The following is a 46,143-nucleotide window of genomic DNA, read 5'->3' as shown; positions in this document are numbered from 1 at the left end:
ACCACAACAGACGTCCGCAACGCCTACATCACCCACCTCACCGCCCGAGCCAAAGCCTCCACCCACTGGCTCCCAACCGAATTCCCCCCACCCACCAAACGGACAGACCGCCGACGAGGGCGACCGGAGGGGTGCAAGGTTTCGCGCCCACCAGACGGGACACCTCGACATCGATCGTTCGCCCGTCGGTGCGTCGGTGGGCGAGCGACACCGGGAGCCGCACCCACCGCGATGGCGAGCACCGTGAGTCGGGTCCGGCGCATGGTTGCCCTCCTCGCCGCGAGAGAGCAGTGGATGTGGCACGCTCTGCCGAGCGTCAGGCGCCCGCGAGGGAGGCCGACCGGACGGCCGTTACCTGCTCGTGCCGCCGAGGAGGCACTCACCCCGAAATCGGCCCTGGGGAGAATCTGGGGAGAATCGACGGGCGCACAGATCACCCCTGTCGCCCGAGTAGCCCGTCAATGGCGGTTCGCCCCTTGCTTCCGGCCTCCCGCATGAAGTGGGCATAGTAACCGAGCGTGATGGCCGGCGATGAGTGCCCGAGCCATCGCGCGACAGTAACCACGGACTCCCCCGCCCCAGCAACAGGGAGGCGTAGGTGTGCCGTAGCACGTGAAACCCATCCTTCGGCGCCGCCTGCCACTGCCACGGCTTCGCACCCTTGGAGCGCGGCGGGATGATGCCAGCCTTGGCCAGCGCCGGCACGCCGGCGGGCCCGTACCCGCTGCTGAGCGCGGGCCGGCCTCACGCAGCCAGGACGTCGCCGGTCAGCTCGCGGTGGCCCCAGCGCGGCCCCGTCTCGGGGTCGTGCGCCCACAGGTACTGGGCCTCGGGCGTACGCGTCATGCCGAAGTCGTAGACCTCCGGAGCGCCCGCCCGCTGCCACTCGCCCCAACCCGACGTCAGATCTTCGGCCAGGCTCCGCGGGCCGCCCTGCTGGGCAACCGCTTGGCCTTGGGTGGCTTCGTCCACTTTCAGTAGCAGCGTTTGTCCGGCACTTTGGGCAGCAGTTGGAGCTCGACGGGCTCGGGAATGTTCACGAGAAATAGCGTCAGCGCGTGGGACGGAACCCGCAGGAGTCAGCTGGCCGCAGCGGGCTCTTCTGCCCGGGCCCGGGTGCTGGCGAGGCGATAGGAGTCGGTGCCGGTTTCGATGATCGTGCCGTTGAAGGTCAGACGGTCGACGATGGCCGCGCAGAGGCGAGGATCCGTGAACGTCTTGGTCCATCCGCCGAAGGACTCGTTGGAGGCGATCGCGACGCTGTTCTTCACTTCCCGCTCGGTCAGGACCTGGAAGAGGAGTTCGGCGCCGTGGCGGTCGAGTTCCATGTAGCCGAGTTCGTCGATGCAGAGGAGATCGACGCGGCCGTAGCGGGCGATGGTCTTGTTGAGCTGCTTCTCGTCGGCGGCCTGCTCGGTCAGGCCTCGCTGGCGGGGCAGGGTCACTGGGCTTCTCCCTCATGGTGATCGCTGCCGCCGGTGCGGCGGCGTCGGAGCAGTTGGTCGTAGGGGGCACCGACGGCAACGGCCTGGTGTCCGGCGGGAGGTGGGCGAGTCGCCACTCGTGCAGCGACGTGACGGTCGCCGGCGTCTCGCCGGGCAGCCCCGGAACGAATGCGCTGACGGTTGGTTCGTCCTCCGCCTGGGCGGCCTTGCGGGCCTCCAGCGCAACGGCGTCGGCGGTCAGGGCGCCGGCCAATGGTGTCCCGTTTGACGCGCGGTTGCTGGCGGAGGGCCGGGCCGACAGTAGCGGTCCCAGCCAGAGCAGTTCGCCGGCCCGGGACCAAAGTCCCGGCTATCACGCAAATCCCTTGGGCCTCATCGATAGCCGGCCCAGCCATCCGGCCCACAGGCTCGGGGTCCAGAGCCCCGATTCTCGGGGCAATCACCTGTTCAACCTTTCGGCACCCTGCCGCATATGCCAGTCTCAAGATCACCTACCCCTGGCATATGCCAACGCCTAGCGCCAGGGGCTTGCGAATCTGCCTACGAAGGGCCTTCATGAACCACCGCCAGCGCATAGCCAGCACCCTCGTCGCCACCCTCAGCGCGGCCGCACTCACCCTCGGGGCCGCCCCCGCCGCCTTCGCCAGCGACACCCCCTCCCCGGCCGAGCGGACCGCAGCCGTGATCGAGAAAGCCACCGGCACCACCGACATCGCCCCGGCCCCGGCCCCGGGCACCACGATCCCCCACCGTTCCACCGGAGACGCGAAGGCCACCACCGCGACGGGTGACGCCATCTCCATCGCCCTTCCCGGCACCAAGAGCGTCACCGGTGCCAAGGCCGGCAAGAACACCACCGTCTACCCTGGCGCAGCCCAGGCCACCGACCTCGCCGTCCAGCCCACTACCGACGGTGGCATCCGCGCCCTGGCCGTCCTCAAGGACGCCACCGCCCCGCGCGAACAGCGCTACGACATCGGCCTGCCCGCCGGCGCCCGCCTGGTCAAACTGGACAACGGCGCGGTCGCCGCCATCGACAAGAACGGCACTTTCCTCGGCGGTTTCGCCACCCCCTGGGCCAAGGACGCCCACGGCAACCCCGTACCCACCAGCTACCGCGTCGACGGCAACACCCTCGTCCAAGCGGTACAGATCGCGGGCTCCACGGCATTCCCCGTCGTCGCCGACCCCAAGTGGCTGGACGATGCGGCCAAGGGAACCGCCGCCGGCATGGTCGGTGGATGTGCGGCTGGGGCCCTCGCCGGAGGAGTCGGGTGCCTGCCCGGAGCTGTCGCATCAGGTGTGGCCGGTGGCGTCACCGGGGCGATCAGCGGGCTTCTCAGCTGACAGCCGGCGCCGTCATCCTTCGATCCCGGACGACATGACCTGTGAGGAGCACCGAAATGACAGACGACTCGGTAAGCCGATACCCCGGCCTTGAGCGGACCGTCTCACTCGCCGTGTTGGGCGGACTGGGGGTGGTCCTCGGCCTCAGCCTGCATGACCAGCCCTTCGTGGCCAGCGTCCTGTGGGGGCTGGCCGGAGGGATCGTCGCAGCAGCGGTAATCATGGGCACCACCCGGGTCGCCCGATACGTGACCAAACGGCGATCCACCCGCTGACACAATCAAGACCGGGCCACACCCCACACCAGACAAAGCAGATGCCGGGAGTGGACCGGCAGCGGTGCACTGGTGCGGGATGCAGCGGCGTCCCGATTCCGGTGCCCGACCCCCGAGAGCCCGGGCGCCGGCATCCACGCCAGGGGTCAGTAGTCCTGGTCGCCGAGGGCGTCGGCGATGTCGCGGTGGTGGGTCATCCGCCGGTAGGTGGCCGCGAAGGTGCTGAGCGCCGGTGGAAGGTGTCCGCGATGGCGCTGGCGTGCCGTCTCAACGGCATGGGGCAGCTCACCGGTTGGCGATTCGACGATGTCGTCAAGCACCTCGGCCAGGACGGCTACAGCGCCGGGACGTTCGATGAGGGACTGCCGCGGGAGACCAGCCAGATGTTCGCCAAGGTCTTCGCCGCCATGCGGACTGCGCACAGGTCGATCAGGGGCGCCGCCAGCGACATGGGGCTGACGCTTCCCGAGTTGAGCAGCTACAGCTTCGGCCTCGCACCAGTGGCTCATGCCGGGGGTGGGCAGTGCACAGTCCCTGCGACGCCCGCCCTGCGCCTCATCTCGACTTCCCGCTGCCGCCGTGGCAGCACCGGATCGGGGCGCACGCTAAGCCGTTCCAGCACGTGCGGCGGCGCGTCCGCGATCCACTCGCCGACCGCCAGCAACGAGGTCGCCCCGGCCGGCGCCGCGCACGCCGTTACGACGAGGACGACGGCCAGCGCGTGCCACACACCGCGGGGTCCGGCACCCGGGCCAGCCGCTCCAGCAGGTCGGGCACCTCCCCAGGATCCACGTCGCGCTGCGCGCGGAGTTGGTCAAGGGCAGGCGGGATCGGAGATGCCGCGTCGGCAGGCACGGCCGTCCAGGCAGGTTTCGGGGCGTAGAGAACTCCTTGACCTTGGAAGCCCGTGCTGTCCTGCCTCCACCCCCACCACCCAACGAACCGTCATGAACCAGACACCGGCCGACTACGCCGAAGCCTTGCGGGCCTGGGGGGCGCTTGTCGACCAGGGCTGGTCATCGCGCCCGCGTCCCGGCCGGCACGCCACTCGATGATGTGTGAGTGGTAGAGCCGCTCACGGCTCAGGATCGCGCCCTTCTCCCCGTTCGGCGCGGCGCCGTACTCGGCCACGATCCGCAGCTTGTACTCCGGCGGGCACGTTCGCCGCCTGGGCTTCGGCGTGGGCTCTCCGGACGGAGATATCTGCGCGTCGGTGCTGGTCATGCGGGTGCGCGTCTCCCGTCCGGCCCCACAAGGCGAACCCGTCACACCGGGCACCTCCGGGCACACTGGCAGGGAGGGAACTCTTGTAACAGTGCATCCAGTTTTGGGTGATTTACGTCGGGTAGAGTAAAAACATGACCTGTGTCGACAGGCATCTTGCACTGGTCAACCTCGCTCGTCTGATGGAGCTGGGTGAGGGAGCCCCGCATGTCAGGGTTGGTTTGATCGACGGTATGCCAGCACTTGATCATCCCGACCTGGCGCGAGATCGAGTCCGCGTTCTGTCTGCCTCGCAGGTTCCCCTCGATGTCAACCAGGAGTCGTGCGCGCACGCGACGTTCGTTGCTGGTGTCCTGGCAGCCAGGCGGGGATCCGTCGCGCCGGCGATCTGCCCGGGTTGCGTCCTCCTCGTGCGGCCTGCGTTCGCACCGTCCAAGCGCGGCAACGGACAGACACCGACGGCGGATCCGCAGGAACTGGCGGATGCCATTATCGAGACCGTCGAGGCTCGTGTGCGGGTCATCAATTTAAGCCTGGCGCTGGCTCAACCATCGAACACTCGCAATCCTGGCCTTGAAGAGGCCCTCGACCACGCGGCGCATCGGGGTGTGATCATCGTTGTCTCCGCAGGAAATCAGGGCGCGCTGGGAACTTCGCCACTGACTCGCCATCCGTGGGTGATACCCGTGGTCGCCTGCGACCTTGGGGGTAGACCGATGGCGCTGTCGAACCTCGGCAACTCCATCGGAAGGCGCGGACTGGCAGCACCGGGTGCGCGCGTCACCAGCCTTGGGGCAGAAGGCCCCCCTCTCACGTTTCAGGGAACGAGCGCGGCCGCCCCTTTCGTCACGGGCGCGGTCGCGCTGTTGTGGTCACAATTCCCCGCTGCGCCCGCAGTGGAGGTGCGGTCTGTGCTGACGAACACTGCGGCGCATCGGCGGAAGACAGTCGTCCCACCCCTGCTCGACGCGTGGGCGGCCTATCAGGGCCTGCGGATGCTCCGAGAAGGAGATGGGAGCCATGACTGAGGATCGGCAGCAGAGTTCCGATCATGAGCAGGCCGCAAGCCAGCGCCCTCGGGTACGTCTTCCTGGCTTCGTCAACGAGGACGACATTGGACTCGGCAGTGCCTTAAAACGCGCGTCCTATTCCCTTGGCATTAAGCCCTGCGCCGGGTGCGAACGACGCGCTAGGACACTGAACCGGTGGGTCGGATTTTCCGGCCGTCACCGTCACTAGCCCAACGTGCATTCTCACCGAGCCCGCCGGAATTCGTGCCGTACACAACAGGAACGAGGTACGCCATGGAGAGCAATGACGCAGGAACCGTGCAACCCCGGGACGAGGGGACGCCTGAGGGCGTAGCCGAAGCATTGCCTAGTCCCGGAAGGCAACAGGATACGAACTCACCACGATTCCCGGGGAGTACAGCCCGGCAGTGTGACTGCGCGGGTCGCGGAGCTACGGAATCCCCAGGTGCCAATTCGATCGCAAACCCCTACGTCTACGCCCTAGGCCGGATAGAACCCAGATTCCCCAGTCTGGGCGCGGAGAAGGAGTTCGCCCAGGCGATCGGGCGGGCAGAAACCGCGAACCTGACCGACCGGCAGGCTGTCCATGCCGTTCTGTCAAGCCCGGAAAACCGCTACCTGGTCAAGCAGCTCTGTTATGTTCTCACCGTGCAGGATACGGAGACCTACATCCTGCAACCGCGCGACCCCTTCGATTTCAATCTGCTGGTCGAGGCCATTCGACCGCTACCCCGCCCCACTGACCTGGATGTCGTCATAGGCCTACGCGGCCCACTGGCGCCGCCCGATCTGTGTAATGGCCTGGTCGTCCCTGTGGCCATTTTCGACCAGATATATTCGTTCGACGCCGACTCACTCGTCAGGGCGATCCCGAGACCTGAGGGAACGTCTGAGGAGATATTCACGGCGGCGGCGGAAGAACTCCTGACAAGGATCAAGCAGGTGGCCGACAATGCTGGCACCCTGGATGAGCACCGCGTCTTGAACTACCTCGCCGTGCGCTATCCCGCGATCTACACGAAGAGCGTCGAAGCTTTCTCCCAGGGGGCTTCGTTGTCCGCGGTCGAGGTCCGCCCGTCACGCCTCAGCGGCGTCCGCAAGATCCTCGATGTCGTCTTCTCCTACTCCGACCGGCAGACGGACTTCACGGAGAAGTTCTTCGTCCGTGTGGATGCCGCAGAGATGTTCCCGTTCATCGTGACGAAACTGTCGCCATACTACGACCGATGAGGTCGGGGAGGGCGGCGGAAGATGCTGATCCCCCACTTCAGCGCCGGGTTCTCTCTTTATAAGACGGCTCGCCAGTACCGCATGGTATGCGAGTCCCGCTCAGCGCCGCCATCTGTGGCACTGGCAACCGCAATACCTGGAACACCGGGCTGCATGAATAAATGCATAGACGACTGCGTGCAGAAGGGTGTAAGCGAGGGGGTCGACGATCCTGAAACCCTAAGAGAGGAGTGCAGCGGCGCGTGCCAGGGTATTTGCAGTGACATCAGCGTCAGCTGCCCCAGTGGAGAAAGATTCTGTCCTCTGCAAGGGACAGGCGGGGGATGCTGTCCCGCGGACCACGAGTGCTGCTGGGTCGCCGTCGGTTTCAATGAGGAGCTGCGTTGTTGCCCTCCCGGCCAGGCATGCTGCATCGGAGGTTGTTACACGCCGGGTTTGGAGCAATGCACCACCGCAGGCCCATGCCCTGTCGGCAACCCCGTCTGCAACCAGCAGTGCTGTGCAATGGGAGACGGTTGTACCGCGGATGGGTGCTGCCCGCCAGATCGCGTCTGTGGCAACCACTGTTGCCAGCCAGGACAGAATTGCACGACAGAAGGCTGCTGCCCGCCCGAACGCGTTACAGAAGGCAACCACTGTTGCCCCGAGGGTTCCAGCATCTGCGACAACCACTGCTGTAAGCAGGGAGAGAGCTGCATCGACGGGCAATGCTGCCCGCCAGGTGTCTGCTGCCAGAGCACTACCTGCCCATCCGGAAAATCCTGTTGCGGCGGGAAAGTGTGTTGCGCTGCCGGATCGGAATGCCGAACCGTGAGCGGTACCAGTGAAGTTGGATGTTTCAAAGGGCACTGAAATGAGTATGCCAAGATTCACCGCCGCTGAGGCGGTCTATAAGTCAGGCCGCTCCTATGCACAGCGGCCCGTTGAAGCGCCGGTCAACGACTATGGCCAGACGGTCATTCCACAGCAGTTTGCGCAATGCATATCTCGTACCATGTGCACTGGGCTGGTCATGTGGTGCCGCGATTACTGCTGCAGGTTCGACCATACCCTCTTCAGGAGCCTCTGGTACGTGTGCGGCGCCTGCGTAGGAGTGTGGCAGGACGACGAACCAGACCCGTGCGTCCCGCAGCTCTAGGCGTTTGGTCTCCCAGCGGCGCACGGTGCCCGCCAGGGCGGCTACGAGAGAGGTTGATCCACGGATCCGTGCCGTGTCGCTTCGACCAGATGACGGATGTGCCGTCCCGCGCACCGTTCTCGCGTGCTCCTTGGTGTGCGTCGCCCAGCTGCCCCAGATCCGCGCCGCGCACCAGGACAGAGAAGTCCCGGCTGGGGTCGTAGAACTCGACTGCGCAAGAGCCTTCGGGCTCCGTGCGGCGCCGGCGGGAATGGGCGGTGAACATCGACTCCACGTCCTGCCGGGCGCACCAGCACGCAGCCAGTGCCCGCCGCCGGCCGCCGGCCGCCGCGGGACTTTCCGCAAAAGGGGACGGTTCGCGTGTGGAAGCCGATGGGCGTGAGGCGCTGGGACGCTCACGGGGCGGACTGACCAGCAAAGTCCATCTCCTGGCCGACGACCGGGCCCGCCCGCTGACCTGGCAGACCTCCCCAGGCCAGCGGTGCGACAGCCCCATGTTCATCCCCGTGCTGGAGGGCCTGCGGATCCAGCGGCGCGGACCGGGCCGGCCCCGCAGCCGCCCCGATCGCGTCCGCGGTGGCAAGGCATACTCCAGCTAAAACATGGAGTTGGGTACGGTCCGGTCGGAGCCATGCGGATTCGGCGGTGGAGGACATCCATGGGGAAGGCGCGTGCGGGGCTTTCGGCGTTTCAGGCAAGGGCGGGTGAGGCTGCTCGGACCTTGTTGCACCACCAGGGGTACGACGGCGGGTGGGGACTGACCCTGACGTCGGTGTCGTCGATCGTGAACGCCAGCGAGGTGCTTCCGATCCTGCGGCTGCCGGCATCGCCGGGCAGCCGGTGCGTCAGGCGCTCAACTTCTTGACCGAGGCTATTCCGGAACACCGCAAGCCCTAACACAAGGGTGGGCGACTGGAACAAGAAGAAGGAGTGACCCACCGCCCGGGGGCGCGCCAACGCGAGGGCGAGCCCCCGGCGCCGCACAGGCCCACCTCGCTGGAAGGCATCTCGATGGGAACCCGCACGATCCGCCGCACGAGCAACAACGCCCTGGGCGGCGCGGAGCGCATCCGCGGCGGCGTTCTCGATCTGCCGCTGCCGTCCGACCGGCCGCTGCAGCAGTTGGCGCGCCCCGACCTCGGCGCCTTCGCGGCGGAAGTGCTGCTCGATCCCGCCCCCTACGTAGGGCAGCGGATCGAGCTGGCCGGCGACGCGCCCACTCCCGCGCAGATGGCGGCCACGCTCGGCGCGGCGCTGGGCCGGGAGGTCCGCCATGAACAGATGCCGCTGACGTCGATCGGCAACCCGGACATGCATGCGATGTGGACGTTCATGAACGGAACCGGCTATCGCGTCGACATTCCCGCACTGCACGCCGCCCATCCGAAGATCCCCTGGACCAGCTTCGCCTACTGGGCGCACGGCGCGTTCGCGGCGGCCGGCTGACGAAAGCCGCGGTCCGCGGGCGCCATGGCGGCGGCCGCGGTTCCGGACCCGGGGGCGGCCGGAGGCGGTCTCCGACGACGGCCTGCCCGGGGCCCACCCGGCGAGCGCCCACCGCGCCGGGCTCCGCGGCGGGCCGCGTCGCTTCGCCCAACTCCCCGACCGTACGGTGAACCGGCGCCGTGACCGGCTTGCCCGCGAGGGCACCCGGGTCGATCAGATCGAAGAAATCGAAGAAGAAGAAGAAGGAGGAGGAGAAGAAGAAGGAGGTCGCCTGCGACGGCGACGGCCGGCGCAGGCAACTCGACGACCTTCACTTCCACCGTGTGGCCTTGAACCGCGACGGCCCCGAGCGCGGTCCTTCCTCAGGCGCGGGCCAGCGGCGTGTCGAGCAGATGCTCGGCCAGGAACCACGCCTGCCGTTCGCCGGTCCGGATCACCTGGGAGACCAGCAGGTCGATGGTGCCGTCGTCACCGTACTCGGCGGTCCGGGCGGCGGCGTCGTGGGCGTCGATGAGGATGGTCTCGTGGGCCTCCAGCAGCCGGGACAGCATGGCCGGCACCTCTTCCACCCCGTCCGGGGGCCGCGGGACCGACGTGATCTCGGCGGCGTGCCGGGGGTCTCCCACCGCGACGCCGCCCAGGGACTGGACGCGTTCGGCGAGGGTGTCGACGATGTCGAGCTGTTCGCCCGCGTGCTTGTCCAGGACCAGGTGCAGCTGGTAGAAGGTCGCCCCGCGCATCAGCCAGTGGTGCTTCTTGTAGAGGCCGTGGAGCATCTGGGTGTCCGCGAGGGCCTTGTTCAGGCGCTGGCAGGAGTACATCCGCGCGTCGTAGGACAGCGCGACCGGGAGCTGCTTGACGGTCCCGAACTCCCGGATCACCGCGCCCTTCTGGTGCAGCCAGGGCTGACTGCCGTGTGTGGCCGGGGAGTTGATGGTCATGGTGCATCTCCTGTGGTGCCGTGCTGTGGGTATTCCGGTGACGCCAGGTGCCCGGTCGGTGGGTGTCTTGACCGGCAGTGCACGCGGTGGCCCCCGCCAGCGCACTGCGCCCGGCCCCCGTCCTCGGCGTTCGCTCTCGGGCAAGCCTCTGTGCGCGGGCGGACTCGGGGCGCCGCCGGGCCGCTCTAGCGTCGGCGGGGCAGTCCATGCCCGGAGAACGGGCGGAACGAGGAGAGGCATGAGCGCGAACGAGCAGGCGGATGTGGTGGTGCTCGGGCTGGGGCCGGGCGGCGAGTACGTCGCCGGCACGCTGGCCGAAGCGGGGCTGGACGTGGTGGGGGTCGAGGCGGAACTCGTCGGCGGCGAGTGTCCGTACTGGGCATGCGTGCCCAGCAAGATGATGATCCGGGCCGGGAACCTGCTCGCCGAGGCGGGCCGGGTCTCCGCCCTCGCCGGTGCGGCGGTGGTGACGCCGGACTGGGCCAGGGTCGCCGGACGGATCCGCGACGAGGCCACCGCCGACTGGAACGACCAGGTGGCCGCGGACCGCTTCACGGCGAAGGGCGGGCGGCTCGTCCGGGGGACGGGGCGCCTCGCCGGGCCGCGCCGGGTGACGGTCGACGACCGTACGTTCGAGGCCCGGCGCGGTGTCGTGCTGGCCACCGGTACCCGGCCCCGGATCCCACCGGTGCCGGGTCTGGAAGGAACGCCGTACTGGACCAACCGGGACGCCATGGCCGCGAAGGAACTGCCGGCGTCCATGGTGGTGCTCGGCGGAGGCGCCATCGGCGTCGAACTCGCCCAGGTCTTCGCCCGCTTCCGGTGCGCGGTCACGGTGATCGAGGGGCAGGACCGGCTGCTTGCGCAGGAGGAGCCCGAAGCCGGGGAGCTCGCCGCGGACGCGCTGCGCGCCGACGGCGTCACCGTCCTCACCGGCACGCGGGTGCGGCAGGTCGACCGTGTCGGCAACGCATTCACCGTGCGCCTTGAGGGCAGTGGGCAACTGCTGAGTGCCGAACGGCTGCTGGTCGCCACCGGACGCCAGGCCGACCTGGCCCCGCTGGCGGTCGACACCGTGGGGCTCGATCCGGCAGCGGGAGCCGTTGCCACGGACGGGCAGATGCGGGCCGGGGAGGGGCTGTGGGCGGTCGGCGACATCGCCGGCCGGGGCTCGTTCACCCATGTGTCGATGTACCAGGCGGAGATCGCGGTCCGGGACATCCTCGGGCAGGCCGGTCCCGACGCCGACTACCGGGCGCTGCCCCGGGTCACCTTCACCGATCCGGAGATCGGGGCCGTGGGACTGACGGAGCGTCAGGCGCGCGAGCAGGGCCTGCGCGTGCGCACCAGCGTGGTGGCCCTCGCTTCCTCCACGCGCGGCTGGATCCACGGGCCGGGCAACGAGGGGTTCATCAAGCTCGTCGAAGATGCCGACCGGGGCGTGCTGGTCGGTGCGACCTCGGCGGGGCCGGCGGGCGGCGAGGTGCTGTACGGGCTGAACGTGGCCGTGCACGCCGAGGTGCCCGTCGACCGCCTTCAGCACATGATCTACACCTATCCCACCTTCCACCGGACCATCGAGACGGCGCTGGGAGCCCTCCACTGAACCGCGCCCCGACCCTGCAGGCGGACCCTCGTGCCCGGCGGCGGCGCACCATGGTGGGCCGCAACCCCGGCGAGCCGCACCGGACCGCCACCTCGCTGGAGCTCTTCTTCGACCTGTGCTTCGTCGTCGCGGTGGCGCAGGCGTCCACGAGTCTGCGCGGCGCGCTGACGGAGGGGGACTACGCCGGCGGCGCGCTGCGCTTCGCGCTGGTCTTCTTCACCATCTGGTGGGCGTGGATGAACTTCACCTGGTTCGCCTCCGCCTACGACCCGGACGACGTCACGTACCGACTGACGGTGCTGGTGCAGATCACGGGCTCGCTCGTGCTCGCCGCCGGTGTGCGCCGCGCTTTCGAGCACGGGGATCTGCACATCATCACGCTCGGGTACGTCGTACTGCGGACCACGCTGGCCGCGCTGTGGGTGCGTGCGGCGCTGTCCGATCCCGCCCGGCGGAGGACCGCGTTGCGCTTCGCCGCCGGGGTGATGGTGTGTCAGTTCGGCTGGGTGGGACTGCTCCTCGTCCCCGAACCGGTGCGGCTGCCGGGCATCGTGGTGATGATCGTGGCCGAGGTGTCCGTGCCCGTGTGGGCGCAGTCCGCCGGGATGACGCCCTGGCATCCGCGCCACATCGCCGAGCGCTACGAACTGTTCACCCTGATAGTCCTCGGCGAGTGCGTCGCGGCCGCCACCGTCGCCGTCCGCGGCGCCTTCGACCGGCATCAGGGCACCGGTGCGCTGTACGCGCTGGCGGCGGGCGGCCTGCTGGTGGCCTTCGCCATGTGGTGGCTGTACTTCGCCAGGCCCGCGCACACGCTGCTCGCCACGACGCACCAGGCGCATCGCAGGAGGTTCCTCTGGGCCTACGGCCACTACCTGGTCTTCGCCTCGGCGACCGCGGAGGGCGCCGGCCTGGCCGCGTACGCCGATCACGTCACGCGCCACACCCAGACCTCGTCGGTGGCCGCCGGCGCCGCGGTCACCGTTCCGGCGGCCGTCTTCCTGATCACGGTCTGGGTCGTGCACCTGCGGCCGCACCAGAGGAGCCGGGCCGAGCGGATTCCGTTCCCCGTCGCCGCGGTCGGTGTCCTGGCGGCCGCCTGGTCCCCGGCACCGGTGCTGCTCGCCGGTGTGCTGCTGGCGGGCCTGGTCGCGGTGGTGGCGATGCCGCGTCGGTGACCGGGGCGCACGGCCGGGTCCGGCCCTGGGCCCGGGCGAACGCGCCGCGCGGACGGACACCGTGCGAGGTGTCCGTCCGCGCGGGCGCCGCGGAGGTGGGCGCCAAGCGGGGTGTCAGCCCGCGTGGAGCGCCGTGCGCAGGACGCCGGTGGCCAGCGTGATGGCGGCCTCGGCGGCGTGGGTCTCGCGCAGCGCGTTGAGCATCACGAAGTCGTGGATGATGCCCTGGAAGCGCACGGCGGTGACCGGGACGCCGGCCCTGCGCAGCTTGTTGGCGTACGCCTCGCCCTCGTCGCGGAGCACGTCGGCCTCGCCGGTGATGACCAGAGCCGGGGGCAGGCCGGTGAGCTGCTCGGTGGTGGCGCGCAGCGGGGAGGCGGTGATCTGGGCGCGCTCGGCCTCGTCGGTCGTGTACTGGTCCCAGAACCACTGCATGCCGTCGCGGCGCAGGAAGTAGCCGGTGGCGAACTGGTGGTAGGAGTCGGTGTCGAAGTTCGCGTCGGTCACCGGGTAGAACAGCACCTGCTGCACCAGCGGGATCCCCCCGCGCTCCTTGGCCATCAGGGTGAGGGCGGCGGTCATGTTGCCGCCGACGGAGTCGCCGGCGACGGCCAGCCGGGAGCCGTCGAGGCCCTTGGACGCGCCCTGCTCCACGACCCACCGCGCGACGGTGTAGTTCTGCTCGATGGCGACCGGGTAGCGGGCCTCGGGAGACAGGTCGTACTCGGGGAACACCACGGCAGCGCCCGCGCCGACGGCGAGTTCGCGCACCAGGCGGTCGTGGGTGTGGGCGTTGCCGAACACCCAGCCCGCGCCGTGGATGTAGAGGATCACCGGCAGGGTCCCCTCGGCGCCGGCGGGCCTGACGATGCGGGCGCGGACACTGCCCGTCGGGCCACCCTGGACGGTGATCCACTCCTCGTCGACCAGCGGCTTCTCGATCTCGCCGGACTGCACCTCGTCGACCGCCTTGCGGCCCTCGGCCGGGGGCAGGTCGAAGAGGTAGGGCGGGTTGGCCGTGGCCTCGGCGAACGCGGCCGCGGCCGGTTCCAGGACCGGCTGGGCCGGGACGACGGCGGCGGAGTCGGAGTCGGAGTCGGACATGGGGAACTCCCTAGTGGGTGTGGGGCGCCGGTCTCGCCGGCACGGTGAGGCGGCTCCGGGGCAGGCGCGGAGGTCTGCGGAGTCGTCGGTCCGCCATGCTAAGTCGCACCGGTTGCGGAAATTGCCCGAGAGTGCACCGGAGTTGCTCCCGGAGTGCGCGGAGAGGCAGTGCACTGTCGGAACGTATCCAGTGCACTGCCGGGATACCCGGGCGCTTTTGCGAGAAATAGCTTGGCGGCGCAGCAGTCGAGGGCGGCCCGGCGAGCGGACTGCTCACCCGCGTGGTGCTGCACCACGCGCCCGCCACAACGGAAAGGAACCGGTATGCGCAGGCTGCTGAGTGACGTGGCGGGCACGCTCGCGCCACCAGGAGAGGACCGCCACGGCCCATTGCCTCTCCTGATGCTGACGCTGACGGTGGTCACCGGTCTAATCGACGCGGTGAGCTTTCTGGGGCTCGGGCACGTCTTCGTGGCCAACATGACCGGCAATGTGGTGTTCCTGGGGTTCGCCCTGGTGGGTGCCGCGAACCTGTCCGTGCTCGCCTCCCTGGCCTCGCTGGCGGCATTCCTCGTCGGCGCGCTCGCCGGGGGCAGGCTCGGCACCCGGTTCGCGACCCACCGCGGAAAGCTGCTGAAGACGGCCACCGCCGTGCAGACGGTGTTGGTCGCCGTCACCGTGGCTGCCGCCGCGGTCACCGACGGCCGGGTCACCACGGGCGTCCAGTACACACTGATCGTGTTCCTCGGGCTCGCCATGGGCCTGCAGAACGCCGTCGCCCGGCGCCTCGGCGTCCCGGACCTCACCACGACCGTACTGACCCTGACCCTGACGGGGCTGGCCGCGGACTCCCCGACGGCCGGCGGTGCGGCACCGCGATCCGGCCGCCGGATCCTGTCCGTGCTGGTGATGTTCCTCGGCGCACTCGTCGGAGCCCAACTGGTGCTGCACGGCCACCTCGTGCTCACCCTGGGCCTGGCCCTGCTGCTCCTCGCCCTCACCTCCCTGATGACCCACCGTCTCTCGGCCGCCGACCCCGCCTGGACAAGGCCACCGTCCTGACGCAGGGTCCGCTCGCCCCACGGGGCGCACCGGATACGTCTGAGCCCCCTGATTCTGTTTCAGGGGGCTCAGACGTGTCCGGTCGGCTGCCGTCGGCCGGACGAGCGTGTCATCGCGATGCGTCCGCTGCCTTCGTCCCGAGGAACCTGCGACCGTTCTCTTCGAGCGTCGCCGCGTCGATCCCGTGCTCCAGCAGGTATCCGACCGGGTCGGGCTGCGCCATGTCGAAGGGGTAGTCGCTGCCGCAGACGATGCGGTCGGGCGAGGCGTGGGCCCGCAGCAGTCTCAGTACCTCCGGGTCGTGGGTGATCGTGTCGAAGTAGAGGCGTTCGAAGGACTCCGCGGGGGACGGGTGCTTTCCCGGTGCACATCGTCGCGGGAGCGCCAGCCGTGTCCCCAGCGTCCCAGCAGGGAGGAGGCACAGCCCCCGCCGTGGACGAAGCAGATCCGCAGGTCGGGGAGTTCTTCGAGGACGCCGCCCAACAGGACGGCGGCCACGGCGGTCGTGGTCTCCACCGGATTGCCGATGAGGTTGACCAGGTAGTGACGGTCCCATTCGGCGCGCGGCAGTTGCATCGGGTGGACCAGTACGGACAGCCCCAGTTCGGCGGCGACGCCGAGGACCTCCCGTGGCACACCCCGGTCGTAGGACCGGCCGTCGACCACGGGTGGGACGGCAACGCCCGCGATGCCTTCCGCGGCAGCGAGCCGTGTCAGCTCCCGCCGGGCGGCGGCCACGTCGTCCAGCCGGACCAGTCCGAGCCCGACGAGTGTTCCATCCGTACGGGACACGGCGTCGGCGAGCTGCTCGTTGTAGGCGGTGACGTAGTCGTCCGCCTCGGCGGGAGCGTGGACGGGGAAGGCGAAGGGCGGTGCGGAGACGACACGCGCGCCGAGCCCGGCCTTCAGCGTGTCGGCGACGATGGTGTCGACGTCGGTCATCGCCGCGGTCGGGAACGACAACGGGATGTCCCCCAGGAAGAGTTCGCCGTCGCGGTCGTTCATGCCGCCGAGCGGGTTTCCGGGTGGGAGGGCGAGCAGGTCGCGTGGCAGCCAGTGTGCGTGGACGTCGATGACGCCTGCGCGGATGTCACCGTTCATGGTGTTCTCCTCGATCGGCCCTGGGGAGCGGCGCTCCCGGACGGGGCCCGCGTGTCAGGCGGTGGCTTCCCGCTGCTCTTGGGCCGCGCGCGCGATGGCGCGCCGGATGGGTTCGTAGCCGGTGCACCGGCAGATGTTGGACCCGACCACACCCGCGATGGCCTCCGGGTCGTCAGCGAGGTCGGGATCGGCTTCGAGCGCCCCGGCGGCCACCATGAGGAAGCCCGGTGTGCAGAATCCGCACTGGAGCGCGTGCTCTGCCGAGAACGCCCGTTGCAGCGCGTGGGGTTCGCCGGCGGGACCCGCGAGGCCCTCCACCGTGCGGACGGAGCGGCTGTCGCACTGCACGGCCAGCACGAGGCACGCGCGGACCGCCTTGCCGTCCATGAGAACGGTGCAGGCCCCGCAGATGCCGTGCTCGCATCCCAGGTGCGTACCTGTGAGCCCCAGGTCGTCACGCAGGACGTCGGCGAGCAGGTGGCGGGGCTCCACGTCGAGGGCGTGTTCCTTGCCGTTCACATGGAGCGTGATCTTCATCCGTGATGTCCCTCTCGTGCGGCGAGGCGGGCGCGCTGGTCTGCCGCAGCCTCGAGGAGCGTTCTGCCGACCAGGACGGCGATGGCCTGCCGCTTGTAGTCGACGTCGGCGTACGGTTCGGCGACCGGCGCGGCGTCTTCCCGGGCGGCGACCCGGCCGGCGCGGGCGAACGGATGGTCGTCCGGGAGCCGGGGCCCCGACGGGAGCGGGCCGATGTCGGCACCGAGCAGCGACCATTCCGCGTTGCGCGCCCGTACCGGGCGGTCCGCGGAGTTGACCAGTCCGATCCGCGCCGCGCTGATCACGCCGTCGTTCACCGTGAGGGCCGCCGCGACGGCGACCTGGGCGAAGGTGAAGTGCGTGCGGCGGTGCTCGATGAAGCCCACGCCGGTGTTCTCGCCGAGCAGCGGGAGGCGTACGGCGGTGATGAGCTCCTGGGGACGGCGCGCGGTGTGGTTCGGCCCGAGGAAGTAGTCGCGGGCCGCGATCTCACGGGCGCCGCCCGGCCCGATCACTTCCACGGCGGCGTCCAGGGCGACGCCGATGGCGCACCATTCCGAGGCGGGATGGGCGTAGGCGAAGCTGCCGGCCATGGTCCCACGGGAGCGGATGGGTGGATGGGCGATGTTGACCACGGCCCGGGACAGCAGGGTGCCCAGCGGGCCCGGTACGGCATCGGCCGATTCGAAGGTCGCGTGGCGGATCAGAGCGCCGACGCGCAGCTCGTCGCCCTCGACGCTCATGCGGTCGAGCTCCGGAATGCGGTTGATGTCGACGAGGAGCTCCGGCCCGATGCGTAGCAGGTGCATCTCCAGGATCAGGCTCTGTCCTCCGGCGATCACCTGGGCCTTGCGCCCGGTGTCGCCGAGTGCCTCGACGGCCTCGCAGACCGTGCGGGGTACCACGTAGTCGAAGGGTGCGGGTTTCACCGGGCGCCTTCCTCGTGTTTGGGGGCACGCGCGGCGCGCCAGACGCTGTCCGGGGTGAGCGGCATCTGCAGCAGGTCGGGGTCCACGATCCGCAAGGCGTCGGCCACGGCGTTGACGATGGCTGCCGGGGTGCCGATGCAGCCCGACTCCCCCGCGCCCTTGGCACCCAGCGGTGTGCTGGGGCTGGGGGTGCAGGTGTCCTTGATATCGATGGGTGGGATCTCCGCGAACGTCGGGAGCAGGTAGTCCAGGAATCCATATCCCAGATGCGGTACGCCGTCGTCGTCGAACGTCATGCCTTCGTAGAGAGCCTGGCCGATGCCCTGCACGGCCGATCCGAACGCCTGCCCGTGCACCACCGTCGGGTTGAGAACCACTCCGCAGTCGTCGACGGCCACGAGCCTGAGGACGCGTACGGTGCCCAGGTCCGGATCCACCTCGATCACCGCCACGTGCGCGCCGAAGGGAAACGCCATGCCGGCCTCGTAACGGTCCTCGACGCGCAACGGCCCGGTGGTCTTCATCAGAGCGCCCAGGCTCATGGCCGCCGAGCCGTCGGCGGCCAGGTGCACGGTGCCGTCCATCCACTCGACCTCGTCGACCGGCACCCTCCACAGCCCCGCCGCCCGTCTACGGGCCTCCTCGATCAGGAGAGTCGCCGCGTGCCGGAGCATGGCGCCGGCGACCTGCGCCGACCGACTGGCGAACGAGCCCAGTCCTTCGGGCTGTTCATCGGTGTCACCCTCGACGAGGCGGACCTGTGCCTCCGGAATGCCGAGGACCTTGGCAACCAGCGCGGGGAAGACCGTCTCATGCGACTGACCGCTGGGCGCTGCACCGCACCGGGCGGTGACGGTCCCGTCCTCGTGCACCTCGAGGCTGCCGAACTCGTGCAGGCCGCCGGGTTCGCCGCCCGAGCGCTCCACATAGCAGGAGACGCCGATGCCCAGCGGCAGGGCGTCCGGGTCCTGGCGGCGACGGTCCCGCTCGGCACGCCACTTCTCGTAGTCGAGCGTCTTGAGGGCCAGGTCCAGAGCGGCGGCGTAGTTCCCGCTGTCGTAGCGGCGTCCGGTCGGCGTCTCGTACGGGAAGGCGTCGGGCGGAATGAAGTTGCGCCGCCGCAGCTCGATCGGATCCATGCCGAGGCGCCGGGCGAGCAGGTCCATCGTCCGCTCGATGGCGATCGCGGCCTCGGGACGTCCGGCACCCCGGTACGGATAGGTCACCATGGTGTTGGTGAGCACCGAGCGCAGCGTCGCGTGGACGCGTGGGGTGGTGTACGCGCCGGTCGCCATCCACGCCGTCTGCATGGGCAGTCCCACGCCGAGGTGCGGATAGGCGCCGATGTCGGCGTCGATCGTCAACGCGTAGGCGAGCAGCCGTCCATCGGTGTCGGCGGCGAGCCGGACGGTCTGGTCCTGTCCCCTGCCCCGGGTGGCGACGAGCATCGACTCCATGCGGTCCTCGATCCAGCGGACCGGTCGCCCGAGCTTCACCGCCAGGTAGGCGACGATCACGAACTCGGGGAACGCGGCGCTCTTGGACCCGAAGGCGCCTCCGGTGTCCGGGACGACGACCCGGATCCGGTCGGTGGACCAGCCGAGTAGCGCGGCCAGTTCACGGCGCAGCCGGTGCGGCATCTGGTGCCCCGACCACACCGTCAGCCGGTCCGCCTCGGGTACGGCGAGGACCGTGCGGCATTCCATGGGGCTGGGCATCAGCAGTTGCTGGCGGTAGGTGGCCTCGACGACGACGGCCGCGTCCTGCCAGACCGACGGGGCGATGGGTTCTCCCGCCTCGCCCCGCAGGGCGATGTTGCTCAGCCCGTCGAACAGGCGGACGGAGTCGTCCAGCGCCGCGGACGGTGTCACCACCGCGGGCAAGGGATCGATCGTGGCGGTGACCTCGGCGACTCCGTCCTCCGCCCGGTACCGGTCCGCTCCGAGGACGACCGCCAGCGCCTCGCCCGGATAGCGCACTCGGTCCTTCACCAGGGCCGGCCACTCCCGGCCCGCGACGGCGTCTTCCGTGGAGAGCCCCGCCAACAGGGTGTACGGGACCGCAGGAAGGTCCGGCAGATCCGCGGCCGACCAGGCTCCCACGACACCGGGCACGTCACGGGCCGCCCTACAGTCCACGGCCCGCAGCAGGCCGTGGGCGACCTTGCTTCTCACGAATGCGGCATCCACACACCCCGGCACGTCGATATCGGCGACATACCGGCCTTCCCCTGTGAGCAGCCGTTCGTCCTCGCGCCTCTTCCATCGCGCCACAACAACACCTCGTCCGTGTCTTTGCGGGAACTGATCGCGCGAGTGCCGCACCTGCACCGATCGCGGTGCGGGCCCTCCGGCCGATCGCCAGTCGCCGTCCATGGGGAACACCGCGCGGATCACATTCCGTTGCTCGGAAACTAGTCACGCGGGAAGCGGACGGACCAGTCACGAGCGGGCGTTGTGCGCTGCGGTTACAGAAGGAGTGCGCTGGTCGTAAAGAGCCGGTCGCCGTCTCCATCGGCCGGGACGGCCACGATGCCGCTTCCCCTGAGTGAACTTGGTCGGGTGGGGTCTCGGGCCGACGGGTGAGCACAGCGCGATGATCAGCCGCAGGACCTGCGTCGCGGGCTAGCAAGCCGGTGGATCGTGCCCGGAAAGTCAAGGACTGGAGCGCTCCGGGAAAACCCGCTGCCGCGCGCGCCGCCTACTCTCCCTTCGGTTCATTCCCGACGAACCCGATGGAAGGGAAAGGCAGATGAAGAAGCGCAAGGCAATGGTGCGGTTGCTGCCGGCGTTACTGCTGGTGGTGGGCGTGGGGGGATTCGCGGCCCCGTCGTCGGCCCAGAGCCGGCACGCCCCCGCCCCGCTCCCGGCCGCGACCACGGCGGTCGGACCGCAGTACGACACCACGCACGTCTACGTCACCCCCGGCGCGATGGACGCGTTCGTCGCCTGCTGGGAGGCGACCTTCGGCGGAACCCACACGCCCAAGGTGATCACCCAGGTCACGCCGACGCCCAGTAAGACCGCGTCGGAACTGGTTCTCTCACCTGTCGGCACGCTGTCCGTCTTCGACTTCCGGACGCCGGTCCCCTACCCGTTCGGTGCCGAACGCACCGGCTGGCTCATGAGCGACTTCGACAAGGGTGTCCGGCTGGCCCGGGCCAGCGGGGCGAACGTCGTCGTCGCGCCCTTCGACGACCCCATCGGCAAGGACGCGGTCGTCCAGTTCCCGGGCGGCGTCAACGCCCAGCTGTACTGGCACACCAAGGCTCCGTCCTACGCGCAGTTGGAGACCGTGCCGGACAACCGCATCTATCTGACGAGGGACTCGGCGAGTGCGTTCCTCAGGTCGTACCTGCGCTTCACCGGTGGCCGGATCGTCTCGGACGACCGGGCCGCCGATGGCGGTCAACTCGGTGTGCCCGACGAGACGTACCGCCGCGTCGCCATCAACTCTCCCTACGGCAAAACGGTGGTCAGCGTGACCGACGGGCACCTGCCGTACCCGTTCGGGCGGGAGGCCACCGGCTACGCGGTGAAGGACCTCACGTCGACCCTGCGCAAGGCCGAGGCCGCGGGCGCGAAGGTGCTCTGGGGGCCGTACACCTCCGAGGGCCGGGCCAGCGCGATGGTGCGGTTCCCCGGCGGCTATGTGGCCGAACTCCACATCACGTGAGGGGACTTCAGCCGCAGGACCCGGGACGCGGCGAAGGGCATGAGGCCGTCGTGCCGGTCCGGTAGGGCGATCACCCGGGCGCTGTTCGGCAGGGCGTGACGCACGCCCGTCAGCATCCGCACCGCCGTCTGGTCGTCGAGGCCGGCCGTCGGTTCGTCGAGCAGGAGGACCACGGGTGTCCGCAGGACCGCTCTCGCGATCACCAGGCGGCGTCGCTGGCCCTGCGAGAGCGCACTGCCCAATGGGCCCGTCGGGGTGTCGAGGGGTAGCTGCTCCAGGGCCGCGGCCGCCAGGGCCGCCCGAAGTGTGTCGTCGTCGTCCGCGCCCGGGGCGGCCTGCCGGAGGTTCTCGGCGAGGGCCGCGTCGGCGATCCAGTCCTCCGCTTCGACGAGGGTGAGCGAGGCGGCGATCGCACGGGCGGGCAGGGACTCGACAGGTACACCGCCGAGCAGCACCGACCGGGGAGCAGCGGGGGGAGATCCGTCCCGCCAGACTCTCCAACAGGGTGCTTTTCCCACTGCCGTTGGGCCCGGTGACCATGGTGACGCTGCCGGGCTCGATCACCGCGGACCACCGGGTGCGGTCGGCGCCGACGCCCACGGGCACGTGGCGGGTCACCAGGGTCCGTGGCGCGCCGGCGAGCGGCGCCTTCGGCGGGGACGCGGTCGACGGCTCGCCCGGGAGAGTCTTGCCCGAGAGAGCCTTGTTCGCCAGATCCGCCAGATCCGCCAGATCCGTCAGCCGCCGGGCGGCGTCGGCGGCCAGGCCGTGGTCGCGGAGCACCGCGGGGAGCGTCTCCATCAGCTCGTACGCGGCCGCCACCCGGCGGAGGACCTCAGGACGACGCGCACGGAGTGCGGGTGGCAACGGTGCCGCGGGATCACCAGCACGCCCCCGGTACCGGCAGGACGGCGCAGGCCCTCTGTGAGCAGTGAACGGGCGAACACCCAGTCCACGGGTCTGGCCGTGGGCGCGCCGAGGGAGAGTCGGACGGCGTAGGGGTCGGACATGTCGTGGTGCAGCTCCGCGGACAGCGGGGTCGGCAGCTCGTCCGGGACACTGACGTGCACGGCCCCGTAGGCGGCCCGCAACACCCGGCTGAACGCGCGGCCCTGGTGAAACCTCAGCGGTGCGCCATCACGGCGATCGTGCGGTCCCGGTGGGTCGGCGCGGGCTCTCCATGAGCCGCTCCGTGTGAATCGTTCCGCCGAGAAAACGTCACCCAACCGTGCGCCGTTCACCGGACAGGCCGTGAATCTGCCAGTCGCGAGGCGCCATGCCGTAGGCGGCACGGAAAACACGGCTGAAATGGCTAGGGCTCACGAACCCCCAGCGTCGGGCGATGGTCGCCACCCCGACTCCCAGGGCCGGGGACCGCAGAAGTTCCCGACGGCACCGCTCCAGTCGCTCCGCTCGGATCCACTCCCCGACGGTGGTTCCCTCCAGTTGGAACAGCTTGTGCAGGTAGCGCACCGAAATGAAGTGAGCGGCAGCGATCGCGGTGGGCGACAGGTCCGGGTCGGAGAGGTTCTGCAGGATGTGGTCCTTCACTCGCACCATCATGGCCGCGGCGGTTTCAGGAGCCTGAGGCCTGAAGCGGCCGCGCCGCTCGTTGATGACCAGTGCCAGCAGGTCGAGCCCGGTGGCGACGAACTGGCGGCCGACGAATTCGTCGAACCCCGCTGCTTCGCGCGCCATGCGTGCAAAATAGGTCGCCACGAGTGCGGCACTTCCGTCACGACCCGAGAACGCACTCGCAGTCAACGCGTGCAGGTCCTCGTCCCGCACGCGAAGCTCCTTTCGAGGGAATTGAAAGGAAGTGAAGCGGAAATCGCCCTCAACTTTCTTTCTGAACACGCGAGACGAATCAGAGATGGAAAAATCTCCCGGCTCTATCCGGCACTCCCTCCCGTCCTGCTCCTTGACGGCGCTTCCTCTGCGCTGAAGCGTGAGGATGAGGTATTCCTTCCCGTCCCGGGCTATCAGACGCTTGTTGCGCGTCACCTCTTGAGAGCCGGCCTGGACGTCCGACACCTGCGTGGCTCCCCATTGGTGGGTGACGATCCTCCCTGGCGACGGATCCTCCTCCAGGATATTGACATCGAGCGGTACGAACGTCTGGGATACCGCTTCATGCCAGCGCTCGCTGCGGTCGGCTGCGGACAGCTCCGCGGTGGAAAGGACGACGGACATGCGGCCCCTTGAAAACGTCATCGACAGGCGGTTCGGATCCGGTCACCGGACAGCCCGATCACCGAAGCCCCGCCGTTCCTTCCGGAACACCGTGCCAGCCGGCCTGGGCCGGCACATCGCGTGAATCCGCTAGATCGGTCGGGGTGACGGACCGAGACGCCTCTCACTTGATGGCTCCGCCGGTGGCACCGGCGGCGACGTAGCGCTGAGCGACGATGAGCAGTACGGCGGCGGGGACGGACGCCATGACCGTGGTGGCCATGACGGCGTTCCACTGGTTCGTATGGGCACCGAGGTACTGGTAGATGCCCAGCGTGATCGGCCGCACGGTCTCCGTGGTGGTCAGGGTGAGGGCGAAGAGGAAGTCGCTCCAGGTGAAGAGGAAGGTGAAGACGGCGGCGGTGATCAACGCGTTCCGGCTCACCGGGAGCACCACGGAGCAGAACACGCGCAGCCGCCCGGCACCGTCCACCTGCGCGGCCTCGATGACCTCTCGCGGAATGCTCCGCATGAACGCACGCATGATGATGATCGCGAAGGGGACCCCTGCGGTGGAGTCGGCGAGGATCAGTCCGAGGTAGGAGTTCAGGAGTCCCAGGTCGCTGTAGGCGCCGTAGAGCGCGTTGGCCACGACGATGCTCGGCACCATCTGGGTGAGCAGGACGCCGAAGAGCACGAGGTCGGTTCCGCGGAGGGGGAACCGGGCCAGCGCGTAGGCCGCCGGCGTGGCGAGCCCGAGGCTGAAGGCGACGCTGCCGAGGGCCACGACGAGGCTGGTGACGAGGTTGCGTCCCTGGTCGCGCAGTGCGGTGGCGTATCCGCTGAAGTCCGGATGGAAGGGGAACCAGCCTCCTTGCAGGGTGTTGCCCGCCGGCTGGAGGGAGCCGTTCACCATCCAGTAGACGGGAAACAGCATCAGGGCGAGCAAGGCGATCCCGACGACGGTGGACGGCCGACCACGGCCCGGTGCGCGCTTCACGGGAAGATCTCTCAGACGTTCCGGGCGCGGCGGTTGGCGCGCAGGTAGACGAGGGCGAAGACGAGCGAGATGACGACGAGCACGTTGCTCATCGCGGCACCGCGCCCGAACTCGAACTGCTGGAAGGACAGTTCGTAGGAACGGGTGGCGATGGTCTCGGTGGCGCCGGCCGGCCCACCGCCGGTCACCACGAGGATGACGTCCAGCACTTTGAGGGTGTAGACCACGCCCAGCACCAGCACGACGCCCACCACCGGCCGCAGCAGCGGCCAGGTGACATGGCGGAACGACGCCAGCGGACCGGCACCGTCCAGCTTCGCCGCCTCGTACAGGTGTGGCGGGATGTCCTGCAGGCCGCCGTACAGGATCGCGGTGTTGAAGGGGATTCCGACCCAGATGTTGATGAGGATCACCGACAGCAGCGCCGGTGAGGTGCCGGTGAGCCAGGGGATGCCGGACGACGAGAGGCGCAGGCCGCGCAGCGCCGCGTTGACGACTCCGGTGTCGGGGTCGAGCATCCACCGCCACGTGGTTCCGGACACGACCAGCGGCAGCAGCCACGGCAGCAGCAGCAGCGACCGCAGCACGCCGCCGAGCGGGAAGCGGCGCCGGAAGAACAAAGCGAGGGCCAGGCCGAGTACGAACTGCCCGGCGATCGAGCCGGCGGTGAACAGGACCGTGGTCAGCAGGGCCTTGGGGAACAGGTCCGAGGAAAGGATCTCCGAGTAGTTCCGCGTCCCCACGAACGGCGCGGCACCCGTGTAGAACGTCGTGGTGGTGTACCGCTGGAAGCTCATCACGACGTTCTTGACGATCGGGTAGCCGAAGAACAGCAGCAGGTACGCCGCCGCGGGCGCGACGAACATCCACTGGGCCAGCCGCTCCCGGAAGTGGGCCCGGACCGCCATCCGGTCCCCCGCGGCGACGGCGCCGCCGTCCTGCCCGGTGGCCCTCCCAAGGAGCGGGGACGGGTCAGTGACCGGTCGCGATCTGCTGCCCATTCCTGAGGGCTTCCTCCGGTGTCTGCCGGCCCGTCAGCGCGGACTGGATCGCGGTGTATATCCCGGTCGCCGCCTGCGGCCATCCGACGCCGAGCCGGCTGGTACGCGCCCGCGCCGCCTCCACGTTCTCGACGAAGGCGGCCATCGACGGAGTCCGCTCGGCGTACTGGGCGGCCACGGCGGTGCGGGAGGGCACGGTGAAGTGCTGCTCGGCCAGGGTGCGCATGGTCGAGCGGTCGTTCAGGCAGGCGAGGACCCGGGCGGCCTTCTCCTGCCGGGCCTTGGAAGGGTTCTGCGGGACCGTCCACACCTCACCGCCGAGCGGTGTGATCGGGGTCCGGCCCGCGCGGGGGACGGGGACGGGGGCCGTCCCCCAGTGCAGGTTCTTGTCCTGGTTGAGGGCGGGGATCCGCCAGGGGCCGTTGATCATCATGGCCGTCCGGCCGGCGACGAACTGGTCGTGGACGTCGGCCTGGGTCCAGTTCAGCACCGACTTCGACATGGATCCGCTCTTCACCAGGTCGACCCACAGCCGGAGTGCCTGTGCGGCCTGCGGGGTGTCCAGTCGCCGCTCGTCACCGCCGTTGGACCACAGGAACGGCAGGAACTGCCAGGTGCCCTCGAAAGTGGCGTTCGCATCGACCGCCATTCCGTAGCGCCCGGGGCGGGCCAGTTTGGCCGCCGCCGCCTTCAGTTCGGTCCAGGTCCTGGGCACGGCCACACCGGCCTCGGTGAGCATGTCCTTGTTGTAGAAGAGGACGACCGTGCTGACGGCAGGGGCCAGTCCGTAGACCTTTCCCTTGTAGGTGCCCGCCGACAGGATGCCCTTGGCGAAGCCGCCGGAGTCGATGCCGTACCGGTCCAGTGGGATCAGCGCGCCGGTCTGTGCGATCTGCTGCAGGTCGGGGTTGTCCAGCATCAGCAAGTCGGGAAGGGTCCGCGACGACGCCCGCTGCAGAACCTTGGGGATGAGCGACGCCCCGGGTACGCTGGTCTGCTCGACCCGCACACCGGCGGTTTTGCCGCACGCGGTGAGCACTTCGCCCCATTGGGCGTGTTCGGTCGCGTCGGTGTAGTAGTCGAGCGCGGTGATGGAGGTGACCTTGTCGGTGTCGGACCCGCCACCGGTTGCGGCACCGCATCCGGTGGCGGCCGACACAAGGGCGAGCACTCCGGTCAGGAGAGCGGCGATCCGCCGCGCCGGCGGTCTGGCCGGTGAGATCATGATGATGCCTTTACCGAGTAACTGTCTGGGGCCGGGGACTGCGTCACGAGGAGGACGCACTCCAAGGGCGTGGTCAGAATGGTCTGCACCGGCAACTTCCGCTCGAACGCATGTTATAGCGTCTCGAACGGCCGCCGACCTGGAGCATTCGGGAGGCCGGCGTCCGCAGGACGTGGCGGCGGTCCCGTGCGGACGAAACCGCCGCCGCGGCCGCCGCCCTGTTCGGCGACCTCCCGGATCATCGCCACCACCGCGTCGGGCTGCGACAGCACAACGGCGTGCGAGCCGTCCAGCACGTACTCGGTGGCCGCCATGCGTTGCGCCATGAAGCGCTGAGCGGTGGGGCTGACCATCCGGTCGGCGGTCGCGATGGCGTACCAGGACGGCTTGGAGGCCCATGCCGGCGGACCCGATCTGCCGGTCAGCGCGGTGCGGGCGATCGGGCGCTGGGCCACGGACAGCACCTCCTTGACGCCGGACGGCAGTTCGTCGGCGTACACCTGCGGGAACCGGTCCTTGCTGAGGTACAGCTCGCCGTCCGGGCCGTCGGGGAAGGCGGCGGTGAAGGTCGCGTCGGCCGCCGGCACGGGGGCGAAGCGGTTCGTGATGTCCAGGACGCACTCGCCCTCGTCGAGGCCGAACGCCGCGACGTAGCACAGGGCCACGACGTTGTCGGCGTCGGTGGCGGCGTGGGTGATGACCGCGCCACCGTAGTCGTGGCCGACCAGCACGACAGGCGCGCCGATGTCGCAGACCACGCTCCTGAGGTAGGCGGCGTCCTGCGCCAGACCGCGCAGTGGGTTCGCCGGGGCGCGCACGGTCAGTCCGGCGGCGTGCAGGAGGCCGATGGCCCCCGCCCACGACGAGGCATCCGTGAACGCCCCGTGCACGAGCACGATGGTCGGCGGTTGGGGGGTGGGTCGGTGCATGCCGGTGACCTCCGACTGGTTGTGGGGACACCCCAACCAAGCGCGTTCAGGTGGGGCAGGGCATCGCGTGAACGGACCAAGCGGCCCGCTCAGCTGTCGGGCAGAGCCATGACCAGATTGGCCAGCTGGACCCGGGAGTTGATCGCCAGTTTGCGGAAGACCGACGTCAGGTGGGTGTTGACCGTGTGCGGAGAGACCACGAGCAGGTCGGCGACCGATCGGTTGGTGTGGCCCTGCGCGACCAGGCGCGCGACCTTCTGCTCCGAGGCCGTGAGGGCCGCCCATCCTTGCACGGGGCGCTGTCTGCCCACTGCCCTGCGGCCGCCGTCTCCTGCCGTGTCGAGGTCGCGCTGTACGCGTGCCGCCGCGGCGTGGGCGCCCGACTCGGCGAACGTGTCGCGGGCGTACGTCAGCGCGGCCGCGGCCTCGGGTTTCCGGCCCGCTGCCAGGAGTGCCCCTCCGAGGTCGGCGGACGCGGCGGCCCGGGCCAGCGGGCGAGGGCTCGCCTTCAGCAGGTCGACGGAGTATCCGAGCATGGCGAGATCGCTGTTCACGAGCCCGAGGGCCTGCGCCGCGATGCCCGTGGCGGTCGGCACGGCGGGATTGCGCTCGGCGTGCGCTCCGGCCTGTGCGGCCAGGTCCTCGGCGAGCTCGTACTCCGCGCCGCGCAGGGCCATGCGTATCGCGGAATCGACCCAGTCGCGCAGCAGCCGCCAGCGCATGAAGAGGTCGCTGCGCTGCACTTGCCGAATCTTGTCGACGGCGAGCGCGACGTCCCCGTCGGCGTCGGCGTGGACCGCTTCCAGGAAGCGCACCGCGGCCGTGTTGCCCGGGTTCGGCTTGGCCGCCAGCCTTTCCTGCGCCGCGGCCAGATGCTCGCGCGCCGCTTCCCGGTCGCCGCGCAGCAGGGCGATCCGAGAACGGATCACGCGACCGTTCACCTGCTGCACGGGGACCTGTACCTCGTCCTCCAGACGCTCCATTGTCAGGAAGTCGGCGTCGGCGTCGTCGAGTCGGCCGAGCCCCAGATCGTGCTGCCCCTGAGCCCACAGCGTCATCGCCTGGCGCATCGCCCCGGCGCCGTTCGCCGCTCGCAGGAGCAGCCGTCCGCTGGACGCGAAGTCGTCCATGTGCAGGTGCGCGACGATCTCTTCGGGCAGGAAGGCGGTATCGAGGGCGCTCAGCGCGGCGAAGCGCTCCAGCGCGACCGCGTTCTCACCCGCGTTCTGCGCGATCTCGCCGAGCCCGGACAGGGCCAGGACGTGCGCCTCCCGGTCACCGATCGCGGTGGCGGCACGCAGCGCGCTCTCACCGGCCGCACGCGCATCGACGAGATCGTGGTCCCGGGACAGGGCCCGTGCGCGCAGGGCCGCCAGCCTCGCCCCGGTCTCCGGGGCGGCACCCCCCAGGGCGAGGGCGGTTTCGGCCCGGCGGCGCAGTTCGCCGGCGAGATCCATGTTCCACAGCGTCCCGCCGAGGGCGGCCTGCAGCCGGCTGAACGTCTCCAGCGGTGGCCGGCCGGCCAGCAGCCGGTCGCCCGTCGACAGCGCCTCCCGGTTCCGGCCGGCCCGGGTCAGGCAGAGGATCGCCTGCTCCCCCACCGCGAACCTCAGCGGCCGTGCCGACGGCACCAGTTCCAGTGCACGCGTCATCAGGTCGGCCGCGAGGTCCGGCGTGACCGGCAGGATGTCGTCGGCCGCCCGTCGCAGCAGCTCCACGGCTTCCTCGTCTCCGGGCAGGGCTCCCCTGAGGATGTGCGGCACCGCGTCGACCGGCTGATGGCCCGCGGCCACGAGGTGGTGGGCGGCCTCTCGGTGGAGAGCCTTCCGGGCGGACGGCGGGATGTCGACGTAGACCGCCTGGCGCAGCAGGTCATGCCGGAAGACCAGGTGATCGCCGTCGTCGTCCAGGAGTCCGGCACGCACGGCCTCCTCCAGCGCCGCGATGGATGCGGCGGTCGGTCCGCCGCAGAGCGCGGCGGCGTCGCGGAAGCCGAAACTGCGCCCCAGCACCGCCCCCATCTGGAGGAAGCGCAGCGTGCCGGGCTGCAGGGACCTGAGTCTGGCGCGCACACCCACCACGAGCCCTGGGGGCACGGCTTCGTCCGACGTCCGGGCGCTCCACAGTCCCGCGAGCATCTCGACTGCCAGAAAGGGGTTCCCACCGGCTCCGTCGAGCAGTTCCCGTACCCGCTCGTCGACCACTGCCCCGAGTGTGTCGCTGGTCAGTTGGTCGATGGCCGCGCCGGACAGCGGCCCCAGGGACACGGTGACCGCCGGGAGGTTGCCGGTCGCGGCCGCGACGACCTCTTCCGCCGGGCCCGCGGGCTCCCGTCGCCCGGTCAGCATCCACAGAACCGGCGAAGTCCGCAGGCGGGTCGGAAGCTGCTGCAGGGCGAACCGGCTCAGCGGATCGGCCCACTGCACGTCGTCCAGGCCGATCAGCACCGGCACGCTGCCCGCTCTGGCTTCGATCGCCTCCGCCAGGCGCTCCACCAGCCAGATCCGCTGATCGTGATGGCGGGTGAGATCGACGAAGGCATCGTCGGACAGCAGCGGCCGATCGCCGTGCAGGACGCAGGCCGCCAACGACGAGAGCGGCACGATGTGATGCAGTTCGTCGGCCTTGCCGACGCCGACGGAGAACCCCGCCGCCCTGGCCGTGGAGACGGCCTCGGCGAGCAGCGTGGTCTTGCCGATGCCTGGTTCCCCCTGGATGAGGGCCAACCCGCCGCTTCCGGTACGGGCCACCGAGGCGATCAGCGCCTGGAGCTCTTCGAGTTCGTCCTCCCTGCCGCGCAGACCGCTACGGGACAGCGGACCGCCTGACCCCGCCACCTATGCTCCGTCCTGTCCGCGCTCGGCCGCCGAAGCCGGGCTCGGCCCGCGCCGACTGGCGACCCCGCCCTCCCGCAGCCGGCGGCTTCCCGCGGGCACGCCATGACTTGGCGCATCACCGCAGGTCAGGCCCATTGTATGCGAGGGGTTCGGCACCGCGGTGCGCCCGTCGGGCCGCTCGTGACCGGACGGGGCACGGCGCAGTCGCGTCACGGCGGCGAGCTCGGCCGCCCGTCGGGCCGGCCGCACCACAGCACGGGCCCGGCTCCCCCGGCGAACAGTCTTCCCGTCGTCCGGGAATCCGGCCGTTTCGATCACGGATGTCATGGGCGCCCTCCCGCCGGTCGGGTACCGGGCCCCACCACCGCACGAGGAACCGGCCCGGCACTGCTTCCAGCGTGGAACACGGGATGACTTACGTCGTCGGCACGATGACTGCGCAGCGACTGTGGCCGCGCGGTGCGCCGAACGGCATCCGACGCTCGGCACGCTCTGGCGTTCACCGCGCGCACGTAGACTGCGACGGTCCAGGTCAGAACGGCGGCGCAGAGCAACGAAGGATGTCGGCCACGACACTGTCCGGGCGGGACGAGGAGCTGGCGACCGTCGACGGATTCGTCGCCGGACTGCCCGGGCGCGGCAGTGCGCTGCTGATTCGGGGAGCCCCCGGAATCGGCAAGTCCGCCCTCTTGGAGCACGCCGTCACCCGGGCCCGGAACTCAGGATTCACCGTCCTCACGGCATCGGGGGTGCAGGCCGAGACCCATCTGCCGTTCGCGGGGCTGCACCAGCTGACCCACACCATGACGGATCGCGTCGCGCACCTTCCCCCCCTCTCAGGCGGACGCGCTGCTGGGCGCCTTCGGCATGGCGGAGCCGTCCCCCCGTGCCTCCGCGCCCCGGTTCTTCATGATCGCCCTGCCCACCCTCAGCCTGGTGGTCGGACCCCGGGCGGGAACTGCGGGAACGCGTGGTGGCCGCGGCCGAGCGGCTGCCCGTTTCGGAACTCCACCCGGACCTGGTGTACACGCTGGCGGCGGCCGCCCCGCTGGAGCGTGCGGCGACGGTACTCGACCGCCTGGAGCGCCTCGAACGCCAAGGCGGGTACGACGTCCAGGCCGCCGCCACCCTGGGCACGGCGGCCACGATGGCGAACGCGTACGACCGCGCCACCGGGTTCCTCCGGCACGCGGCGGCCGGCCTGCGCGGCCAGTGCCGTCTGGGCCTGCTGGCCCAGACTCTGGTGTCGCTCGCCTTCAGCACCGTGCACACCGTCGACTGGGAGACCGGGCTCCCGGCCGTGGCCGAGGCGATGCGACTGGCCGAGGAGAACGCCCAGCCGCGCTGGTTGACCGGTGCGCGGATCGCGAAGGCGCAGTTCGCCGCGTTGCACGGGGATCCGGACACGGCGCTCGCCGTCATCGGCGAGGCGGAGCGCCAGGGACTGTCCGCGGCGCACCCCTCCAATCTCGCGTTCATCCAGATCACGCGCGGCCTCATCGGCCTCGCCGCCGGTGACCACGCCGAGGCGTTCCACTGCGTCTGGCGGGTCTTCGACCCGGTCGACCCGGCCCACCATCCGTTCCTGCGGACCATCGCCATCGCGGAGTTGGCCGAGGCCGCCACGGGCGCGGAGCAACGAGCCCTGGCGAAGGCCCCGTCGGAACGGCTCGCGGCGTCCGCCGGGGCGAGCGGGGCTCAACTGACCCGGATCAACCTGGCGTTCGCCCATGCCCTGCTCGCCGACGACGAGCACGCGGAGGAGCACTTCCGGGCGGCACTCGATCTGGACATGTCCCGGGCCCCCTTTGCTCGCGCCCGGCTGATGCTCGCCCACGGCGCCTGGCCGCGACGGCGCCGCCGCGTGATGGAAGCCCGCACTCCGCTGCGGATCGCCCGGGAGTCCTTCGCGTCCCTCGGCGTGGAGCCGTGGGCCGAACGGGCCTGCCGGGAACTCCGCTCGGCGGGCGAGGGCGGCAAGCGCCGACGCCGCACCGACTGGGACCTGCTCTCGCCTCAGGAGCTGCAGATCGCCCAGCGCGCGGCGGACGGCCTGTCCAACAAGGAGAGAGGTCAGCAGCTGTACCTGTCACCGCGCACGATCGGCGCGCACCTGTACCGCATCTTCCCGAAGCTCGGGATCACCTCTCGCGGCCAGCTGAGGGACGAACTGGCCGCGAACTGAGCAGCCCGGGGACCAGGTGGCGGCGCGGGGGTCACCGCGCCAACACGGTCTCCAGCCACTGCAGGACTTCGGGGGTCACGGGGTCGGCCAGGTCGGCGAATTCGTCGTGGCTCTTGAGGAACTTCGCCACGTAGGGGCAGACCGGCACGAAGCGCTTCCCGGAGGCGCGTACGTCGTCCAGGGCCTGCCGGACGAGGATCGAGGCCAGGCCCTGCCCGGCGAAGGCGTCGTCGATCTCGGTGTGGAAGAAGACGCGCCGGTCGTCGCGGTCGCGGTACGCGGTGAAGCCGGCGGTCGTGCCGTCGACCAGGATCTCGTACCGGTGCCTGGCGTCGACGCGCTGGACGGTCCGGGCGGTGGTGGGCTGGGTCATCGTGAGCCTTTCAGTGGTGCGTCGGGTTCTTGCGCGGTGTGATGGTGGCGTTCGGAAGGGCGGGCGCGGGAAGCCGGGCGCCGTCGTAGCCGTCGACGGTGCCGAAGCGGTCGGAAGCGTCCTCCCAGGCTTGCCGGGCCTCGACGATGTCCTCGTGGCTGCGGCCGATGAAGTTCCACCACATGGCGATCTGCTCCTCGAACGGCGTCCCGCCCAGCAGGACCGCCCGGGCGGGGGCGTCCGACTCGTTCGTCAACGTCAGCGTGTCGTTTCCGGTGCCGACGTAGCCCAGTTCCGCCGGGCGCAGGAGCGTTCCGGCCATGCGGACGTCCCCTTGGTCGACGAGCAGGCCGTGCTCGAAGTCGGTACGCACCGCGAGTGTGGTGGTCGAGCGCGGATCGAGGACGAGTTCGGCGCCGAGCAGCGGCGTGAAAGTCGGCACCGGAGAGGTGTCGCCTGCGAGGGATCCCAGGAACACGCTGATCTCCGCGCCGCCCGTCCGCACCGGGCTCGGCACGTGGTGCCGGAAGTCACGGCCCGTGTGCCGGTGCTCTTCGGGCAGGGCCACCCACAGTTGGACGCCGTGCAGGATCGTGGTGCCGGCGGTGGAGACCTCCGAGTGGCTGATGCCGTGCCCGCCCGTCATGAGGTTCAGCTCGCCGGGCCGTACGAAGGCGTGGCTGCCCAGGCTGTCGCGGTGCTCGATCTCCCCGCTGAACAGCCAGCTCACGGTCTGCAGACCGATGTGCGGATGGGGGGCGACGTCCATGCCGCCGGTGTCGGCGACGTCGTCCGGGCCGTAGTGGTCGACGAAGCACCAGGCGCCGATCAGCGTCCGGGCCCGCTGCGGCAGCGTGCGCCGCACCGTCATCGCCCTCGGGCCTCCCAACGGGACGTCCCGCGCGGGCAACACGTCGACCTGCGGGGCGGGCCGGCCGTGGTCGCCGGCAGCGTGGCGCTGCGCGGGGGGATTCACTTCGACGTCGGTCATCGAGCGCCCTCTCACATCCGAATGTGGTTTCATATTCAACAATAATGCCTGAGAGTGTTCCGTGTCCCCCCGCATACGCGGCAGCGCGAGCGGCGGTCGGGAGCGGCCGTGAAGGAGTCCAGATTGAGTGACACCACCGCAGATCCGGCAACCCGGCGGATCTTCGTCGACAAGCAGACCCCCAAGCCCTACCACGCGCTGGTCGAGACGGCGGAAGCGGTCCGTACCGCCGCCGCCGAGGCGGGGCTGGACCACGCCCTGGTCGAGCTGATCAACCTCCGGGTGTCACAGATCAACGGCTGCGCCTACTGCCTCAACGTGCACACCAGGGCCGCGTCGCGCGCCGGCGAAACCCTGCAGCGGCTGGGCGTGTTGGCCGCATGGCGCGACACCGGGCTGTTCACGGAGCGGGAGCGGGCGGCACTCGCCCTGGCGGAGGCGACCACCGAACCCGCCGACGCCGCCCTGCAGGAACGCGCCTACGCAACGGCCCGCCAGGTCTTCGACGACGACGAGATATCCGCGGTGATCTGGGTGGCGATCACCATCAACGCGTTCAACCGGGTCTCCATCCTGAGCAAGCACCCCGTCACGGCGTCCCCGGACAGCAGGTCCGCACACGGGTGACGACTGCCGGGGGCGGCGCGCGAGCCGGACACCTCAGGACCGGCCGGGTCCGTCGGCGGCGGTGGCCCGCACGGCCTCCTCGATCAGCTGGACGACGCGCTCGGGGCGGGCGAGCATCACCAGGTGCGAGGAGTCGACCTCGACGGTGGTCATCCCGGCCCTCCGGTAGCCATGGCGCTCCACATCCGGATTGATGGTGCGGTCGGCTGTGGCGACCAGACCCCACGAGGGCTTGGTCCGCCACGCCGCCGTCGGCGCCTTCTCGCTGAAGGCCCGTGCGGCCAGCGGACGTTGGGAGACGGCGAGTACGGAGGCGAGGCGGGGGTCGACGTCGGCGGCGAAGACGTCCGGGAACCTGTCGATCCGCACCGACACCTCGGTACCAGGAGCAGCGGAGCCCTCGATCGGGAAGGAGGTGTGGACGAGCGCGGCGGCGAGCTCGGAGTCGGGGAAGCCGCCCTGCAGCTCGCCCAGGCTCTCGCCTTCCTCCAGGGCGTAACCGGCCAGGTAGACCAGCCCTCTGACGTTCTCCTCCACTCCTGCGACGGTGATGACGGCACCGCCGTAGGAGTGCCCGACCAGGACGACCGGTCCGGGTATCCGGCGGACGATCGAGGCGACGTAGGCGGAGTCGCCGAGCAGGCTGCGGTTGGGCACCGCGGGCGCCACCACGTCCAGGCCGCGGGCGAGCAGCTCCGCGATGACCCGGGCGAAGCCGGAGGCGTCGGCGAAGGCGCCGTGGACCAGGACGACGGTCGGGCTGTCCGAACGGGACGACAAGGCACAACTCCCTGCTGATGATGTCGTGGTGGCCGGCAATGCGCGGCCGGGCGGTCGGGAACGGCGTCCGGGCCGGGGCCGGACCGCGGGCACGAACGGCACATTAGGGGTGGCCGAAGGGGCCGGCTTGCCTGTCGATGCATCACCTGTGGTCTGTCCGCGCCCGCGGGCGAGCGGCGCCTTCGAGGCCCCTTGCACAGCAGCGCGCCGGAATACCGAACACGCCGCGTCCTGGCACTCCCGCGCAAGAGGACGTGCGCTCGACGACAACACCGGCCCCAGCGTGCTGGCAATCAGCGCCGCGCATGCCGTGAACGCCGTGGACACCCGGACGCCGCCGGCCGATCCGCCGATGCCGTCCGTGGCCGCGCCCTCATGGGCAGGGTGGCGCACCTGGTCCGCCGACGTCACCTACGCCACCCACGAATCTCAGACCCTGCCCATCGAACGCGACCACTCGGCCCCCGCCACCGAGACCGCCTGGACCGTCGCCGCCTACCAGACGCCCGTCTCCGACCGCATGTGGCACCTGACCGCGACCGGCGCCACACCCATCCCCATGCTCCAAGACCTGTTGCACGAACTCGCCGACGGCCACGGGTGGGACACTCCGGTCGGCCAGTTCCTCGACGAGGCGTCCCTCATCGCGGCCACCCAACCCGCCACCGACGCCGGCTGGCAGCACACCGTCGAAGGCCGCTGGATGCACTGGACCGCGCCCAACGGCGAGGCCGGCATCCAATTCGACGCCTTCGCCGCCCAACGAACCAACGGAGTCCTACCCACCTGGCTCCTGTGGGCCGGCCCCACCATCGACCACCCCACCTGGGAAATCGCAGCCTCCACCCGCACCCCCAGCACCCTGCTGGCCAACCTCGCCGAAACTCTCACCCACGGAACCGTCGCGCGCCCGACAATCCCCCTCACCTCACACGCCCACCACCGCACCACGCCCCCGCCCGAGCTCCCTGGCACCGCGGCCAAGCGCGCCAACATCCGCTCCTTGTAACCTCCAGCAGGGAACGCGATCACCGCCAGCAGTTCACCGGCAGCCCGACACCCCGCCTTGGGACACTCGCCGAATGCCTCGGGGCGGCGTCCCCTTCGTGCGGGCGTGTGTCAGGCGCGCGGCAGCCCTAGGCTTCGATATCGCTTGACAGCTGCCTCAGCGCCTCGGCACTCGGGGGGGGTGCGGGTACGCCTCGGGGTTGTCGGGGCCGAGGGTGTAGGAGACCGAGCCGTCGGGCCCTCGTCTTCCACCACCGCTGGAACACCGCAACCAACACGACCACCAAGCCTTACGACCTCCGCCACCACGCACTCGGCCCCCACCAACCCCAAATGGCCGCAGCCAACACCGAGTTCACCCCCCTCATCACCACCGAACTCCTCCACGAAGTGCTCTCCACCGTCCCCGACACCTGGCTGACCAACGAACCAGGCTTCACCACCACAACAGACGTCCGCAACGCCTACATCACCCACCTCACCGCCCGAGCCAAAGCCTCCACCCACTGGCTCCCAACCGAATTCCCCCCACCGACCGACCGGACAGACCGCCGACGAGGGTGACCGGAGGGGTGCAGGGTTTCCCCGTCTCGTATGAGGGCGCCGCCGGACTGCACTCCACTCGCACTCAACCTCACCAGGCACAGTGCCGTCTTCCCCGTCACATACGTGATGTTCGGGAGGTTTGCATGCTGGTCGTGGAGGAGATCACCCAGGGCGCTGGCGAGGTACAGCTGTACCGGGAGCTGTACGCGGGCACGCCCATGGAGATGCCAGAGCTCACCGGCAAGCAGTGGCCGGCACCGGCAGGGGTCCTCGCCGCGCGCCAGGACGGCGAACTGCTGGGATGGGTGGTGTACTTCAGCAGCGGACATCCGGGCGATACGGCCATCCTCCAGTGGATCATGGTCCGGCAGGAACGCGAACGCCTCACCACTGGCTACAACACCACCTCCCCGGCCACCACGGCGGACATCGACGCACTTGCCGCTCTCGCGGCCAAAGCAGCCCGGCACGCCAGGCGGGCCGGCTACACCGAGATGCAGTGGTCGCCGACCGAGCCCGGCCTCGCCGAGGGCATCACCACCCGCCTGAACGCCAGGACCGTCAAAGACGAAGACGGCTTCTACTCATACCGACTCGCCTTGTGACCGCTTGCCGGTATCCGCGACAGCTTGATCGCCCGAATCACCGAAGCCGAGGCGGAAGACTGGCTCAACGAGGTCCCATGCCTCCAGGGCAGCTTGGCTGGCGCCAAGGCTCCCCAAGGAGGTCGCACACTGGCTTCAACGCAGCTGGATCCCAAAGGCGTTGGCGTCGTCATCGAAGCCGAACACACCTGCATGGCCTTGCGCGGCGTACGGGCCACCGGCTCCAGTACCCTCACCTCCACTCTCCTGGGCACCCTGCGAAACGACGCCCGCTCACGCAGCGAATTCCTCGCACGTTCTTTTGTGAGCAGTCGCGTAACACCCTGGAGGTCCGTGAGGACCCACGCGCCAGGAGAGCGCTCCGCGTCGTTGGCCGCCGTGTTCATGTTGTCGCGGCTGTCGATCCAGCGGACCAGGAATTCCGCGCGCGATTCGATTACGGGGAACGGCAGTACGTTCGCCCGCGTGGGGCAGTCCGTCGCCGACCGCGGTTCGGGGTGCGGCCCCTTCTCTGGCGATGATGGCCGGGCCTGATCGGGTGATGGCCGGCCCGCGGAGAGTGTCGGCGTTGGCGCGGCCGGGAGCGTGGGCCAGTCTCGTCACGGAAAAGGGAGGTTCGCCCGACATGGCCGTGCATTGCTTCGGATCTCCGCGCCGCGCCCGCGCCGGAGTGAAGTTCCTGGCGCTCATCGTGTTCGCCGGCGCCACTGCGTGCTCCAACGGTTCGACGCCGGCCCCGACCGGTAGTCCGAGTCCGAGCGCGAAGCCGGCTGCGACGATCACCGTCACGATGAAGGAGTATTCACTCGCTCTCTCGCCGGCCAGGGCAGCCGCGGGGACCGTCACGTTCGTCGTGCGCAACGCCGGCTCCTTGGCGCACGCACTGGTCGTCGCGGGGCCCGGCGTGTCCGACGCGCACACCTCGACCGTCTCGCCCGGCGGCCAGGCGCGCCTGACCGTCACCCTCCAAGCCGGCAGCTACGAGCTGTGGTGTCCCATCGACAAACACAAGGAACTCGGCATGGACACCCACCTCCAGGCCGGCGGGAACAGCCCGTCGTCACCGACTCCCAACAGCCCCGCCGCGACCTCCACCTCGACCGGGCAGGAGCGATGACTCCCGAACCAGGCGGCCGCCCGCACCGCACCGCCCTCGACCGGCGCACCGTCGTGCGTGTGCTGCTCCAATTGGTGACCGCGGCCGCACTGGGCGTGAACGCCTACGTGCATGCAGATCTCGCCTCTGTCTACGACCGGGTCGGGCAGCAGATCAGCCAGGGGACGCTGTTCCGCCTCGAAGCCGCCGTGGCGTCCCTGGCCGCGCTGCTGGTCCTGCTCTTCGGTCGCCGGCGGCTGGTGTGGGCGTTCGCCTTCCTGGTGTCCGTCTCCGCCGTGGGCGCCGTGCTGCTCTATCGGTATGTGAACGTGGGTGCGCTCGGTCCGCTGCCGAACATGTACGAGCCGGTCTGGTGGCCGAGTAAGTCCGCCAGCGCGATCGCCGAGGCCGTCGGCGCTGTGGCGGCGCTGGGCGGCTTTCTGATCACCCGCCCGCCGCGCTCCGCGTCCGCTCGGGGCGGCGCTCCTCGGGGCGACAGGGTCGACGGCGTGGGTGGCTGACCGCGTGCCACGCCTGACTGTCCGCGTCGAACCCCGGCAGTTCCTCGGGGTGTTGTGGCTGCTGCTGCCCCTGGCGGTGATCGCTGCCCTGCTCTGGTACGGCCTGGTACACACCCCGGAGCCCCGGCGCAGTTTGTTCGGAATGCAAGGCCCCGCCGTCATCCTGCTCAAGACCCAACTGGGCAGCGCCCTGTTGGGACTAGCTCTGATCCAGTTGCTCCTCGCGCTGTGGATGTACGGCCGGCTGCCCGGCCTGCGCGCCGCGCCGCACCGGGTGGGCACCGCGCACCGCCTGATCGGTGCGTTCGCCTTCCTGTTTTCCATCCCGATCGCCCAGCAATGCATCATCGCCTACGGCGTCAGCCTGACCGGGCCCCGCCAGGCGCTGCACTCGCTCGCCGGCTGTTTTCTCTACGGGGCTTTCGTCGCCAAGGTCGTCGTGGTGCGCCACCGCCGCTGGCCGGGCTGGGCGCTCCCGCTCGCCGGTGGTGCGCTCGTCACGGTGATCGTCCTGGCCTGGTACTCGGCTGCGTTCTGGTACTTGAACGGCTTCCACGCGCCCGGCCTGTGAGGGGGCGGCGCCGGTTCGGTGCCGTTGTCGGCCGCTCTCGGCAGCGGTCCCGGCTCGCCGCCCCGCTGCCTTCCCGAGGTGCGGGGTGAGCGGTTCGCGCGAAAGCCGTTGCATTCCTTCAGGGCGTTGGTGTTGCCGGCCTTGAGGTGCCCGGCGGTGCCCACACGTTGCGGCCGGAGGCGGCACTGACCGCCGGCACCGGGGCGGCGTTGACCGGCTCCGTGCCTGGCTCGCAGGCACGCACCTTGCCTCTGCACGCGCAGCCAATGCCCTAATATATGAGATATGTGCTATGTGTGAAAAACTTGGATGTTGGCACATGGCTCTGCCGGCAAGCGAGAGGAGTCATCATGATCGCCAAGCTGCTTGCCAAGTTGTCCTTCACTCGCAACTACGGTGCGTACGGCGCCCACGACTGGGGCTCCCACACCGGCGACGACAGGGTGTGACCACACCGTCGGCGGGCGCTCCCGGGCTCCCGCCGACTCCTGGCCGCGCTGCCGGCGATATGGCCTGACTGGTATGGGAAGTCAGGGGCGATCCCATGGGCCGAGCGGATGAGCCGCCGCGGTTGCCCGGAGGCAGCTTCGCGGCCTGGAGCCGCGACCGGCTGGCATTGGCGAGCCGGGGCGCTGCCGAGTGCGGGGACGTCTGGCAGCTGGAGCCGGGTGTCTACGTAGCCGCGAGGGCCGGGGTGTGTGAAGCGGTCCTGCACCGCTCGCAGGACTTTCCCAAGCCCTCCTCGCCCCTCTTCCCGCCGTTCAAGAGGGCTGGCGGAGCGCCGATGCCCGAGGAGCGTGCGCACGCTCGCGCCGCCCGGATGCGCGGACTGCGCCCACAAGCGGTTGCGGCCCGGATCGGTGAGATCGCAGCCGGGACCGATCGCATTGCCGACCAGTGGCCCACGGGCCGGGACGTCGAGATTCTTCCCCTGGTCCGGCCCGTCCTGGCAGAGATCGGCGTGCGCTACCTCTTCTCCGAAGACGCCCCCGTCCTGCTGCCCTTCGCCTGGCAGCTCTTCGTGGCCCGAGAGGTGCTCGTACGCCCCTCGCGCTGGGTGTGGCCGCGCTGGGTCCCCACACCGGCACGGCGGTTCCGCACCCGGCGGCAAGTCGCCTTCACCAACGCTCTGCGGCCCATCATCAGCCGACGCCGTAGCTCGGGACGGCTCGGGGACGACGTGCTGGGACAGATGCTCCGGCCCTCCTCCCGCTACGGCCCGCTGGCGGAGGAAGCCGTCTTCGACACCCTCCCCGGAATCACCGTCGCCACCTTCGAGACACCCTCCCGGGCAGCCGGCTGGATCCTGCTCCACCTGGCCCGATACCCCCAGGCCGCGGACCGCGTCGCGGCCGAAGCCGCCCTGCTTCCCGCCTCCCCGGCCTCGACGACCAGCTCCCACTTCGACAACCTGCACTACACCCAGGCGCTGGTACGCGAAGTGCTGCGGCTGCACCCGCCGAGCTGGCTGCTCACCCGACGGGCCCCGCGACGCACCCAGCTCGCCGACTACACCATCGACGCCGGGTCCACCGTTCTCGTCTGCCCCTACACGGCCCACCGCGACGCACGCGAACACCCCGAGCCGGATCGGTTCCGACCCGAACGCTGGCTCGACGATGCGGGCTCGCCGACGAAACCCGGGGTCTTCCTCGCCTTCGGTACCGGGCCGCACGGCTGCGAGGGAGCCGCACTGGCCATGGCCATGCTCACGCTCATGACGGCGCAGACCGCACGCCGCTACCACTTGAGCGAGCCGCCCGGCGCGGAACCCGGCTACCGGATCACCACCTTCGAAGGTCTCGCAACCGCCGGCCTGTGCCTGCGCGCCACCCTGCGCGGCTGAGGACGGTCCCGCTTTCGGTGGCAGGCCGCCGCCGTCCGCGAACAACGAACGTCGATCAGGTCCGAGTGCCGTTCCACACGTGCTCGGATCACCGGCTCATGGTTGGCCCATCGTGTGCCGCCGGTCGAACTCGTTGACGAGCATGCCCATCATGACGAGGTCGTGATGCCGGCCGGCGAAGAAGACGTGTTCCCGCAAGCGCCCCTCCTCGACGAAGCCGAGCCCCCGAAAAAGTGCCAACGATGCCTCGTTGTGGGCCAAGACCGCCGCCAGGCATTTGTGATAGCGCCGCTCGGCGAACATGAAGCGCAGCAACAGCGCCACGGCTTCCGTCGCGTAGCCCTTGCGCCGATGGCCGGCGCCGATGGCGATGTCGAACTCGAACCAGCCCGAGCAACGGCCAGTGCGATGGGAGCCGACTGAACCGACCAACTCTCCGGTGGCCGTCGCTTCGATCGCCAACCGGAAACGGTCGTCGTCGCCCTCGGCAAGCGCCTGCTCCTTCGCCCAGGCACGGTAGCTCTCGGCGGACCGCGGCAGATCCAGCCGGCCCCCTCGCGCCCCGTCACCGTCGGCGAAATGCGCGAACGCCGTCCAGTCCTCGGGCTCGACAGCACGCAGGCGTACACGATTTCCCGTCCAGGACAATGCCATGCCCAAATTTGATCACGCTGCTGTGCACGCGAGGCTGACTGGCACGCCGAGGAAGGCAGAGCCGTCACCGGCCCGGTGCCCGGGCCGTCGAACTCGCCGGTAACGGTGCCGCTGTCACACTCATTTCGTGACGGCATTCCGGCGCGCCGTGCCGCACTCTTTCCGTCGAGACGGCAATCCAATAGAGCGCCGCTTTCGTAGTCAACATGCAGCCGCCATCAGGGCGTCCCTGACCAGGCGCTGGGCGCAACGGCGGCCGGCCTTGTCCGGGCGATGCCGGTCGACCGGTTGGCGGCTCGGCACGCAATGACGGAGGCATCGCCGTCGTGACCAGTGGCGACACGCTGAGTGCGTTGAAGCGCGAGGGCCGCATCGTGGTCGTCGGGGCGTCGCTGGCGGGGCTGCGGGCCGCGGAGGCTCTGCGCGGCGAGGGTTTCACCGGGTCGTTGACCATGATCGGCGACGAGTTGGGCGAGCCCTACGACCGGCCTCCCCTGTCCAAGCAGGTACTGACCGGGTGGGTGCCGGCCGGGGGCACCACACTGCCCTGCCGTCGCGCCATCGATGCGGAGTGGCTGCTGGGCGTGCCCGCCAGCGGGCTGGACCTCGGGACGAACCACGTGCGTCTCGCCGACGGACGCGAGGTTCCCTTCGACCGGGTGCTGATCTCCACCGGGGTACGGGCCCGGCCGTGGTCCGTCGAGTCCGAGGCGGCCCTGGACGGGGTGTTCGTGGTGCGCACACGCGAGCATGCCGAGGGCCTGCAGCGGGCCCTCGCCGCCGGGCCCTCCCGTGTGCTGGTCATCGGTGCGGGATTCACCGGCTCCGAGATCGCCTCCGTCTGTCGCGAGCGAGGCATCCCGGTGACCGTCGCCGAACTCGCGCCGGCCCCGCTCGTAGGGGCGCTCGGCGCCGTGATCGGCGAGGTTGCGGCCGACATGCAGCGCGCTCACGGGGTCGACCTGCGCTGCGGTGTCACCGTCACCCGGCTGGAGGGCGACGTGCGGGGACGGTTTCGCCGTGCTCACTTCGACGACGGCAGTGCGGTCGACGCCGATGTGGCGGTGGTGGCACTCGGGAGCATCCGCAACACCGAGTGGCTGCGGGACTCGGGACTGGCAGCGGGCGTGTGGGGAATCACCTGCGACACCCGCTGCCGCGCCCTCGACGTCAACGGCCGCGTCACCGACGACGTCTTCGCCGCGGGCGACGTGGCACGTTGCCCGAACCCCCTCTACGAACACCGGCTCATCTCGCTGGAGCACTGGGCCAACGCCGTGGAGCAGGCGGAGATCGCGGCGCACAACATGGTCAGTGCCCAGGCGGACCTCCGGCCCCACCTGTCCGTCCCGGTGTTCTGGTCGATCCAGTTCGGCGTCAACATCAAATCCGTCGGCGTGCCGATCTTCGCCGACGAGGTGGTCGTCACCCAGGGCTCGTTGGAGGACCGCCGTTTCGTCACCGCATACGGCTATCGGGGCCGCGTCACGGCTGCGGTGAGCTTCAACAACGGCAAGCGGCTGCACCACTACCGACGATTGATAGAGATGGCCGCACCTTTCCCACCCCCCTGCCCCACGCCGGACCAGCCGGCCGACAGGAAACCGGTGCCCGTCGACCTCCCCGGCCCGGCCCTGCTCGCGCGGGGCGCCACGGCGGTCGTCACGGGCCATGACCTGGGTGAACGACGCGTCACGGCCGCGCCACGGCATCGGCAGGAGCAAGGCCGGACGACGACCGGGACGCCCGGCACGCTGCAACGGATCTTCGACTACTCCGCCCGGGCCGACCCGTACCCGTTGTATGCCGAGTTGCGCACGACGCCGGTGATGCGACAGGAGGACGGCAGCTACGTCGTCAGCACCTACCGCGAGATCACGGACGTCCTGAACGACCCGCATCTCAGTTCCGACCTGCGCAATCTGTCGCGTCCGATGCCCCCGGCCGACGAAGCGGCCACGTCGTCGTTCATCCACATGGACTCGCCCGAGCATGATCGCCTGCGGCGTATGGCGATGCGTCACTTCGGCCCTCCGCACACCCCGGGCCTGGTGACCGGACTGGAAGGCTTCCTGGCCGCCACGGTCGGCAGTCTGATCGACGATGTGGCGGGCCAGGAACAGTTCGACGTCGTCGACGATTTCGCCTCCCCGTTCTCCGTAACCGTGACCTGTCACTTGCTCGGCGTGCCGCGCGAGGACGAGCCGAGGTTCCACCTCTGGGTGAACGACCTCATGGACTCGATCGACTACAACCCCGAGACCGACCCGACGGAGAAACTGGACAAGGGCGTAGAGGCCCGCAAGGACGTGCGCCAGTGCCTCGGCGAGCTGGTGGAGCGGAGCCACGGCCGGCCGGGAGACGGCCTGCTCTCACAGCTGGCCAACGACGACGGACCCGACGGGCGGATGACCGACGCCGAGATCGTCGCCACCGCCAGACTGCTCCTCATCGCCGGCCATGAGACCATCGTCAACCTCATCGCCAACGGCATGCTGACGCTGCTGCGCCACCCACCGGTGTTCCAACGCCTGTGCGGTGAACCGGACTTGATCGTGCCGCTGGTCGAGGAACTGCTGCGCTACGACCCCCCTGTGCACATCATTCCCTGGCGGGTGGCGTACAGCGACCTCACCGTCGCCGACACCCTGATCCCCGAGGGCTCGCAGATCATGCTGATGCTGGCCTCCGGGAACCGCGACCCGAACCGCTTCCACGAGCCCGACCGCTTCGACCCCGATCGGCGCGACAACCAGCACCTCGGCTTCGGCAGCGGCATCCACCTGTGCTTCGGCGGCCCACTGGCCCGCCGGGAAACCCAGATCGCACTGACCGAGTTGGTGCACCGCCTCGACCACCCCAGGCTGGTCGCCGACCCGCCGCCGTACCGACGCAGCCCCGTACTCCGCGGGCCGCTACATCTGGACATCGAGCAGGGTCACGGTTGACGCGACAGCCGAGGGCCGTTTCGCCAAGCAACTCGGCCGCACCCCCGACGGCGACGGGCACCAAGCCCCGGCCGGACAGCCGGACGAACAAGCTGCTCCTCTCCAACGTGGCAGAGGCATTCAGGCGCCGTACTCGGCTGGCCTCGCGGCCTCGCCCGTGTCCGCATCCCGCGCGCACACCCTGGTGGACGAGGTGTCACCGCGATAGACGAGGACGACTGCTGCGAGACCGACGGCCAGGCCGAGAGCGGTCTGCGGACCGAAGGGTTCACCGAACATGAGGGATCCCCAGACTGCCGTGACCGGGGCCATGAGGAACATGAGCGTATTGACCTTGGTCACTCCGCTGCGTCTCAGGATGAGCCAGTACAGCCCGTACCCGCCGAAGGTCGGCAAGGCCACGAGCCAGGTGATCGCGACCCAGAACGAGAGCTCAGCGGGCGGCTTCGCGGCTCCGGTGCCCACGGCGAGTGCCGTGAAGACGACGGCACTGGTGGCGCAGTGGACGGTCATCGACACCTGGGGCGCGACCCGCACGCGGGAGCGACTTTCGAGGAACGTGGCCGCCACCAGCGAGAACATGCCGAGGAAGGGGATGAGATAGCTCCACCAGGACGCACCGGTGCCGGCCGCGGCATCCGCCGTGGTGACGATGGCGACGCCGCTCACCCCCAGGCACAGTCCGAGCCACTGCTTGCGCGAGACGTATTGACGCAACAACGGTCCGGCAATCGCTCCGGCGACGAGGGGCTGAACGCCGTCGATCAGGGCTGTGGTGCCGCTGGAGACCCCGAGTTGGATCGCGTAGTAGACGGTGAGCAGATAGCCGCTCTGCGACAGCACGCCGATCATGGCCTGCCGGGCCACATCCCGCGCCGCGAGGCCCCGCCACGACGTTCTGGAGACGGTGGCAAGCACGGTCAGGACGACGGCCAGCGGCAGGAACCGCCACATCAGGA

41 protein-coding genes and 5 pseudogenes (1 of these 46 only partly in view) are annotated in these 46,143 nt (G+C 69.9%); 23 read left to right on the top strand and 23 right to left on the bottom strand.

Annotated elements, in window-relative coordinates:
- Window positions 1-744: 744 nt before the first annotated feature.
- Window positions 745-972, bottom strand: coding sequence for a hypothetical protein (locus tag ACJ6WD_RS15590; protein ID WP_407615990.1), 228 nt, complete (start codon window positions 970-972; stop codon window positions 745-747).
- A 107-nt stretch (window positions 973-1,079) separates the two neighbouring features.
- Window positions 1,080-1,412 (bottom strand): annotated as a pseudogene (locus ACJ6WD_RS15585) (ATP-binding protein); the annotation flags it as partial.
- Between the two features lie 588 nt (window positions 1,413-2,000).
- Here ACJ6WD_RS15585 and ACJ6WD_RS15580 point away from each other — a divergent pair.
- A complete protein-coding gene (locus ACJ6WD_RS15580; RefSeq protein ID WP_233655820.1) occupies window positions 2,001-2,792 on the top strand; it encodes a hypothetical protein in 792 nt (263 codons plus the stop codon).
- Between the two features lie 56 nt (window positions 2,793-2,848).
- Entirely contained in the window at window positions 2,849-3,067 is a 219-nt protein-coding gene (locus ACJ6WD_RS15575) for a hypothetical protein (protein WP_331246228.1), read from the top strand.
- Between the two features lie 146 nt (window positions 3,068-3,213).
- On the opposite strand, the gene ACJ6WD_RS15570 is transcribed toward ACJ6WD_RS15575, so the two are convergent.
- Window positions 3,214-3,489 (bottom strand): hypothetical protein, encoded by a 276-nt coding sequence (locus ACJ6WD_RS15570; RefSeq protein ID WP_331246227.1) that lies wholly within the window; start codon window positions 3,487-3,489, stop codon window positions 3,214-3,216.
- A 936-nt stretch (window positions 3,490-4,425) separates the two neighbouring features.
- On the opposite strand from ACJ6WD_RS15570, the gene ACJ6WD_RS15565 reads away from it, so the two are divergent.
- The 4 genes from ACJ6WD_RS15565 (at window position 4,426) to ACJ6WD_RS15550 (ending at window position 9,136) form a co-directional block, all read left to right on the top strand.
- Window positions 4,426-5,319 (top strand): S8 family serine peptidase, encoded by an 894-nt coding sequence (locus tag ACJ6WD_RS15565; protein ID WP_233655823.1) that lies wholly within the window; start codon window positions 4,426-4,428, stop codon window positions 5,317-5,319.
- Between the two features lie 276 nt (window positions 5,320-5,595).
- On the top strand, window positions 5,596-6,552 hold the full coding sequence (locus ACJ6WD_RS15560; protein ID WP_407615989.1) for a hypothetical protein: 957 nt from the start codon (window positions 5,596-5,598) through the stop codon (window positions 6,550-6,552).
- 1,500 nt (window positions 6,553-8,052) lie between these two features.
- Window positions 8,053-8,289 carry a hypothetical protein gene (locus ACJ6WD_RS15555; protein WP_407615988.1) on the top strand — a complete coding sequence of 79 codons (237 nt, stop codon included), beginning with the start codon at window positions 8,053-8,055 and terminating at the stop codon, window positions 8,287-8,289.
- Window positions 8,290-8,701: 412 nt separating this feature from the next.
- Window positions 8,702-9,136, top strand: a complete 435-nt coding sequence (locus ACJ6WD_RS15550) for an NmrA family NAD(P)-binding protein (RefSeq protein ID WP_407615987.1) — start codon at window positions 8,702-8,704, stop codon at window positions 9,134-9,136.
- A 362-nt stretch (window positions 9,137-9,498) separates the two neighbouring features.
- Here the strand turns inward: ACJ6WD_RS15550 and ACJ6WD_RS15545 are convergent, their stop codons facing one another.
- A complete protein-coding gene (locus tag ACJ6WD_RS15545) occupies window positions 9,499-10,077 on the bottom strand; it encodes a Dps family protein (RefSeq protein ID WP_407615986.1) in 579 nt (192 codons plus the stop codon).
- Window positions 10,078-10,315: 238 nt separating this feature from the next.
- On the opposite strand from ACJ6WD_RS15545, the gene ACJ6WD_RS15540 reads away from it, so the two are divergent.
- Both ACJ6WD_RS15540 and ACJ6WD_RS15535 read left to right on the top strand, forming a co-directional pair.
- Window positions 10,316-11,683 (top strand): dihydrolipoyl dehydrogenase family protein, encoded by a 1,368-nt coding sequence (locus ACJ6WD_RS15540; RefSeq protein ID WP_376446928.1) that lies wholly within the window; start codon window positions 10,316-10,318, stop codon window positions 11,681-11,683.
- A 50-nt stretch (window positions 11,684-11,733) separates the two neighbouring features.
- Complete coding sequence (locus tag ACJ6WD_RS15535) at window positions 11,734-12,861, top strand: low temperature requirement protein A (protein ID WP_407615985.1); 1,128 nt, start codon at window positions 11,734-11,736, stop codon at window positions 12,859-12,861.
- Between the two features lie 114 nt (window positions 12,862-12,975).
- Here the strand turns inward: ACJ6WD_RS15535 and ACJ6WD_RS15530 are convergent, their stop codons facing one another.
- Window positions 12,976-13,965 (bottom strand): alpha/beta hydrolase, encoded by a 990-nt coding sequence (locus ACJ6WD_RS15530; protein ID WP_407615984.1) that lies wholly within the window; start codon window positions 13,963-13,965, stop codon window positions 12,976-12,978.
- A gap of 324 nt (window positions 13,966-14,289) precedes the next feature.
- On the opposite strand from ACJ6WD_RS15530, the gene ACJ6WD_RS15525 reads away from it, so the two are divergent.
- Window positions 14,290-15,027 carry a YoaK family protein gene (locus tag ACJ6WD_RS15525; RefSeq protein ID WP_407615983.1) on the top strand — a complete coding sequence of 246 codons (738 nt, stop codon included), beginning with the start codon at window positions 14,290-14,292 and terminating at the stop codon, window positions 15,025-15,027.
- Between the two features lie 285 nt (window positions 15,028-15,312).
- On the opposite strand, the gene ACJ6WD_RS15520 is transcribed toward ACJ6WD_RS15525, so the two are convergent.
- The 4 genes from ACJ6WD_RS15520 to ACJ6WD_RS15505 are packed head-to-tail and all read right to left on the bottom strand — an operon-like array spanning window position 15,313 to window position 19,768.
- Window positions 15,313-16,128, bottom strand: a complete 816-nt coding sequence (locus ACJ6WD_RS15520; RefSeq protein WP_407615982.1) for an amidohydrolase family protein — start codon at window positions 16,126-16,128, stop codon at window positions 15,313-15,315.
- Between the two features lie 54 nt (window positions 16,129-16,182).
- Entirely contained in the window at window positions 16,183-16,665 is a 483-nt protein-coding gene (locus tag ACJ6WD_RS15515; RefSeq protein WP_407615981.1) for a (2Fe-2S)-binding protein, read from the bottom strand.
- Window positions 16,662-17,594, bottom strand: coding sequence for a xanthine dehydrogenase family protein subunit M (locus ACJ6WD_RS15510; protein WP_100604242.1), 933 nt, complete (start codon window positions 17,592-17,594; stop codon window positions 16,662-16,664). The genes ACJ6WD_RS15515 and ACJ6WD_RS15510 overlap by 4 nt, the downstream gene beginning before the upstream one ends.
- Entirely contained in the window at window positions 17,591-19,768 is a 2,178-nt protein-coding gene (locus ACJ6WD_RS15505; protein ID WP_407615980.1) for a xanthine dehydrogenase family protein molybdopterin-binding subunit, read from the bottom strand. The genes ACJ6WD_RS15510 and ACJ6WD_RS15505 overlap by 4 nt, the downstream gene beginning before the upstream one ends.
- 577 nt (window positions 19,769-20,345) lie before the next feature.
- Here ACJ6WD_RS15505 and ACJ6WD_RS15500 point away from each other — a divergent pair.
- Window positions 20,346-21,269, top strand: coding sequence for a glyoxalase (locus ACJ6WD_RS15500; RefSeq protein ID WP_407615979.1), 924 nt, complete (start codon window positions 20,346-20,348; stop codon window positions 21,267-21,269).
- Here ACJ6WD_RS15500 and ACJ6WD_RS15495 read toward each other — a convergent pair.
- The 9 genes and pseudogenes from ACJ6WD_RS15495 to ACJ6WD_RS15455 form a co-directional block, all read right to left on the bottom strand.
- On the bottom strand, window positions 21,242-21,724 hold the full coding sequence (locus tag ACJ6WD_RS15495) for an ATP-binding cassette domain-containing protein (RefSeq protein ID WP_407615978.1): 483 nt from the start codon (window positions 21,722-21,724) through the stop codon (window positions 21,242-21,244). The genes ACJ6WD_RS15500 and ACJ6WD_RS15495 overlap by 28 nt on opposite strands.
- 25 nt (window positions 21,725-21,749) lie before the next feature.
- Window positions 21,750-22,070, bottom strand: a pseudogene (locus ACJ6WD_RS15490) (ATP-binding cassette domain-containing protein); the annotation flags it as partial.
- Window positions 22,070-22,339: an SsgA family sporulation/cell division regulator gene (locus ACJ6WD_RS15485; RefSeq protein ID WP_407615977.1), complete on the bottom strand. Its 270-nt coding sequence runs from the start codon at window positions 22,337-22,339 to the stop codon at window positions 22,070-22,072. The gene ACJ6WD_RS15485 and the pseudogene ACJ6WD_RS15490, both read right to left, overlap by 1 nt.
- A 148-nt stretch (window positions 22,340-22,487) precedes the next feature.
- On the bottom strand, window positions 22,488-23,462 hold the full coding sequence (locus tag ACJ6WD_RS15480; RefSeq protein WP_407615976.1) for a helix-turn-helix domain-containing protein: 975 nt from the start codon (window positions 23,460-23,462) through the stop codon (window positions 22,488-22,490).
- Window positions 23,463-23,625: 163 nt separating this feature from the next.
- Entirely contained in the window at window positions 23,626-24,441 is an 816-nt protein-coding gene (locus ACJ6WD_RS15475) for a carbohydrate ABC transporter permease (RefSeq protein ID WP_407615975.1), read from the bottom strand.
- Between the two features lie 11 nt (window positions 24,442-24,452).
- Complete coding sequence (locus ACJ6WD_RS15470; RefSeq protein ID WP_374206738.1) at window positions 24,453-25,442, bottom strand: carbohydrate ABC transporter permease; 990 nt, start codon at window positions 25,440-25,442, stop codon at window positions 24,453-24,455.
- Window positions 25,414-26,667 carry an extracellular solute-binding protein gene (locus ACJ6WD_RS15465; RefSeq protein ID WP_407615974.1) on the bottom strand — a complete coding sequence of 418 codons (1,254 nt, stop codon included), beginning with the start codon at window positions 26,665-26,667 and terminating at the stop codon, window positions 25,414-25,416. Before ACJ6WD_RS15465 ends, ACJ6WD_RS15470 begins: the two co-directional genes overlap by 29 nt.
- A 113-nt stretch (window positions 26,668-26,780) precedes the next feature.
- The gene (locus ACJ6WD_RS15460; RefSeq protein WP_331246213.1) at window positions 26,781-27,596 is read right to left on the bottom strand and encodes an alpha/beta hydrolase; all 816 of its coding nucleotides are present in this window, start codon (window positions 27,594-27,596) and stop codon (window positions 26,781-26,783) included.
- Between the two features lie 89 nt (window positions 27,597-27,685).
- Window positions 27,686-30,433 carry a helix-turn-helix transcriptional regulator gene (locus tag ACJ6WD_RS15455; RefSeq protein WP_407615973.1) on the bottom strand — a complete coding sequence of 916 codons (2,748 nt, stop codon included), beginning with the start codon at window positions 30,431-30,433 and terminating at the stop codon, window positions 27,686-27,688.
- Between the two features lie 2 nt (window positions 30,434-30,435).
- Here ACJ6WD_RS15455 and ACJ6WD_RS15450 point away from each other — a divergent pair.
- A pseudogene (locus ACJ6WD_RS15450) lies at window positions 30,436-31,218 on the top strand (AAA family ATPase); the annotation flags it as partial.
- 188 nt (window positions 31,219-31,406) lie between these two features.
- Window positions 31,407-32,618, top strand: a complete 1,212-nt coding sequence (locus ACJ6WD_RS15445) for a LuxR C-terminal-related transcriptional regulator (RefSeq protein ID WP_407615972.1) — start codon at window positions 31,407-31,409, stop codon at window positions 32,616-32,618.
- A gap of 31 nt (window positions 32,619-32,649) precedes the next feature.
- On the opposite strand, the gene ACJ6WD_RS15440 is transcribed toward ACJ6WD_RS15445, so the two are convergent.
- Together ACJ6WD_RS15440 and ACJ6WD_RS15435 are read right to left on the bottom strand one after the other, a co-directional pair.
- Window positions 32,650-32,991, bottom strand: coding sequence for a GNAT family N-acetyltransferase (locus tag ACJ6WD_RS15440; RefSeq protein ID WP_233655844.1), 342 nt, complete (start codon window positions 32,989-32,991; stop codon window positions 32,650-32,652).
- Between the two features lie 10 nt (window positions 32,992-33,001).
- Window positions 33,002-33,982, bottom strand: a complete 981-nt coding sequence (locus tag ACJ6WD_RS15435) for a pirin family protein (RefSeq protein WP_275466799.1) — start codon at window positions 33,980-33,982, stop codon at window positions 33,002-33,004.
- A gap of 123 nt (window positions 33,983-34,105) precedes the next feature.
- On the opposite strand from ACJ6WD_RS15435, the gene ACJ6WD_RS15430 reads away from it, so the two are divergent.
- Complete coding sequence (locus tag ACJ6WD_RS15430; protein ID WP_331246210.1) at window positions 34,106-34,609, top strand: carboxymuconolactone decarboxylase family protein; 504 nt, start codon at window positions 34,106-34,108, stop codon at window positions 34,607-34,609.
- 33 nt (window positions 34,610-34,642) lie between these two features.
- On the opposite strand, the gene ACJ6WD_RS15425 is transcribed toward ACJ6WD_RS15430, so the two are convergent.
- Window positions 34,643-35,389 (bottom strand): alpha/beta fold hydrolase, encoded by a 747-nt coding sequence (locus tag ACJ6WD_RS15425; RefSeq protein ID WP_407615971.1) that lies wholly within the window; start codon window positions 35,387-35,389, stop codon window positions 34,643-34,645.
- Between the two features lie 283 nt (window positions 35,390-35,672).
- On the opposite strand from ACJ6WD_RS15425, the gene ACJ6WD_RS15420 reads away from it, so the two are divergent.
- The 8 genes and pseudogenes from ACJ6WD_RS15420 (at window position 35,673) to ACJ6WD_RS15385 (ending at window position 41,582) form a co-directional block, all read left to right on the top strand.
- On the top strand, window positions 35,673-36,398 hold the full coding sequence (locus ACJ6WD_RS15420) for a DUF317 domain-containing protein (protein WP_233655852.1): 726 nt from the start codon (window positions 35,673-35,675) through the stop codon (window positions 36,396-36,398).
- Window positions 36,399-36,730: 332 nt separating this feature from the next.
- Complete coding sequence (locus tag ACJ6WD_RS15415) at window positions 36,731-36,961, top strand: hypothetical protein (protein ID WP_407615970.1); 231 nt, start codon at window positions 36,731-36,733, stop codon at window positions 36,959-36,961.
- Window positions 36,962-37,086: 125 nt separating this feature from the next.
- The gene (locus ACJ6WD_RS15410) at window positions 37,087-37,548 is read left to right on the top strand and encodes a hypothetical protein (RefSeq protein WP_233655856.1); all 462 of its coding nucleotides are present in this window, start codon (window positions 37,087-37,089) and stop codon (window positions 37,546-37,548) included.
- Window positions 37,549-37,654: 106 nt separating this feature from the next.
- Window positions 37,655-37,842 (top strand): annotated as a pseudogene (locus ACJ6WD_RS15405) (GTP cyclohydrolase I); the annotation flags it as partial.
- A gap of 496 nt (window positions 37,843-38,338) precedes the next feature.
- Window positions 38,339-38,665: a hypothetical protein gene (locus tag ACJ6WD_RS15400; RefSeq protein ID WP_233655857.1), complete on the top strand. Its 327-nt coding sequence runs from the start codon at window positions 38,339-38,341 to the stop codon at window positions 38,663-38,665.
- Window positions 38,662-39,165, top strand: coding sequence for a hypothetical protein (locus tag ACJ6WD_RS15395; RefSeq protein ID WP_233655859.1), 504 nt, complete (start codon window positions 38,662-38,664; stop codon window positions 39,163-39,165). The genes ACJ6WD_RS15400 and ACJ6WD_RS15395 overlap by 4 nt, the downstream gene beginning before the upstream one ends.
- A 4-nt stretch (window positions 39,166-39,169) precedes the next feature.
- Complete coding sequence (locus tag ACJ6WD_RS15390) at window positions 39,170-39,736, top strand: DUF6529 family protein (RefSeq protein ID WP_407615969.1); 567 nt, start codon at window positions 39,170-39,172, stop codon at window positions 39,734-39,736.
- 784 nt (window positions 39,737-40,520) lie between these two features.
- Window positions 40,521-41,582, top strand: a complete 1,062-nt coding sequence (locus ACJ6WD_RS15385) for a cytochrome P450 (RefSeq protein WP_233655862.1) — start codon at window positions 40,521-40,523, stop codon at window positions 41,580-41,582.
- A 96-nt stretch (window positions 41,583-41,678) separates the two neighbouring features.
- Here the strand turns inward: ACJ6WD_RS15385 and ACJ6WD_RS15380 are convergent, their stop codons facing one another.
- Entirely contained in the window at window positions 41,679-42,236 is a 558-nt protein-coding gene (locus ACJ6WD_RS15380) for a GNAT family N-acetyltransferase (protein WP_407615968.1), read from the bottom strand.
- 326 nt (window positions 42,237-42,562) lie between these two features.
- Here ACJ6WD_RS15380 and ACJ6WD_RS15375 point away from each other — a divergent pair.
- Together ACJ6WD_RS15375 and ACJ6WD_RS15370 are read left to right on the top strand one after the other, a co-directional pair.
- A pseudogene (locus ACJ6WD_RS15375) lies at window positions 42,563-43,942 on the top strand (NAD(P)/FAD-dependent oxidoreductase); the annotation flags it as partial.
- A gap of 123 nt (window positions 43,943-44,065) precedes the next feature.
- On the top strand, window positions 44,066-45,184 hold the full coding sequence (locus tag ACJ6WD_RS15370) for a cytochrome P450 (protein ID WP_331246297.1): 1,119 nt from the start codon (window positions 44,066-44,068) through the stop codon (window positions 45,182-45,184).
- 120 nt (window positions 45,185-45,304) lie between these two features.
- On the opposite strand, the gene ACJ6WD_RS15365 is transcribed toward ACJ6WD_RS15370, so the two are convergent.
- A protein-coding gene (locus ACJ6WD_RS15365; RefSeq protein ID WP_376442886.1) for a DMT family transporter crosses the window boundary here: on the bottom strand, window positions 45,305-46,143 show its 3' portion. 94 nt of this gene lie beyond the right edge of the window; the window shows 839 of its 933 coding nt (coding positions 95-933); the start codon falls outside the window, past its right edge; the stop codon is at window positions 45,305-45,307.

The sequence above is a fragment of the Streptomyces sp. VTCC 41912 genome, from assembly GCF_045799175.1.
Taxonomy (GTDB): Bacteria; Actinomycetota; Actinomycetes; order Streptomycetales; family Streptomycetaceae; genus Streptomyces; species Streptomyces albulus_C.
Note: the sequence above shows the minus strand (reverse complement) of the source record. Positions and strands in the feature narration are given on the sequence as shown.

Bases quoted from the DNA above. Each gene is read 5' to 3' on its own strand.
- ACJ6WD_RS15580 (WP_233655820.1), top strand. From the start codon at position 2,001: ATGAACCACCGCCAGCGCATAGCCAGCACCCTCGTCGCCACCCTCAGC.
- ACJ6WD_RS15575 (WP_331246228.1), top strand. From the start codon at position 2,849: ATGACAGACGACTCGGTAAGCCGATACCCCGGCCTTGAGCGGACCGTC.
- ACJ6WD_RS15565 (WP_233655823.1), top strand. From the start codon at position 4,426: ATGACCTGTGTCGACAGGCATCTTGCACTGGTCAACCTCGCTCGTCTG.
- ACJ6WD_RS15560 (WP_407615989.1), top strand. From the start codon at position 5,596: ATGGAGAGCAATGACGCAGGAACCGTGCAACCCCGGGACGAGGGGACG.
- ACJ6WD_RS15550 (WP_407615987.1), top strand. From the start codon at position 8,702: ATGGGAACCCGCACGATCCGCCGCACGAGCAACAACGCCCTGGGCGGC.
- ACJ6WD_RS15545 (WP_407615986.1), bottom strand. From the start codon at position 10,077: ATGACCATCAACTCCCCGGCCACACACGGCAGTCAGCCCTGGCTGCAC.
- ACJ6WD_RS15540 (WP_376446928.1), top strand. From the start codon at position 10,316: ATGAGCGCGAACGAGCAGGCGGATGTGGTGGTGCTCGGGCTGGGGCCG.
- ACJ6WD_RS15535 (WP_407615985.1), top strand. From the start codon at position 11,734: ATGGTGGGCCGCAACCCCGGCGAGCCGCACCGGACCGCCACCTCGCTG.
- ACJ6WD_RS15530 (WP_407615984.1), bottom strand. From the start codon at position 13,965: ATGTCCGACTCCGACTCCGACTCCGCCGCCGTCGTCCCGGCCCAGCCG.
- ACJ6WD_RS15525 (WP_407615983.1), top strand. From the start codon at position 14,290: ATGCGCAGGCTGCTGAGTGACGTGGCGGGCACGCTCGCGCCACCAGGA.
- ACJ6WD_RS15520 (WP_407615982.1), bottom strand. From the start codon at position 16,128: ATGAACGGTGACATCCGCGCAGGCGTCATCGACGTCCACGCACACTGG.
- ACJ6WD_RS15515 (WP_407615981.1), bottom strand. From the start codon at position 16,665: ATGAAGATCACGCTCCATGTGAACGGCAAGGAACACGCCCTCGACGTG.
- ACJ6WD_RS15500 (WP_407615979.1), top strand. From the start codon at position 20,346: ATGAAGAAGCGCAAGGCAATGGTGCGGTTGCTGCCGGCGTTACTGCTG.
- ACJ6WD_RS15480 (WP_407615976.1), bottom strand. From the start codon at position 23,462: ATGTCCGTCGTCCTTTCCACCGCGGAGCTGTCCGCAGCCGACCGCAGC.
- ACJ6WD_RS15470 (WP_374206738.1), bottom strand. From the start codon at position 25,442: ATGGGCAGCAGATCGCGACCGGTCACTGACCCGTCCCCGCTCCTTGGG.
- ACJ6WD_RS15465 (WP_407615974.1), bottom strand. From the start codon at position 26,667: ATGATCTCACCGGCCAGACCGCCGGCGCGGCGGATCGCCGCTCTCCTG.
- ACJ6WD_RS15460 (WP_331246213.1), bottom strand. From the start codon at position 27,596: ATGCACCGACCCACCCCCCAACCGCCGACCATCGTGCTCGTGCACGGG.
- ACJ6WD_RS15440 (WP_233655844.1), bottom strand. From the start codon at position 32,991: ATGACCCAGCCCACCACCGCCCGGACCGTCCAGCGCGTCGACGCCAGG.
- ACJ6WD_RS15435 (WP_275466799.1), bottom strand. From the start codon at position 33,982: ATGACCGACGTCGAAGTGAATCCCCCCGCGCAGCGCCACGCTGCCGGC.
- ACJ6WD_RS15415 (WP_407615970.1), top strand. From the start codon at position 36,731: ATGGCCGCAGCCAACACCGAGTTCACCCCCCTCATCACCACCGAACTC.
- ACJ6WD_RS15410 (WP_233655856.1), top strand. From the start codon at position 37,087: ATGCTGGTCGTGGAGGAGATCACCCAGGGCGCTGGCGAGGTACAGCTG.
- ACJ6WD_RS15400 (WP_233655857.1), top strand. From the start codon at position 38,339: ATGAAGGAGTATTCACTCGCTCTCTCGCCGGCCAGGGCAGCCGCGGGG.
- ACJ6WD_RS15395 (WP_233655859.1), top strand. From the start codon at position 38,662: ATGACTCCCGAACCAGGCGGCCGCCCGCACCGCACCGCCCTCGACCGG.
- ACJ6WD_RS15385 (WP_233655862.1), top strand. From the start codon at position 40,521: ATGCCCGAGGAGCGTGCGCACGCTCGCGCCGCCCGGATGCGCGGACTG.
- ACJ6WD_RS15380 (WP_407615968.1), bottom strand. From the start codon at position 42,236: ATGGCATTGTCCTGGACGGGAAATCGTGTACGCCTGCGTGCTGTCGAG.
- ACJ6WD_RS15370 (WP_331246297.1), top strand. From the start codon at position 44,066: ATGCGACAGGAGGACGGCAGCTACGTCGTCAGCACCTACCGCGAGATC.